We start from the raw sequence: 56,553 nt of genomic DNA, 5'->3' as shown, positions 1-56,553 counted from the left end.
TGTGTTCCTGTATGGGTTCCCGAAGAGCGACAAGGCGAACATCACGCAGGACGAGAAGAAGGCGCTGCAATTCGCCGGCAAGGTGTTCTTGGAACTGTCTGCTGAAGCCTTGTCGAAGGCGTTGCAGTCGGGTGCTTTAGTGGAGGTGCATTGTGAGCAAGATCATTGAATCGCTGCGTGGCGACCTGGCTGCGCTCCACGAAGTGGGCGCGATCAGCAAGGTGACGATGCGCAAGTTCGACGCGATCTGCCCGCCACCGGTGCGGGAGTTCGGTGCTGCAGACATCAAACGCCTGCGCGAAGCCTTGAAATTTAGCCAGCCGGTGTTCGCGCTCCACCTTCACACCACAGCCTCGACGGTGCGCAAATGGGAGCAAGGCGAGACTCGCCCGGCCGGCCCTGCCCTCAAGCTGCTCAACGTCATTGCAGACAAGGGCTTGCAGGCCATCATCTGATGCCTGACTAGGGAGACAGGCATTGGCGACGCGAATTGACCCTTTCAGCTCACAGCATCTTGAAGCCGCTTGCCGTGTGCTTGCAGATACCGAGCGGGGCCTGAGCGGAACGCAGATCGAGCGCCTGCTGCAAGAAATAGAGGTTGCCGACACGTCACCCGGCATCACCAAATGGAAGCGGTTGTTCAATGCGCTGGCTGGCGCGCAGAACCGGCACCAGATCGGGAACCATCTCATCATGTTCATCAATCGCGCGATGAACCCGGTGAACTACGCCCGCGACCCCGCGACGTTCACTTGGCGGCGCGACGAACTCAATGTCGTCCTGGCCTTCTCCGGCTTCTACGTGCGCGAAGACGGTAAGGTTGGACACGCCGACAAGGCCACGACGCTTGATGCCGCGCGCGCCCGAGCTGGACGACTCAAGGCCGCGCTCGAAAGCCGCGTCGTCCACGCGGAAGTGCTGAACTATTGCCGTGCCGAGCTGCTGGACGAAAACTACTTCCATGCCGTGTTCGAGGCAACGAAAGGCGTTGCGGAGCGGATTCGTTTGCTGTCGGGCCTGAACGGCGATGGCGCCGACCTGGTGAGCAAGGCATTCGCAGGCCAGCAACCCGTTCTCACCTTGGGACCGCTCAGCACCGAGTCCGAAAAGAGCGAGCAGAAAGGCTTTGCTAACCTGCTGATCGGCCTGTTTGGCGCCGTGCGCAATCCGCTGGCCCATGCACCCAAGACGAATTGGCCTATGTCCGAGCAGGACGCACTGGACATCCTGACGCTGGTGTCGCTGATTCATCGCAAGCTGGATGGCGCCACGAAAGTCGCCGCCGTATCGCCATAACGGAAAGAGAAGAATGGACGAGGCGATCGTTGTCTTCTCTCGGAAAGGGATTTTTCAGACCACGATCGCCGCGCGCGACGTTCGCAGCCGGGAACATGCGCGCAAGCTGTGGCCCCTGGTATCTCCCGGCGCATCACGGCAGATGGTGACATGGGTCAGCCCGTCCTTTGAAAGCGGGAAGCTGCGTCGGCGATCCCATTTCCGGATGCTTCCTGCCCAGCGCACCTATAGCCCCAAAGCGCACTTCGATGATGAAGAAGCCAGTCGGTGGCGCACCGTGCAGGAAAGCGCCGAACACCGACGCGCGAAGGAGCTTGTCGCGGCTGAACTAGCCCGACGCTTGAACACCGGACTTGCAATGCCCTGGGCGTTCAAGGACGCGGATGCGTCTGACTATCCGCTGGAAGGCAACTTGCTGCTTGGCGCCGATCGGGTGGCGATCGAGCACCCGCTGGAAACACCATTCGGCAGCAAATTCCGACTCGACGTTGCCGTGCTCGGGCCGCCTATCCAGACCGAGCCGATGGTGCTGGGGGGCGTCGAAATCGAACTCGGGCATGCCTTTGATGGGCGCAAGGCGTTAATCGGAAAATCACTCGGATTCCCCCTCATCTCCATCGACATCACTGAGATGACGCTGGCAGAACTCACACCAGAATGGGCGCAGAAGGTGCTGACCGCAACCACGCGGAGTCATGAGCAAGGGCGCCGGCAGACCTACATCTACCTGCATGATCTCCTGTACCCCCTCTACGCGCAGCTACCGGCATTTCTCGACGATGAACAGCGCCACCAGTTTCTGGTGTTTGCGGACGACAACACTCTAAACAAGCTGGTGCGCTGGATGAACGCGCTGGCCGAAAAGCTGGAGTACCCGAAGGGTACGGTCGCCGTTGCCCTGGTCAATGGCAAGAACGAACAGTCGCGCAAGATGCTGGAACGCGCCGGACAAGTGGTTGGCCCCGACTGGGCTGAATTCAACGATCAGCGATGCCTGCGTCTGACTCTTCCGCGGCCAAAAGGTCCGGCTGATCTCCAGGCTCATCGCTTCCACATGACGATGGCGCGCGTTCTGCTGTCGCACGCCGATGCGCTGGTTGGCTACAAGTATTGCAACGGTGTGGACAACAACCACCCCGAAGAAGATGTATGGGTTGCGCATCGCTGGATCGCCGACCTGAAAACTCATACCCAGCATCGCGTATTGCCAAAGCGACTGTCTGAACCGATCAACAGGTTGATCGCGGTGGTTTCGGACCTGCATCGCAATCACGCGGCAACCAGCCAAGAGGCGTGACCATTCCCATACTGAATTTCAATCTATAGCTGTTTTTTGCGCTCTTTTCCGAGGGGCCGAAGAAGACAAAGATGGCAAGCACTCGAATAGGCGTTCTGCATAGACGAAGCCCATCCGCCTGACAGAATCCTGATCGAAATACAGCAGCCAAGCGGCTAGAAGCGCCAGAGAAATGAGTAGTGTTAAGCCTGCTGCGAGCCCTGGATCAGCAAAATGCATTGGGTTGAAGTGGGGAGGTGTCACCTGTAGAACCTTTGCGATCAACAGCCCGTAGAGGACGCCTACGAGACACGATGCGATACCGACCGGTTTCATCGCCAGCATGTTGCGATGGAATCCATAGGCGATGTTCTCTTTCAGCAAGAGCTGCTTGTTCGAGCGCGTGAGTTCGCGAAGTCGTTTGGTTGCACCTATGTATGTATCGTCTGCCTGCTCAGGGTTTGCTAACTCTTCTTCCGCTGTTGGCATCGCGATGCCAAGTTTGGCAGTGATCGCCGTGTGGTAGCGCTGCTTGCTGACACCATCGAGAAACCTGTCGCGGTGGCGCAGTGCAATGGTGGTGGGCATGCCCCCCACTTGGCAACTAAGGTTTCTTCGAGTTCCTTACCGCGGCCACGGGCAACGCTCGCAAGCGCATAAATGGCCCCACAGCCACCAAGCAGGCCAATCACACTCGTAAGCACAGGATGCTTGGCTCCGTAGACGCACAACAACGGAACCAGTACCGGCAAGGCCACAAGAAGCCCAGGAACAACCCGCGCCTTGCGCTCATAAGGATCCTTGACCAGTTCAAAAATTGTTGTCATATGGAGTCAAGCCTGTGCCGTAAGGGCATCGATGTAGGGTTGAATTTCGTCGCGATTTTTCAGCGCGATCTGTTGTGCGAGCGGATCTGGTGCTTCCTTGGTGTGCAAGCCCAGACGTCTTAGTGTGTAGTAAAGGAATGCTTGACGGCATGGAAGCTTGACCTGCCCGTCTTCCATGCCGTAGTCCAACTCCAACACTCGTTTCTTGGCCGCCGGTAAGTCGGGGTGTGGCGCAAGGATCAGAGTCAGCACAGTATGCCAATGCGTATCCTGACTGAAGTCCACTTGGCTCGGCTCTATACCATCGATGCGGAGGATTCGAGCGAGGACGAAATCGCTGAAGCGCTGGCGCTTGTGGCAAAACGCGCGCACGTGCCAACGAAAGCCATCGTAGCCAAGAGCGTGTGGTGACAGCAGGCGAATTGATTCGTTCAAGGACGTCATGGACTGGTAACTGACTCGAATGGCTTCCTGCTGTCGTATTGCACGGACCACCAATTCGACAGTCTGCTCGTCGATGGTGCGCCAGGGAGAAGGCGCCCAATCTGTCTCCGGCGCGGAGCCGATAAAGCTGGCCGCTGACTCAACCACCCCCATCTTGGTTGCCAACAGTTCTGCCAGATAACGTTGTGCAGAGCTTCGCTGGTAAAGCGGACGAAAACTCTGCGCTGCCGTGTAGGTCTTGGAGCTGCGGTCGTATGTCAGGTTATTCGGGGCCAGTTCTGTGTACTTGGCAATGTCAAGTGACGCTTGAGGCACTGATATGCCGAAGTGCTCAGTGAGATCCATTCGATTGATGCGCCGCTCCCAGCGCAACCGAAAATCGATGAATTGAAGTCTGCTCTCCAGCCCCCAGCTCAGCCCCTTGGGCTCAACAGGTTCGGCAGTAGCAACGGGAGGCTCTTGCATCAGTAGCGCCTAAAAAGTAGACGGATCAAAAAAATAGTCGTACATTAACTATACGCGATCACTCCTCGGTCGTCTACCCGGAGACCCCAAGTGCCCACCACCATCACCTTTTTCCCCGTTGACAACGGGGACATGACCCTCATCAAGTTCGGTGATCTTGATGCCACCACGCTACTGATCGACGTAAACATCCGGCAAGATGCCGACGATCCTGATGGGGAAGCGCGTGATGTTGCCAAGGACCTGCGCGATCGACTGAAGAAGGATGAGAACGGCAGGCCATATGTTGATGCCTTCCTGCTGAGCCACCCCGACGACGACCACTGTCGGGGGCTGACTCGGCACTTCTACTTGGGCGAGTTGGACAAATACCCGGATGACAAGAAGGACGACAAGGACAAGAAGATCGTCATTCGCGAGATGTGGTCGTCTCCCATTGTGTTTCGCCGTGCGAGCAAGACCCTTACCTTGTGTGATGACGCGAAGGCGTGGGCTACCGAGGCGCGCCGACGTGTTCAGTTGAACCGAGACAAGAACTTCGCCGTTGGGGCCGGTGATCGCATCCAGATCATGGGGGAGGACATCAATGGAAAGACCGATGACCTCACCTCCATCGTGCGGAAGGTCGATACGCGCTTCTCGACAATCAACGGTAAGAGTTCAGCATTCTTCTCCGCGTTTCTTCTTGCGCCATTGGACGCAAAGGACGATGAGGAAGAGGAAGAGTGCTTGGTCAAAAATCAGTCCAGTGTGATTTTGAACTTCACGTTAGCTGCCGATGCGGCGACACCAGATGGCGCGAAGTTTCTAACTGGCGGAGATGCTGAAGTATTCATCTGGAACCGTCAGTGGCAGCGCCATAAGGCCGATGCCGAGGTTCTGGAGTACGACATCATGCAGACGCCTCATCATTGCTCTTGGCACTCTTTGTCTTACGACAGTTGGTCGAAGTGCGGAGAAAAGGCAAAACTTGATGCCGATGCCCGAGATGCACTGTCACAGACCCGCGACGGCGCCGTCATCGTTGCAAGTTGCAAGCCGATCAAAGATGACGACAGCGATCCGCCCTGCATCCGTGCAAAGCGTGAATACGTCGAAATCGTGGAGGAAGCAAAGGGTGAGTTCTACTGCACGGGTGAATACCCGAGCGAGAAATCCGTGGAACCCCTCGTTTTCACCGTCACTTCCCAAGGTGTGCAGCCCCCCTCGAAGAAGGAAGCTGGATCGAAGGCCGCCGCCGTGATCACCTCCGCGCGAACTCCCATACCGCACGGGGCATCATGACGGACGCTATCGCAGACGCACTGCATCAACTTCAGCGACATCGGGGCTTGACCCGCGTTGGCGAACCAAAGGTAATCGGTGCATTGACGCAGATAGCAGTCGATGTTGCCGTGCAACTGCCAAGCAGGTCTCGGCGTAACGGCGTCTCCGAAACCGGGGTGCGTGCCGTCGAGACATGCGTGCTGGCATTCGGTAGTGACTGGCCCCTATCCGCGCCCAAGCCCTTCTTGCGTGCGGACTTCCCGCTCAACCTGCCACACATAAACCCCCATCGCGAAGGCGAGTTGGTTTCGCCATGCCTGTTCGAAGGATCTTTGAACGAACTGCTGCATCGGTTTGGTCTCGACGCCATTGTCGATCAGTTGGTTGATTGGCTGCACAAGGCTGCCGCCGGAACGTTGTTGGACCTGGAGCAAGGGTGGGAACCGACGCGGCGAGACAGTTGTCCTTCGACCGTTGTCTTCAGTGCCGAAAAGGTCGCGGCCGCCGCCCCCGTTGACGGAGCGGTTTTGGTGGTTTCCGCGGGCTACGTGACGATTGATGGCGGGCTATACGCCATCATCGATGACGAGCTGAGCGCACAAGTCGATCCTGTGTTCTCCCAAGGCGTTCACAACGACAAGTTGGGAAAGTGGGGGAATGGCCATACCGCGACCTTCATTGCGCGGGGACCAATCACCGATGGCCACCCGTTTGTAGTCGAACGCTATCAACCGGAGACGGTTGTCGATCTCACGACACTGCTAGATCGAGCAGCGGAACTTGGTATCGATCGTGACGCTTTAGCCCAAAGCTTGGAGGGTTATTACGGGCGCTCGATTCTGGATATGCAACAAGACTCGCGTGGTTGGGTGCACGGTTTGTACGCGATTGTGATTCTGACTGTACAAAGACCAGTGCCGCTTGTTGGATCACCAGGCCGGAATGTCGAAGTATTGCCCTATGTGGTGCGCTATGAACTCAACGCTCAATCGCTCCTAGAGCGAAATGCCAAGGTTCACCCCGCTTTTCATGCGCATGCGTTGTCTCCCGAGCTGCTGGCACGGACATCTGGTATCCCGTCAGCAGCCACATCACAGCCACTGGTCATCCTTGGCTGCGGTAGTGTGGGATCAAAAATCGCGATGCACCTCGGGCGGGCTGGTTTCGGCTCAATGACTTTCGTTGACAACGAATCCATATCACCTCACAACATAGCGCGGCATGCACTCATTGAGCGAGCATCGGTGCTGATCCCGCCTCGGAAGTCGGCGCTGATGAAGACGGCCTTTGAAGAACTGTCGCATCTTCAATCGCGCGCGTTCGACGCTGACGCTGTGACCCTCCTAGTCGATCCGGAACGGTTCGCCACAAGCGTTCCTCAGGATGCTGCCCTTATCGTGGATACGACGGCTTCACTTCAGGTACTGGCCGCAGAAACGCAATCAAAAGCATTGGACCAATCCCCAACTCGACTGGCACGGGTCGTGATGTATGGCCAGGGGCGCTGTGTCGCGGTTTTGCTTGAAGGGCCAAGTCGCGCCGGTCGGGTTGACGACCTCACGGCATTCTTATTCGAGTGCTGCCGGTTTGTACCAGAACTTCGTGCGTCGATTGCCGGTGATACGTCGGAGCCGACGCGCATTTTTGTAGGGGACAATTGCCGCTCACTGACCATGCCAATGTCAGATACCGTTGTTTCGCGGTCTGCATCACTGGCTGGAGTGCAACTGGAACGCTGGCTCGTTGATGGGCTGCCGAAGGAAGCGACGCTTTGTGCTGGCATCGCGGATGCCGAAGGCCTTGGCATGGCCTGGAGTCGCGCGAGCCTTGGCCCAACCACTGTGCTCGATGTAGCGGACGATGGTGGCTGGAGCGTTCGGATTCTCCACCCTGTGGCGCACGCGATCAATGCTGATGCGCTGCACTGGGGTGCGGTGGAAACAGGAGGCGCCTTGGTTGGCCGTATCTCGTTTGAAAGTCGAACCATCACCATTGCGGGCCTTGTCGAGGCGCCCTCTGACAGTGTTCGCAAGGCAGCCCGCTTCGTCCTTGGAACCAGTGGGCTTGTCCAAAGTTTGCGTGCTGCAAACGAGGTCTCTTTGGGGTATCTCGCTTTCATTGGCACCTGGCACAGCCACCCGAAAGGCGGCGCGCATTCGGGGATAGACCGGAATACATTGCGCAGCATCGCTGTGGATGCAGGTGGTCTCCCCGCCGTGTCGTTAGTATGGACTCCAACAGGACTCACGTGCGCGGTTGACCGATGGTAAGAACAAAGTCACCGACACTTTTTTCAGAGGATGAGGGGGAATTATGGCTGACTACTTCGAGATTGATTTTTTAGGCGTCGAAACAGCGAAAAGCGGGGATGCGATCACGCTACGCTATTCGGTGAATGGCACTGAGGGCGTACACGTCGTTGACGGTGGATACCTGGATACGGGAGATCAGATCGTCGAGCATCTGAAAACCTATTACGGAACAACTGTCATCGACCATGTGATCCTCACGCACCCTGACCGCGACCACGCCAATGGGCTGCGGAAAGTCTTGGAGCAATGCACAGTCAAGAACCTCTGGATCAACAGACCATGGATATACGCAGATCAACTGATTGATCGCTTCGAGAACTATGAGTCAGTTGAAGCCCTGAGAAGGAAGTTGCGGTCCATCTATGATGCCTCGGCAGCGCTTGAGGATATTGCGCTGGAGAAGGGAATTTCTATCCATGCTCCTCTTCAGGGGCAAAGCATTGGCCCATTCATGGTAATGGCACCAACTTTGGGCCGCTATCTTGACCTGATCGTAGATTCATCGAAGACACCGGAAGCTGTTGATGAAAGCGTTATGGATAGTGCGCTAAGCAGCCTATTCCGGGCAGTAAAGGCCGCGACAGCCTATATCAAGTCCCTGTGGGGCGAGGAGTATTTTCCACCTGGCCCCACCAGTCGGGAGAATGAAATGAGTGTGGTGCAGTCGGCTGTGCTGAACGGCCATCGCATTATGCTTACTGGTGATGCAGGACGAGAAGCGTTGCAGGAAGTGATCGACTATGCCCCCTTTGCGGGACTTACGTTGCCCGGAATTCGATACTTCCAAGTGCCTCACCACGGAGGTCGGCACAACGTCTCTACGGAAATTCTGGATCAATTGCTTGGCCCACGCTTGGACGCGATGCCTGACAATCACCACTGGAATGCTATATGCAGCTCCGCCAAAGCGGACGAGGATCACCCGCGGAAGTCGGTGATTCGCGCTGTATTGCACCGGGGCGGGCACTGGGCGGCAACTGAAAGCAAGAACATCCGCATCGGCGCGGGCATCACCCGTGATGGCTGGGTGCCGATTCCTCAGGCGCCGTATCCCGAAGATCAAGAGAATTGACTTCGACAGAACCTCAGCACCATTTTTATTCTCTGCTGGCTACATTATTTGCGTCCCGGCGTGCCGCCGCCGGGTTCGCGGGCTGCGCCCCGCGCTTCGTGCCGAATCGCGGCCATCCGGCTTTGACCCCTGACGCCTTCGGCCCTGGTGGGCCTGCGCGCTCCGCTTGCACAAAGGCGAGTGTGTGCAATGGGCGGGTGTAGGCGGTCTTGCTGTTCCCTTCACCGTATCACGGCGTTCTCGCCGTCAAGGGCTGCGCGTGCTTGCACGCTTGCGGCCCGGCGGCCGTCTGCGACCCATGACTGCTTGCGCTGCGCCGTGCTCTCCACGGTTCCGGGCAATTCCGCCCGAGCAACCGGAGCACGATCATGTCGCAACTGTCCTTTTCCTCGCTGATGGTGCGTGACGCGCAGGGCCGCTACCTGCTGGCGACTGCCGAGCAGATTCTGGAGGCCGCGCGCCAGGCCATCGAGCGCAAGATGCAACGCGGTACGTCGTTCACGTCGCCGGCAGCGGTCAAGGAGTACCTGCGCGCCAAGCTGGCCGGCTTCGAGCATGAGGTGTTCGCGGTGCTGTTCATGGACACGCAGCATCGGCTGATCGAGTACGCCGAGATGTTCCGAGGCACCATCGACGGCGCATCGGTGTATCCGCGTGAGCTGGTCAAGGAGGCGCTGCGGCTCAATGCGGCGGCGGTCATCGTGTCGCACAACCACCCGAGCGGCAATCCCGAGCCGAGCGGTGCCGACCGAGCACTGACCCAGCGGCTCAAGGAGGCACTGGGGCTGGTGGACGTGCGCGTGCTGGATCACATCATCGTCGCGGGCACCGACACCACATCGTTTGCCGAACGTGGCCTGATCTGACCAAGGGGCTTCGGCCCCTTTTTTGCTGCGCCCGGCGCGGGCCGAGCAAAAACGCTGCCATGAATTTCCGAGACAGCGTTTCGGAAATTCATGGCCTGCATGGAGGTATGGGGGGGCTTGCTGTCCCCTTCATCGTGCCACGGCGTTCTCGCCGTCAAGGGCTGCGCGCCGATGGCGCTTGCGTCCTGGCGGCCGTCTGCGACCCCTGACGGCTTGCGCTGCGCCGTGCCCCGGAAGGGTCGGGCAATTCCGCCCGGCATCCTTTCAGGAGTTCACCATGAACCACGCACTCATCACCGACGAGCAGCGCATCGTGCTGCTGGCCAACGGCCGCGCTTCGCTGGAAAACCCGCACTTCGATCCGGCCCCCGTGGTCAAGCTGTTCACGCCGGATGCCAGCGCGACCTGGCTGCTGACCGAGATTGATCCCGATGACCACGACCACGCCTTTGGTCTTTGCGACTTGGGCCTGGGAATGCCGGAAATCGGCTGGGTCAGCTTGAACGAGCTGGCGACCGTGCGCGGCGGGCTGGGCCTGCCGATCGAACGCGATCTGTCTTTCCGCGCCGAGAAACGGTTGAGCGCCTATGCACGCGAAGCGCGGCTGGCCGGGCGTGTCGTTGTCTGACCCGGCCCTTGGAGCGCCGCAAGGCGCTCCATGTGTTTTCTCGACCATCACAGGAGATCAATGCCATGAGCAGCCATCACGATTGGGTCATCGAAGTTTCGGCGCAGCACGACGCGCACAAGCCATTCGCGCCGGAGAACGGCCAGCCGCTTCACTTCAAGATCGGCGACGCGGTGATCTACACCAACGACTTCGGCGCACAGTTCCATCGCCTCGTCACCGGGTTCTACCGGCCTTCCGGGCCTTGCGGGCTGTACGCGCTCGGGCGGCGCTATTTTCTGGATTCGTCCTCACCGTGGATGCCGGTTGCGGAATCCAGCCTGCGCCCTGACGACACGGCTTGATGCCTTCGCGCCCCTTCCGGGGCGCTGCGCGCTTCGCTTGCACTCCAGGGGAAGGCCATGCGGCCATCCCCGCCGCGCTGCGCTTGGCGCCCCTCGATACCACCGCCCCGGCTGCGCCGGCGCGGCAACCCCCACCCACCAGCGGCATTTCATCCTGGGCATTCGGCCCATGCTGTCCATCGTTGATTGCATGGGCGTCCCCGGCCCTCTGGAAGATGGCCGGTCGCGCTGTCGTGCGCGTGGCGCATCGAGCCGCCTACGGCGTCTCGCCCCTGACGGGCTTCCATCGTTCCCTCGCTCCGCTCGGCTGACGCCTTCGGCCCGGATTCCTAGATCCGGGCCTGCGCGCTTCGCTTGCGTGCGGTTCGGCACACAGGGACGGCCGTTGCCATGTCCATCCGTCTCCCCTGACTTCATCACCTTGTCCGCGACCGTAGCCCGCTCCCGTGCGCCGTCAAGGCGCGCAAGGCCGTGTCCTCGCTGCGCTGCGGGCCGCACCAACCCTGCGCTTGTTTCCTTGACGGCCCCCGTCCGCGCGCTCCTTTGGCCGCGGGCGATGAACTCAGGAAAGACGGTGGCAACAGGGTCAACCGGGTTCCTCGTGCCAACCGCACAGAACAGCCGAAAGGCTGGGCTCCGAATCTAGGAATCCGGTGTGCGGTTTGAACAGCAAACCCTTTTCGTCAGGAGAAAGACCATGCAACTCGCATCCCGTTTCGCTTCCCGTTCCCCCTCGCTGCGCAGCGATTACCCGCTGACCGATGACCAGATTCACCGCGTAGCGCCGTCCATCTTCGCGGACGCGCCGCATGAAAGCCGTTCGCAGCGGTACGCCTATATCCCCACCGCCGCCGTGTTGGCCGAGCTTCGCAAAGAAGGTTTCCAGCCCTTCATGGTTTGCCAGACCCGCGTGCGCGATGAAGGCAAGCGCGAACACACCAAACACATGCTGCGCCTGCGCCACGCCAGCCAGATCAATGGCGCGGAGGCTAACGAAATCGTGCTGCTCAATTCCCATGACGGGACGAGCAGCTATCAGATGCTGGCCGGAATGTTCCGGTTCGTGTGCAGCAATGGCCTTGTGTGCGGCGACACCGTGGCCGATGTGCGCGTGCCCCACAAAGGCGACGTTTCCGGGCATGTCATCGAAGGCGCTTACGAAGTTTTGCGCGGCTTCGACCGGGTGAAGGATTCCCGCGATGCCATGCGCGCCATCACGCTGGACGAAGGCGAGGCCGAAGTGTTCGCCCGTTCCGCGCTGGCCCTCAAGTACGACCCCACCGACAACAAGCCCGCGCCCATCACCGAATCGCAAATCCTGATGCCGCGCCGGTTCGATGACCGCCGCCCGGACTTGTGGAGCGTGTTCAACCGTACGCAAGAAAACCTGACCAAAGGCGGATTGCATGGCCGCAGCGCCAACGGACGCCGCCAGCAAACCCGCCCGGTGCAGGGCATTGATTCCGATGTGCGCCTCAATCGCGCCCTCTGGATGCTGGCCGATGGCCTGCGCCAGTTGAAAGCCTGATTCCCCACGCGGCAGGGGCAGGCAGCAGCCCTTGCCGCTTCTTTCGCTGCTGCATCCCTGAACCGATAGGAGTTATCACCATGAACGCCACCGCTACCGAAATTCGCCAAACCGAAGCCCGCGCCCTCAACACCGCCGCCGCTATCCCGCTGGAAGCCGCCGACCCGACCAAGAACCTGATTTTGGTTCCGCTGTCGCGGCTGGTGTCGCGCCCGACCGGGCGCAACGTGCGCAAGACCCCGCGCATGTCCATTCCCGAACTGGCCGCTTCTATCCAGCGTGTCGGCCTGCTGCAAAACCTGATCGTCATTGCCGCCGCCGATGGCGAGCATTACGAAGTGGTGGCCGGTGGCCGCAGGCTGGCCGCGTTGAAGCTGCTGGCGAAGAAGCGCCGCATCAGCAAGGAATGGGACGTGCCTTGCCTGCTGGTGGCCGATGGCACCGCCCGCACGGCCAGCCTCACCGAGAACGTGCAGCGCGAAGCCATGCACCCGGCAGACCAGTTCGAGGCATTTGCCGCGCTGGTGGCCGAAGGCCGACCCATCGAGGACATTGCCGCCGATTTCAGCGTGTCCCCGCTGGTGGTGCAGCGCCGCTTGAAGCTGGCGAACGTCTCGCCCCGGCTGCTGGCCGACTACCGCGCCGAAGCCGTGAGCCTTGACCAGTTGATGGCGCTTGCCATCACTGACGACCACGCCGCGCAGGAAACCGCGTTCTACGACGCGCCGACGTGGCAGCGCAACCCTTCGCAATTGCGCGACCGCCTCACCGAGCGCGAGATTGACGCATACCGGCATCCGCTGGTGCGTTTCGTGGGGCTGGACACCTACGAAGCCGCAGGCGGCGGCATTCGCCGCGACCTGTTCGCGGAAGGCGATGCGGGCGTGTATCTGACCGATGCCGCGCTGCTGGAACGGCTGGCGCAAGACAAGCTGGCAGGCATCGCCGCCGAGGTGAAGGCCGAGGGCTGGGCGTGGGTGGATGCCACGCCGGGCGTGACCCATGCTGATCTGCACGCTTTCCAGCGTGCGCCGAGGGAGCGCCGCGAACCGACCAAGCGCGAAGCAGCCCGCATCGAAAAGCTGCAAACCAAGCTGCACGAACTGGCCGCAGCCGCTGATGATGCGCTGGACGCTGACGACGAGGAAAAGGCCGATGCCTTGCAGGAAGAAGGCGAAGCCGTGGGCGAGCAGTTGCAGTCGCTGGAAGATGGCTTGCAGGACTACGGCGTGACCGTGAAGGCCGCAGCCGGGGCCATCGTCACCATCGACCGCAACGGTGAAGCCGTGATTCATCGCGGCCTGCTGCGCGAAGCCGAAGCCAAGGCGCTGCGCACGCTGGAACGCTTGCGGCAGGGCTTCAGCGGTGCGGAAGCCGACAACGACGACGAAGGCGAGGACGGAGACAGCGAAGGGCAGCCCAAGACTGCCGCCATGTCCGACAAGCTGGCGCAGCGGTTGAGCGCCCACCGGACGGCGGCGCTGCAAATCGAAGTCGCCCGGCATCCGCAAGTGGCACTGGCCGCGCTGGTGCATGGCATGGTGCAGACCATCTTGCAGGGCAGGCATTACGGCCCCCGTCATGATGCGTTGCCGCTGGGCGTGAGCCTCAAAGCGCAAGACCGGCTGGAAGGCATCGCCCCGGACATACCGGATTCGCCCGCTGCCGTGGCGCTGCGCGAGTTGCAGCAGGTCGCCGGCGAAGGCTTGCCGGAGGACAGCGCCGAACTGTTCGCCGTGCTGCTGGCGAAGCCGCAAGATGAACTGGTGCGGCTGCTGGCGGTATGCGTGGCCGTCACGGTGGACGTGGTGACACCGCGTGCCACGCAGCAGCAACCGGGCGCGGAACTGGCGCAGGCCGTGGGGCTGGACATGGCGGCATGGTGGAAGCCCACCAATGAGGGCTATTTCCAGCACATCCCGAAGGCCGCGATTCTGCAAGCCGTGGAGCAGTACGCCCCAGAGCACATCACCCGGCTGGCGAAGTTGAAGAAGGCCGACATTGCCAGCGAAGCCGAACGGCTGGCGGACGGCACCGGCTGGATGCCTGCCATCTTCAAGACCGAAGGCACCGACGACACCACGGCGCAGGATGCGCCGCAGGCCGTGACGGATGACGAACCGGAAGCCATCGACAACGACGACGAGCAGCAGGTCCACGCGCTTGCCGCCTGATCTTCACCACCACCGGGCGCCCCGGTTCCGGCCGGGCGCTTTGCTGTTCCATCAGCATCGGCCCCAGGCCGTACCGCCCTGGTGCCGATGGTCAAAATCCGGGCGCGGCGGTGGCCGCACCCGGTTTCAAGGCCCGAAGCCAGAACGCCCCTTCGCCGCCTTCGGGCAGACGGCGAAGGGGCGGCGCACAAGTGACCTTGTGCGCGGGAAACCCTCGAAGCCCATAAGTGCGTCGGCACACAGCGCCGACGGCATTCCGAACGCGCCCCGCCGCAATGGGCGGGACTTGTGGGGCTACGCCCCGGTTTGCTGCCGCAGGTTGCATGAAAGCGTGCCGTCCTCGACGCTGGCGGTTCGTCGCCTGTACGTCACGAAGGACGGTTCACCGACACGCCGCCCGGCCCTGCAATGGAGCTTCCACGCCACACCTCATGCAAAGGGCCGCAAGCAGCGGCAGGGGCGCTTTCACCTTGTCGCTGGGCATTGACCTTGCCCGTGTCAGAGCGCAGGCCGGTGAAGCCGTCACGCGGGGATGCCGAGTCGGCCATGTCTCCATTCGGGAGTGGGCGGCCAGTACGTCCTTGTGTTGTTGTGAATCTTGGCGGTGGCTGGGCTTCATGGCCGCAACCTTCCAGCGAAAACAATTTCCCCTGCGCTGCGCGCATTCCTCGCGGGACAAATTCTTTTCGCTTTCAGGTTCTCCACGGTGTTGCGACCGCTGCGCGGTGCGGCCAGCCCATCCCCCGCCGACCGGATCACAACAAGGACGCACTGGCACGACCTTGTTCAACCCGAAAGGAGAAATCATCATGGCTAACATCGGCACCTTCACCGCAGACAAAGACGGCTTCACCGGCCAGCTCCGCACCCTGACCCTCAACGTCAAGGTCAAGCTGGTTCCCAACGACAAGGGCGAGAACGAAAGCGCCCCGGACTTCCGCCTTCAGGCGGCCGGCCACGACTTCGGCGCGGCGTGGAAGAAAACCAGCGAGGCCGGGCGGGATTACCTGTCGGTGGCCATCGACGATCCTTCGTTCCCGGCGACGGTCTATGCCCGCCTGATCGAAGGTGAGAACGGCACGCATGACCTGATCTGGTCGCGCAGCAAGCCCAAGGCGGCCTGACGGCCGCCCACCGCGCCCCGCCCATTGCGGCGGGGCGCGGTGCTGCTAATCGCAGCACCGCACGCACAGGGTTTCGTCGGTTGCTTTATGCCCGGCATGTCCAAGACTGGCATCGCCTTGGTGCTGGCCCGATGGTTCGACGCCCGTAGCAGCAAGCACAACATGGCGTGTCGGCGCATTGCGCCGCCGGGCTTTCGGGCTGCGCCCCATGCCGCCAATGGCGTCATGTCCATTCGGCTTCAATCCCTCACGCCTTCGCGCCTGCGGCGCTGCGCGCCCCGCTTGCGGGCATTCAGACGCGCTAGGGCGCGTCGCGCTCTTTCAGCACGGCCTCGAACTCATGGCGCACCTGCGCCAGCAGTTCGTCTGCCTTGTGCGTGTCGTCGCCGGCGTAGGCCAGCGTCAACAGTGTCAGCGGATGCACTTCCATGACCTCGCACAGCTCGGTCAGCTTGTGCAGCGTCGGGCTTTTCAGGTCGCGCTCCAGCGTACTCATGTAGGTGCGGCTGGACACGTCGGAGAACGCTTCCTGGCTCAAGCCTCGCGCCTTCCTGACCGTCCGTATTGCCGTTGCCAATGAGTGTTTCGCTGTCACTAACTTGGTTTCCCCATAAAAACCAAGATGACAGCCCATTGCGCCCTATGGGGCTACAATCTATAGTGTTCATTCGTGGCTGAAAGGCCCGCTTTCGTGCTTTTACGGAAATCCGCATCTGCGGATTCCAACAGAACCGGGGAATCGCATCCGTGTCTTTCCGGCTTCCGACAATTCCGCTTCGGTGCTTCTGTTCTTTTACGGATGCGATGGCTTGCGCATCCTTGCTTCCACACAAATGCACGGATGCGTTTCGGCGGTTCTGCGCTTCGGCACCAAAGCGCATCCGCGCCCCCTCGCTTCCGTGGGAGTTCTGCCCATGACCTTGCCGCTTGTCACCGCTGATGAACGCGCCCGGCTGCTGGCCCACGGCGCGGCGCTCGCCGCTGGTCAGAGGCTCGACCCGCTGCCCGTGGTGCGACTGTTTACCCCCGACGCCCACGCGACCTGGCTGCTGGTGTCGCTTGATCCCGCCGATGGCGATACGGCCTACGGGCTGATCGACCTCGGTATCGGGATGCCCTCGCTGGGCACGGTCAAGCTGTCCGACCTAGCCGGCATCGTCGGGCCGCGCAAGCTGCCGGTGCGGCGGGATCGGTATTTCCAGGCGCTGCGCCCGCTGTCGGAGTACGTCCGGCTGGCGCAGGAGAACGGCGCGATCACGGACTGATGAAGGCCAGCGCAGCCCAGCCAGCCGGGGCGCATTGTGACTATTTCGGTCTTAGCCAAGACCTGTACGGTCTCAATCGGCATTGATGCACCGAAGCGGTGCCAGCCTGTTGCAAACAGTCATGATCTTTCACGCAGCCTGCGGCACGGTATCCGATGCCGCGCACCATTTCCGGGTGGCGTAGCCGTCGCATTCAGACGATTTCCGCAAGACGCCGGAGCCAAACGGTCTTGACACTGACAGTTACAGCTTAACCTTTTTTGATGACGACCTGATGGCGTTTCGATAGCTCCCGTGCAGCGGAATCCGTGGCGGCGCATCCCAAGCACAGGGAGGTTCCGCCATGACTGATCGCAGCGCCGAACACTGGTATCCGACAGCAGCTTATCTCTACATCCTGCACCTGGACGGCCCCGCGCTGGCCTGGGAGTACCTGCGAAGGAATCCCGACTACCGCCGCGACTGGCTGCGCCGTCGCCGCCGGCCGGACGCAGCGCAGGCGTGGGGCCTGCGCCTGCTGGAAGACCCGGCCCTGGATGCGCGCGACGCGCATCCGATCTGGTTCCCCGATCACGATGCCGTGGTGCAGCTCTACCCAGATGCCGACCCACCGCCCGAGGCCCATGCCTTCGAGTTCTGGCGCGTCCCTGGCCGCAAGCAACTGATCCACGACGGCAAGCGCCTGGTGCTGGTGTCGCACTGGCCCGGCTGCTGCCTGCGGTTCTCGCTCGGGCCGGGTCTGGAAGACGGCATGGCCTACCTCTACGCCACCCGCGCCTGCGCCACGCCTTGCGCACGTTATCGCACGCTCGCGGCCGAGCTGGATGCGCTGTCGGCCGCGACCGTCGCCGCGCCTACGGCGGCGGCCCGCTCTCGGCCCACACCGGCCGCGGTGCTCGAACTACACACCTTGCAGGCGCTCGACGCGACCCTGGCGGGCGCGTCCTTGCGCGAAGTCGCCGAAGGGTTGTTTGGCGCGGATGCCGTTGCGGCCGACTGGCACAAGGACAGCGCCTTGCGTGCCCGCGTGCGGCGGCTGGTGCGCCGTGGCGAGGCGCTGATGCGCGGCGGCTATCGCAGCCTGGCGCAGCTCCCGCCAGTTGCATCGCGGTAAGGGGGGACGTTTTGCAGTCCCTGCAATTCGTCCCTTAGCAGGAAGCCTGAATTTCTCGAAAGTGCCTCTATCCGGCCGCGTGGTGTGGCCGGGCTTGATGGAGGACCATCCCATGCGACCCGCTCCCTTGCGGCCTGCCGCCGCTGCTGTCGCTGCGCCGGCGCAGCCCCAACGCTACCTCACCAACGACGAAGCCGCCGACTACCTGCGCCTGTCGCCGCGCACGCTGGAGAAACAGCGCGTGATCGGCGGCGGGCCGAAGTTCCGCAAGTTCGGCCGCCGCGTCATGTATGCCGTGAGCGACCTTGATGCCTGGGCCGATGCGCGCAGCTTCGCGGCGACTTCCGACCCGGAATATGCCGAGCGGCATGCGGGCGACTACCGTGACGGCCGCTGACTTCTGGCTCGCCGGTGGCCATTGCCATGTCCAGCCCATCGCTGCCCCTGCGGCAGCGACCAGTGCAGCAGCGCGAACAGCTCGACCTGTTCCGCGCGCTGCCGGGCGACATGGCGCCGCGCGACAGCCAGGACTTGATGGCCTTTCCGTTCTTCTCGCTGGCGAAGTCGCGGCGCACGGCGCCGATCGACTTCCGCGCCGGCGGCATCACCATCCGCGTGGAGGGCACGCAGGAGCACGGCATCGCCACGATCTGGGATGCCGACATCCTGATCTGGGCCGCCAGCCAGATCGTGGAAGCCCGCGATGCGGGCATCCCGACCTCGCGGCTGATGCAGGTGCGCCCCTACGAGATCCTACGTTTCATCGGGCGCGGTACGTCGCTGCGCGACTACCAGCGCCTCAAAGCGGCCCTGGATCGCCTGCAATCGACCACGGTGGCCACGTCCATCCGCGAAACCACGGGAAGGCGGCTGCACCGTTTCTCGTGGATCAACGAGTGGAAGGAACTGGCCGATGCCAGCGGCACGCCGCTGGGCATCGAGCTGATCCTGCCGGACTGGTTCTACGCGGGCGTGGTGGACGCCGCCCTGGTGCTGACCATCGACCCGACGTACTTCCGGCTCACTGGAGGCATCGAACGCTGGCTGTACCGCCTGGTGCGCAAGCATGGCGGCCGGCAGGAGCACGGCTGGCAATTCGATTTCCAGCACCTGTACCGCAAGTCGGGCAGCGTGGCGCGCTTCTACGACTTCGCCGCCGACCTGCGGGCATTGGTCGCGCGGCAGTCGTTGCCCGGCTACGTCCTGGGCATCGAGCGCATGCCCGGCGAGAAAACCGAACTGCTGACCTTCCGGCCCGTGCCGCCCACGGCACGGGGATAACTGCGGGAAAACCTGTTAATTCACTCGTGCTATCAGGCAACAGAAGGCTCGTGCTATCAGGCAACAAATCCTCGTGCTATCAGGCAACAAAATCGGCTGCAAAGCCGCGCCAATACTGGTTTTTTTCGCCCCTTAACTTCCCTAACAGTAAATACATAACTTTTAGTAGAAGCGCGCCGTTTCGGTGGACAACTGCCAAACGGCACGAAATGCAGAGGCGACAGCCCGGCTTTCCAGCAGGGAGGGCCGCGCCATGATCCTCGCTCTGCTCAACCAGAAAGGCGGTGTCGGCAAGACCACGCTCGCCACGCACATCGCGGGCGAACTGGCGCTGCGCGGCCAGCATGTCGTGCTGCTGGATGCCGACCCGCAGGGTTCGTCGCTGGACTGGACGCAGCGCAGAAGCCAGCAAGGCTTGCCACGGCTGTTCAGCGCCGTGGGCCTGGCCCGCGAAACGCTGCATCAGGAAGCGCCAGAACTCGCCAGGCGGGCCGATCACGTCGTCATTGATGGGCCACCCAGGATTGCCGCCTTGGCGCGCTCCGCGCTGCTGGCGGCCGAGCGTGTGCTGATCCCGGTGCAGCCCAGCCCCTATGACGTGTGGGCCAGCGCTGAGATGGTGGCGCTGATCCGCGAAGCGCAGGTGTTCCGTCCGCTGCTCCGTGCAGCCTTCGTCATCAACCGGCGCGTCAGCACCACCGTCATCGGGCGCGAAGCGCGGCAATCGCTGGCCGAACAGCCGCTGCCTGCGCTGCGCTCGGAAGTGCATCAGCGCATCGTGTTCGCCGACAGCGTGGCCGCTGGCCGGCTCGCACGCGAGACAGCGCCCGACAGCGCCGCCGCCCGCGAAATCACCGCCCTGGTGGACGAACTGCTGCGGTGGCCGACATGACAGCGCAGCAGCCACCCAACGGTAAACGCACGGGCAAGCGCGTCGGCATCGGCACACGTCCGCCCGCGAATCCGCACGCCGAGGCGTGGATTCGCCAGGGCGACGCCGATGCGCTGGGCAAAGGCGACCTCTACACCGCGCGCCTGACCCTCGACATCACACCCGCCATGCGGGCGCGCATCAAGGTGTCGGCCTTCACGCAAGGCGTGACCGTGGCCGATCTGCTGCGCGGACTGCTGGAGCGGGAGTTTCCCGAGCACTCCAGGGAGAACACACCATGACCGCATCCACTGCACCAGCCGCCGCGCCTGCCGCTGTCGCGGCCACGGCTGCGCCACAGCCACCATTCATCGCGCCTTCCAGCCAGCCCGCCAGCGCACCGCTGACGCGCGTGGCGCTGGCCTACATCGAGGCCCGCTTCAAGCTTTACCTGCGCTTCGGCGAACCCGCACGTACCCACCAGCTCGACCGCTGGCGGCGTAGCGCGGTGTTCCTGCCGGGCGCGATGCTCTGCCGCATCCGCTGGCAGGCCAACGACTACGGAACGATCCGCTGGCAGCTCATGGTGATGCAGGCGTGCACGCCACTGGACACCATGCAGCGCATTCCCGGCGTGCAGCCGGGCGCGCGCTTGCTGCTGCACGCCGAAGGCGATGCCAGCGTGCGTGCCGTGCTGGAACGCATTGACGGCATCGAGACGCTGGGCATCGCCGCCATCGACGTGTCGCCCGCGTACTGGCGCACGCTGGGCAACCGTCTGGCGGCGCGCTTTGCGCTGCCCGAATACACGGCCGAACGGCACGCCGCCTGGCTGGCCGGGAGGGGGCTGCCATGACCGCCCCAATCAGCACGGCCAGCACCACAGGCACCGCGCCGCGTCCTCGCTCACGCCTGCGCGCTCGCATCGTGCTGGCGACACTGGCCACCATCGGCTTTGCTGCGCTGGCCTGGGCGGCTTTCGTGTCGCCGCTGCCGCGCCTGACCTACAACCCGTCCGACAGCGTGGCAGTCGGCTGGTATCGCATTGACCTGTTCGACCCGCGCACCGCCTCGCTGCCACGTCCCTTGTCCGTGGACAGCATCGTGCTGGTGCCGTTGCCGGCCACGGCCGCCACACTCGCTGCGCAGCGCGGCTATCTGCCGGTGCGCGTGCCGCTGCTCAAACGTGTGGGCGCGGTCGCGCCGCAACACGTCTGCATCGTCGCCGGTCAGGTACGCATCGACGGCGTCCCTTCGGCCGCCGTGCTGCCCGCCGATCGGATGGGCCGGGCGCTGCCGTCCTTGCCGCTTTGCCGCCGCCTCGAACCGGGCGAGCTGTTCCTGTTGAGCGTGACCAATCCGGCATCGTTCGACAGCCGATATTTCGGCCCGGTCAGCGCATCCACCGTGATCGGCGTTGCGCGCCCGATCTGGCTGGAGACACGCCCATGATGGCCGCCGATTCGCTGCGCTCCGGTGTGCTATCGGGCATGTCGTTCCGCTGCCTGCTGCCATGTCGCCGCGCCTGCCGTGCAGGTGCATTCGCACCGCACGTCGCACAGCATCCGGCGCAGCCGTCCAACGTGCAGGCGTCTTGCCTCGAACGCGCCCGGCCTGCGGCCATTGGCGCGTTCGCCGGCGCGCTGGCTGCAAGCAACGACGCGCCGCCGGGCCGCCGACGCCCGGAGCGACAGCGAGGGGCAAAGGCGGAAGGCAAGACAAAAGGACGCGGCACCGGGCCGCGTCGAAAGCCAGTCTGCACATGGGGGTGGCGCGGCACGGAGCGGCTTTGCCGCCGTGCCGCGTTCGGCGCGAAGGTCGCGCCAATGCAGGCATGTCCGCGTGCTTCGCACGACAGGACACGCTGGAGCTTGCAGGGAGAACGGCCATGACCGACCGCCGCGACGACGATTTCCGGGTGCGCCCCAGCGCCCCGAAAAACCGGGGCAAAGGCCAGGGCCAGAGCTTCGTTTCCAAGGTACTCAAGCAGGCCGGGAAAGCCAGCAGCGGCAAGTCGGCGGTGCGCCGTCCTGGGGCGGCTGGCACCGGCCAGCGTCCCGGCTCGCGCCTGGGGCGCGGCCATACGGCGGCGCGTTTCGCGGGCGCGAAGCTGACGTCCATGTCGCGGCGCGTGACCATCAAGACCTTGCTGGTCAATCACCAGCGGGCCAGTCCGCAATCTCTCGCCAAGCACCTGCGCTACGTCGAGCGCGACGGCGCGGGCCGCGATGGCGAACCGGGTCGGGCCTACGGGCCGCAGGCCGACGAAGCCGACTTGGATGCCTTCAAGGAACGCTGCGCCGACGACCGGCACCATTTCCGCTTCATCGTCTCGCCGGAAGATGGGGCCGAACTGGACGACCTGCGCACGTACACGCGGCACCTGATGGGCCGCATGGAAGCCGACCTGGGCACGCGGCTGGATTGGGTGGCGGTCGATCACTGGAACACCGACAACCCGCACACCCACTTGATCGTGCGCGGGCGCGACGACACCGGCAAAGACCTCATCATCACGGGCGACTATATCGCCCACGGCTTCCGCCATCGGGCCGCCGAGCTGGCGACGGAATGGCTGGGGCCGCGCACCGAACTGGAGATTCAGCAGACCTTGCAGCGCGAGGTGGAGCAAGAGCGGTGGACGAGCCTCGACCGTACCCTGCAACGTGAGGCCGGCGAGGATGGCCGGGTGCAGGTCGAACGCTTCAACGAACCGACGCTGCAACGCCAGCGCCTGCTGCTGATCGGTCGCCTGCAACGCTTGCAGCGCCTGGGCCTGGCCGACGAGGTGCAGCCTGGCACCTGGGCCGTGCATGCGGACGCGGAAAAGACCTTGCGCGCCTTGGGCGAACGTGGCGACATTATCCGAACGATGCAGCGTGCCATGCGCGGTGAGCCGCGCGAGCTGGCGGTGTTCGAGCCGGGCGACGACGGCCGCACCATCGTCGGCCGCGTCGCTGCCAAGGGGCTGGCCGACGAGCTGCACGACCGCGGCTATCTGGTCATCGACGGCATTGACGGCAAGGCCCACTACGTTGCCTTGAACGCCCGCGACGAGCTGGCGAACTATCCCACCGGCGCGGTGGTGGAAGTGAAGGGGGGATCGGCCAACCTGCGCGCGGCCGACAAGAACATCGCCGCGCTGGCGAGCGATGGCTTGTACCGCACCGATCACCACCTGGCGATCGAGCAAGGCCGGGTCAAGCCCGGACACGATCCGCAGGAGGTTGTCGCCGCCCACGTTCGCCGGCTGGAAGCACTGCGCCGCGCCGGCATCGTAGAGCGCGTGGCTGAAGGGTTATGGAAGGTGCCGGACGACCTGGCCGAACGTGGCCGCCAGTACGACGCACAGCGGCTGGGTGGTGTCACCGTGGAGCTGAAATCGCACTTGCCCATCGAGCGGCAGGCGCGCGTGATCGGCGCGACCTGGCTGGATCAGCAGTTGATCGGCGGCGGCCGAGGGCTGGGCGACCTGGGCTTTGGTGGCGACACCAAGGGAGCCTTGCAGCAGCGCACTGACTTCCTCGAAGAACAGGGGTTGGCCCAACGGCGCGGGCAGCGCGTAATCCTCGCCCGCAATCTGCTGGGCACGTTGCGCAATCGGGAACTGGCGCAAGCCGCCAAGGACATTGCCGCCGACACCGGCCTGGAGCATCGCCCGGTTGCGGACGGGCAGCGCGTAGCTGGCATCTACCGGCGCTCCGTCATGCTCGCCAGCGGACGCTACGCGATGCTCGATGATGGCATGGGCTTCTCGCTGGTGCCGTGGAGGTCAGTGATCGAGCAGCGGCTGGGGCAACAGATTGCCGCGACGGTGCACGGTGGCGGGGTATCGTGGGAGATTGGGCGGAAGCGTGGGCAATCCATAGTATGACCCCACCACCGTTGGCTTGATCGCTTGTGGAGAAATGCACGGTCGCCAGTTTGAATCGCAAAACTCTGACTTCTCCTTCAAGCAATAGCGTTGTAGCGGCCGGTGCCCTCAGGCCAAGGCGTCAGTACCTCGAATCCCTCGGCCGTCACCGCGACCATGTGCTCCCACTGCGCGGACAGTGAATGGTCTCGCGTGACGACAGTCCAGCCGTCGCCGAGCTGCTTGGTATCAGGCTTGCCGGCGTTGAGCATCGGCTCAATGGTGAAGACCATGCCTTCCTCCAACCGCAGCCCTTGGCCGGGACTGCCGTAATGCAGTACCTGCGGTTCGTCGTGGTAGACCTGTCCGATGCCGTGGCCGCAGTATTCGCGCACGACGCTGAACCGTTCGCGTTGCGCCACGGTCTGGATGGCATACCCGACGTCGCCCAGCGTGGCGCCGGGACGCACGGCCCGAATGCCGGCGCACATCGCTTCGTAGGTCGTGTCCACCAGCCGACGCGCCAGCGGGCCGGGCTCGCCGACGAAGTACATGCGGCTGGTGTCGCCGAACCAGCCGTCCTTGACGACGGCAATGTCGATATTGACGATGTCCCCCTTCTTCAAGACCTTCTGCGTCGAAGGAATGCCGTGGCAGACCACGTGGTTGACGGAAGTGCAGACGGTCTTCGGGAAGCCGTGGTAGCCGACGTTGCCGGGAACGGCCCGCTGCACGTTGACGATGTGGTCGTGGCACAGGCGATCTAGTTCTTCGGTGGTGACGCCCGGCTTCACATGCGCCGAAATCATGTGCAGCACCTCGGCGGCCAGCGCCCCGGCGGCGCGCGCCATGGCGATTTCCGCCGGCGACTTGATAAAACCTCGCTTACGCATGTCCATAACAATCTTCCTCTTAGCGGACGACTCACGCCTCTTCGTCGCGGTGGTCGGCCTCGCCGCGTTTCCAGTAGCCCGTTGCATTCAGGCGGGTTCGATCGACGCCACGCACTTTCATCAGCCTGCGAATGGCGGCTACCTGCGCGGATTCGGCCGCGACCCAAATCATCGCGGCGTCCCCTGCAACGTCCAACGCCTTGGGGGCAGCTTCCAGCAGCGGCATGGAAGACGCTTGCGCGTCGTCGTCACGGAACAGCCAACTCACGGACAATGCGGCTGCACTGGTCAGAGCCTGCCGCTCGGCTGGGTTGGCCACCTCAGCAAACACTTGCGCTTTGGCGTGCGCCGGCAGTGCTTCCAGGATCGCACCGATCGCGGGCAATGCCGTTTCGTCACCGAACAGCAGGTAGTGTTCCGTGGCGGGATCGATGGAAAAGCCGCTGCGCGGATGCACGTCGCTGATCTCGAACCCATCGCCGACCTGCACGCGCTCGGCCCAGGCGGACACGGGGCCGTTGTCGCCGTGCAGAAAGATGTCGATGTCAAGTTCATGGGTGGCCTGGTCGAAGCAGCGAACCGTATAGGCTCGCCCGCTGCTGCGTTGGCCGTTTCCCAGCGGGACGAACAGCTTGAACCATTGGGACGGAAGACCGGGCCGCAGCGTGGACAGGCAACTGCCATCAATGGTGATGCGCTTCATGTGTGGCGCAACCTGCTGGCAGCGGGTGACCGTCACGGGATGCAGTTGGTAAGGGGGACGTTCGGATGACATATCGGTATGCTCGATGATCGATGGCGGGCCATTGCGCGCTACGACGCAGCGGCTGACGTGGGGTGCCCAGGCAGCAGTCCCTTGGCCATCTCCATCGCTTCCTCGCGTGACGAAGCAAGAATCAACGGGTAGCCCCAGAACTTGGCGAAGACCACCGCAAACGCCTTGAAGCCCAGGCGCTTGGCCGGGCTGGGTTCGACCAGGACCATCGCCAGAACCAGCTTGCGCAACTCGGTCTTGTGCTTCTTCATCCAGAGCGAAGTGCGCTTCTTTTCTTCCGGCGTGTGCTCATGGTCTGCGTCCGGCGCCGAATCGCTCAGCAGCACGAACGGTTCGCCGCGCTTCAGGTTGGCCTCGAATTCCTCGAAGTCCTTTTCGGGGTCATGCCCCGGCTCCTGCGAAAAACTCATCCAGACGAAGGGGAAGTTCGAGCTATTCATCGACATCACGTGCTCCTTTGCTCTTGAGGTGGCGCCAGGCCGCGACGATGGCGCATAGGCCGGGCAGCGCGATGAAGAACACGGCCGAGAACGCGATGTGCCCGCCATCCCGCAGCCCATCGAAGACTCCAGCGGCGGTGTTCAGGATGACCATCAGGCCGCCAAGACTCAGTGCGGCCCATTGCGTCCTGGCAGTTCCGGCCAAGGCCAGCAGTACCGTGACGATCCAGGCGCCATAGAACGCGGAGACCATCCACAGCGCGCCGGCATCGAACGTGATGGTGGGCATCGCGCCGTGCGCCACCACGTAGTCGTTGACGTAGGAGAACGATTGCAGCGTCACGAATAGCACGGCACCAACGGCGGTGGTCAGCCAGAACAAGGCAATCCTGTTCTGTTGGTGGGTCACGGTCACAGGGGGCTGCTGGCAGGGCGGGGATTTGGACAACATGGCTTTCTCTCTGGCGAAGCTCGGATATTCGGGAGGGCGGATGCGCCACGCGGGCACACTCACAACTTGTAGTTCAGCGTCACCATCACGTTGCGCGGTGCGCCATAAGTCACGGTGTCGAAGTCGCCCTTCTGTAGCGCGTACTTCTTGTCGAACAAGTTGTTGACGTTGACTGCCACGTTGATCTTCTTCGTGATGGCGTAACGCCCCACCAGTGACACCAGGGCATAAGAACTCTGCTCCCCGCCCAGTGAGCTGGTGCCGGTGTTTGGGGCCTGGTAGATGCGGCTTTGCCATTTGACGCCTCCACCCAGCGTCAATTTGTTCCACTCTCCCGGCAACTGGTAGGTGGTGAATAGCTGGGCCGTGGTGCGCGGTATTTGCGAATTCAAGCGGACGTCATCGCCATCTTTCGCCGTGAAGTGGGCGATACCAGCGTAGATGTTCCAGCCACGCGCCAACTCGCCCTGTAAGTCCAGCTCGATCCCGCGCGACTTCGTGCCATCGACGCCTTTGTAGGCTTGGGCGCCGCCTGGCGTATAGCTTCCGGCGACGATCTGTGCCGCGTTGTCCAGCTCGGTCTCGAACAAGGCGACCGACGCATTCAGACGCCCGTCGAGGTACTCGCCTTTCAGGCCGATTTCCTTGGTTTTCCCCTTGGACGGCATGAGCACGTTGCCGTTGCTGTCCCGATAATCGGTCTGCGGGTTGAAGATGCCGGTGTAGCTGAGGTAGGCCGAGTAGGTCTTGCCGATGTCGTAGATCAAGCCGGCATATGGGGTGAATTCGCTGGTCTTCTTGTAGTGGAAAGGCGTGCCGCTGACGCTCTCGTCGATTTCATAGTTGCTGAAGCGGCCGCCGACGATGAGCTTCAGAGGATCGGCCAGCGAAAACCGGGCGGCGCTGTAGAAGCCGCTCTGCTTGATCCTGGTGCGCGTCGGGATCGAAGCCATGGCATCGAAGTCGGGTCGGGGATAGGCAGTGCTCAGGTCATAGACATTGACTGGCACAAAGCCTGGATAGAACGGCGAGACTTCCTCCTTGCTGGCGGTGCGACGCGAACTCGTCGCCCCGACCACCAGTTCATGCTGACGGCCCAGCAGCTCGAAGGGGCCGCTGGCCATCACATCGAAGGTGTTTTGACGGCTGCGCCCTTGGGCCGCCAGTGCCACCGGATAGGCCCCGTAGGGATAGGTACCCAGTCCCGTGCTGCGATCGGGGTAACCGACCAAGCCGAGTAACTCGGCATCGTATTCGGTGCGGTACTGGTTGGCGACGGCCCGGACGTTCCAGCCGTTGGCGAAGCGGTGCTCGATTTCGGCAAACGCCGTCTTGAGCGTGTTGTCCCAATAGCTCCAGTCCTGCGCGTAGGTCTTGGAGCGCGAATACTCCGCCTGCGTGCCGTCGCTGAACCATAGCGGCAAGCCGCCCCAGGTCGAGCCTTTCGGCGTGATGTCCTGATAGTCGTAGCCCAGGCTCACCGTCGTGTCCTCGGTCAGATCCGCCTCGATGATGCCGTAGAACCCCTTCCTCTCCGGCTTGTAGCCGTCGATGTACGAGTGTCCGTCCTGGTACGTTCCCACCATGCGCGCGCGGATGCGACCGTCCTCGGTCAGCGGTGTCGAGACGTCGGCCATGCCCCGGTAGGTGTCCCAGCTCCCTGCGCCGAGCGAGGCGGCCGCCGAGAATTCACGGGTCGGCCGTTTGCGCACCAAGTTGATTGCGGCCGAGGGGTTGCCGGTGCCGGTCAGCAAGCCGGAGGCGCCGCGCACGACTTCGACACGATCATAGAACGCGGTATCGAGAGAACCGATGCCGCTGCCGTTGATGATGTCGCCGACGACAGTGGGTATGCCGTCGTATTGAATGTTGTTGATCAGGAAGCCGCGCGAATAGAAGCTCGTTCTCTCGCTGTCGGACTGGTACGACGCGACGCCCGTGGTGTTCTCCAGCACGTCCTGCACCGAATTCAATTGCTGGTCGTCCATACGCTGGCGCGTGATGACCGTCACCGACTGCGGTGTTTCCCGCAGCGACAGCGGCAGGCGGGTCGCCGCCGCCGTCTCGCCGGTGGTGTAGGAACCTGTACCCTCGGTTGCCGCCGCATCCACGCGGCCCGTTACGGTGACGGCCGGCAAGGTCATCGCCTCTTGAGACGATTTTTCCCCATCCTTGTTTTGGATCTGTGTTGGCTCGGCGGCGAATGCGCCCTGCGCGCTAATGAAAATTGCCGCCGCAACTGCCGAGCCAAGCATAGTGCGGGGCGCGCTCCTCATGACGCCCTTGCACGGCCCATCCAGATGAGGATAGACGGCGGGCATTGCGCGCACATCAATTTGCCAACGGAGCTTTCCAGTAGTCGTGAGATCTAGCATCAAACAATACTCATTTGCGTTTAGATGCTTTATTTGACAATGGAACTGAACGGGCATGATGGTGAAATTAAGCCAGATTGTTATTCAGTTAGGCCAAATTCAATTGTCTCCATGCCTTTGGCCGTATTGCGAAATAAATTGACTTGCTTTCGCAATGTAGAACTGTGCTCACACGGATAGACTGCGCTTCATCGTGGTTTGTCATGCCTCAATCCAGCGTGCTTGGCCGGCCGAACGAATACCCCGTTCTTCCCGAGGAAATTCCCCTATGCACTCACTTTGCCTTGGTGGATCGGCCCCGCACAGCCGATCACGCGCCATCCCCATCCCCGTTGTCGTCGGGAGGAACGCATGAGCACCGCCGTTATCTCCCGTGCCAAACCCGTTGTTATCAGCGTCATTGGCCTCGTCGTGGTCTTCGGCCTGCTGTATGCCTGGCGTACCACCCGCAGCGGTGGCGCTGAACACCACGCCATGCCGCCGATGCCGGTCTCGACGATACGCGCCGAACCTCGCGGCGTGGCCGAGGAGTTGCAGGCCGTCGGCAATTTGCAAGCCGTGCGCGAAGTGCTGCTGGCCCCCGACACGTCGGGCCGCGTGACCGCCATCAATTTCGACGCCGGCCAGTCCGTGAAGGAAGGGACGGTGCTGATTCAGCTCTACGACGCTCCCGAACAAGCGGATCGTGCCGCTGCTGCGGCCAAGGCCGATTTCACCCAGTTGCAACTCCGGCGCTCGCAGGAACTGGCCCCTACCGGCGCCGAGCCACGTGAATTGCTCGAACAACGCAAGGCGGAGGCCGCCCAGGCCGTCGCGGCGGTGCGGCAACTGGACGCACGTATCCAGCAGAAAAGCATTCGCGCGCCGTTCTCCGGCCAGATCGGCATCCGGCGGATCAATCCCGGCCAGTACCTCAATGCCGGCGATGCGATCGCCACGCTGACCCAGCTCGACCCGCTCTACGTCAACTTCACGCTGCCGCAGCAGGACTTGTCCAAGCTGACGCCGGGCGCGCCGGTGCAGGTCACAGTGGACGCCGCGCCGGGTCGGGTATTCACCGCCAAAATCAGCACCATCGAACCGCGCATCGACGGCGAAACCCGCAACGTGGCCGTGCAAGCACTGTTGCCCAATGCCGATCGGCTGCTGAGGTCCGGCATGTACGCGACGGCGCGGCTGGCGTTGCCCGTCACGACCGACGCCATCGTGTTGCCGCTGACGGCGATCCAGACTTCGGCTTCCGGTGACAGCGTGGTGCTCGTGCAAGATGCCGACGCGCAGGGAATCGGTAAGGCGGTCGCCGTGCCGGTCGTCACTGGTCGCCGGCTCGGCGAGGAAGTCCTAGTGACGCATGGCGTCAAGCCCGGCGACATCGTGGTGACAGCGGGCCAGAACCGGCTACCGCCCGGCGCGACGGTGAAGATCAACGCGGCCGCTCCTGCCGCCGCAGTGCTGCGTGCCGCCCCGGCGGTGGCATCTACCGCCAGCGCACGCTAGGGAGACGACACGATGCATTTCACCGACATTTTCATCCGCCGCCCCATCCTGGCACTGGTGGTCAGCCTGTTGATCCTGCTGATGGGTGCCACCGCCGTGTTCATGCTGCCCGTGCGGCAGTACCCCTATCTCGAAAACGCCACCATCAGCGTGAGCACCACCTTGCCAGGCGCGACCCAGGAAGTGATGCAAGGCTTCGTGACCACACCGATCGCGCAGTCCATCGCCACGGCCAGCGGCATCGAGTACCTCAGTTCGACCACCACGCAGGGCAAGAGCGAGATCAAGGCGCGGCTGGTGCTCAACGCCAATGCCGATCGCGCGATGACCGAAATCCTCGCCAAGGTGCAGCAGGTCAAGTACCAGTTGCCGACTGGCGTGACCGATCCGGTCATCAGCAAGTCCACCGAAGGCGGCACCGCCGTGCAGTACGTCGCCTTCTACAGCGACACGCTGTCGATCCCGCAGGTGACAGACTTCGCCACCCGCGTGGCGCAGCCGCTGTTCACCGGCATTCCCGGCGTCGCTTCGGCAGACATCATGGGCGGGCAGACGCTGGCCATGCGTATCTGGATCGATCCGGTAAGGCTGGCCGCGCGCGGTTTGTCGGCCGGAGAGATTGCGGCCGCGCTGCGCGCCAACAACGTGCAGGCCGCGCCAGGCCAGCTCAAGAGCGCGCTGACCGTCACCAACATCAGCGCCGCCACCGACCTGCGCGGCGTCGAGGACTTCCGCCAGATGGTCATCAAGTCCAGCCCCGAGGGTGGTCTGGTGCGGCTGTCCGACGTGGCCACGGTGGAGATTGGTGGACAGAACTACAACAACGCCGCGTTCGCTACCGGCAAGCCGGCGATCTTCATCGGCATCCAGCCCGCGCCCGACGGCAACCCGATCGACATCGTCAAGCAGGCCAAGGAACTGATTCCCAAGATCCGCGAAATGGCGCCGCCTGGACTGAAGGTCTCGCCCAACTACGACATCGCAACCTTCGTCAACGCCTCCATCGAGGAGGTCAAGCACACGCTGGTCGAAGCGATCGTGATCGTCATCGTGGTGATCTTCCTATTCCTTGGCACCTTCCGCGCGGTCATCATTCCGGTGGTCACCATCCCGCTGTCGCTGGTTGGCACCGCCGCGCTGATGCTGGCCTGCGGCTTCTCGATCAACCTGCTGACGCTGCTGGCGATGGTGCTGGCGATCGGCTTGGTGGTCGATGACGCCATCGTGGTGGTGGAGAACATTCATCGCCACATCGAGGAAGGCTACACGCCGGTGCGTGCAGCCCTGCTGGGCGCGCGCGAGATCGTCGGGCCGGTGATTGCCATGACCATTACGCTGGCGGCCGTCTACGCTCCCATCGGCATGATGGGGGGGCTGACCGGCGCACTGTTCAAGGAGTTCGCCTTCACGCTGGCTGGCTCGGTCATCGTCTCGGGCGTGGTCGCACTGACACTCTCGCCGGTCATGAGTTCGATGCTGTTGAGTTCGGCGCAGGGCGAGGGACGACTGGCCAAACGCGTCGAGCACACCATGCAAGGGCTGACCGCTTTCTACGGACGCCTGCTGGCACGCACGCTGGCCGCGCGCGGCGCGGTTCTGCTGGTGGGTGCGGTGGTATTGGCGGCCATCGTGGTGCTGTTCAATGGCACGCGCCACGAACTGGCACCAATGGAAGACCAGGGCATCGTACTGGCCGTCACCAAGGCGCCGCAGTATGCGGGAGTGGGCTACACCACCCGCTATGCCGAGCAGATCGAGAAGATATTCGAGTCGATCCCTGAGTTCGACAGCAGCTTCATGCATATCGCCGGCATTGCTGGCGGCCAGAACCAGATGCTCGGCGGTGCGATCCTGAAGGACTGGTCCGAGCGCAAGCGTTCGGCCACCGAAATCCAAGGTCAGATCCAGGCTGCGGGCGCCGCCATCGACGGAGAAACCGTCACGGCCGTGCAGATGCCTCCATTGCCGGGTTCCAGCGGCGGTCTACCCGTGCAAATGGTGCTGCGCTCGCCCGATGAGTTCCAGACGCTGTACGAGACCGGCGAGAAGATCAAGACGGCCGCCTATGCCAGCGGGTTGTTCCTCTACGTGCAGAACGACCTGTCCTACGACAGCCCGCAGGCGCATATCACCATCGACAATGCGAGGGCCAGCGAAATGGGCGTGACCATGCAGTCCGTCGCCGATACGCTGGCGGTGCTGGTCGGCGAGAACTACGTCAATCGCTTCAACTTCCACGACCGCTCCTACGACGTGATCCCGCAGGTGCGCGGTGGCGAACGCATGACGCCGGAAGACCTCGGACGCTTCTACGTCAAGGCGACTTCCGGCGCGCTGGTGCCGCTGTCAACCGTGACCCGCGTCGAGATGCGTCCGCAGGCCAACCAGCTCACCCAGTTCGGCCAGATGAACTCCGCCACGCTGGAAATGCTGCCGGCACCGGGCGTAAGCATGGGCGAGGCCGTGAAGTTCCTGCAATCGCAGCCGCTGCCACCCGGCACCAGCGTGGACTGGCTCAGCGACAGCCGCCAATTCGTCCAGGAAGGCAACCGCTTGCTGGTGTCTTTCTGCTTCGCGCTGGTGGTGATCTTCCTGGTGCTGGCGGCGCAGTTCGAGAGCCTGCGCGATCCGCTGGTGATCCTGGTGACGGTGCCGCTGGCGGTCTGCGGTGCCTTGGTGCCGCTGTGGCTGGGTTTTGCCACGCTCAATATCTACACACAGATCGGACTGGTCACGCTTATCGGCCTGATCTCCAAGCACGGCATCCTGATGGTCACATTCGCAAACCACATCCAGCATCACGAAAACTTGAGTCGCATCGAGGCCATCGAGAAGGCCGCAGCGGTGCGTATGCGCCCCGTCCTGATGACCACTGCCGCTATGGTCGCCGGCCTGGTGCCGCTGCTGTTCGCAGATGGCGCGGGTTCAGCCAGCCGCTTTTCCATCGGCATTGTGGTGGTGATGGGCATGCTGGTCGGCACCTTCTTCACGCTGTTCGTGCTGCCCACCATCTACAGCTTCATCGCCAAGGATCACCGGGCGGCAGCGGAAAGTCCCCGCGCCCGTGAACTCGCCACTGCGGAGGCCCCTGATGTCGCGCTCTAAACCGATTGCTGCCATGACTACTGCTTTGCATCCGGCCATGTTTCCCCCTCGGCGCGCTGCCTTCATGGCCATTGCCGTTGCCGTGATCACCGCAGGCTGCGCCAGCGGCCCCGACTATCGCGCTCCGGCCACGCCGGAAACCGCGGCAGGCCCCTTCGTCAGCACGCCAGCCGATACGGACACCGCTGCATCACTGCCGGCGGACTGGTGGAAGCTGTATGACGATCCCGCACTCGACAATCTGGTGCAGGAAGCCCTGTCGGCCAATACCAACCTGCGCGTGACGCTGGCCAACCTCGACCGCGCACGAGCCATCTACACCGAAGCGCGCGGTGGCCTGTTTCCCTCGACCAACGTGTCGGCGGGCGCAGGCTACGGCCGCGACCAGTCCACGTGGACGGGCACCGGCCAGGCGCCCACACAATGGAGCTACAGCGGTGGCCTCGACGTCTCCTACGAACTCGATCTGTTCGGCCGGGTCAGGCGCGACATCGAGGCCGCACGCTACGACACCGATGCAGTCGCCGCTGCCCATGATGCCGTCAAGGTCGTCGTCGTCGCCGAGACGACACGCGCCTATGTGGACGCCTGCACCTATGGCGAATCCATCGGCGTCGCGCACTCGTCCATTGAACTGGCTCAGCGCAGCCTGGATCTGGTTAGTCGCCAGGAACACGCCGGCTCAGCGTCGCATCTGGATGTGGAACGGGCCGGTGTCACGCTGGCCAAGGCCCGGGCCGCCTTGCCGCCGTTGCAGGGTCAGCGGGATGCCGCGTTGTTCGAGCTGGCCGCGCTGATGGGCCGCACGCCGTCGCAAGTGCCCGAGTCGGCGCGCGCCTGCACCCAGGCACCGGAGATCGCGGGGGCGCTGCCGATCGGTGATGGCACCGCGCTGCTGCGCCGCCGCCCGGACTTGCGCCAGGCCGAGCGCCAACTGGCCGCCGATACCGCACGCATCGGCGTGGCTGTGGCCGACCTCTATCCGCGCGTCACGCTGGGCGCCTCTGGCAACTACCTGCGCAACGACTACCTGAAAGGCAATCGCACCTGGTCGTTCTCCTTCGGGCCGCTGATCTCCTGGAGCTTCCCCAACACGATGGTCGCACGTAGCCGCATCGCACAGGCAAAGGCGCAAAACGCGGCATCGTTGGCCAGCTTCGATGGTGCCGTGCTGAATGCCCTGAAGGAGTCCGAACAATCGTTGAGTGCCTACGGCGCCGCGATGCAGCAGCGCGAGGCACTGATCGAAGCGCGCGACCGGGCCGAAAAAGCCTTCCAGTTGGCCGACCAGCGTTACCACGCCGGGTCTATCAGCTACCTCGACGTGATCGTCGCGCAGACCAGTCTGATCGACACGAAATCGCAGGTAGCCGCTGCCGACCAGCGCGTAGGTTCCGCACGGGTCAGCGTGTTCAAGGCGCTTGGTGGCGGATGGGAACAGGCCACTACGCAGTAGCTCCTACGGACATGGGCGCGGTGGCGGCCCCACCATCGCGCCCATGTCCGAGACCAACCATTAGCCACGCCCGTCCGCATTGTCACAAACAACCGCAGATCCGGCATAGCGAAGGAATACAGATATGGAACCGCACGATGACCCACCTCGGATCATTGACCTGATTACATCATTCGGCAGCAAGAACCTGCCGTCGGGCAAACACATGATGAAGCACACCGCAGCAGCCAGTCCCGTGACCAGATCGCCGATGTTGTCTCAGGAACAACGATTGGCGGCGAGCCGACTGCGACCGACGATCGCTCGTACCAGTGTCTTGAACGCGCTGGAGAAGGCGACGCCGAGCTGTCTCGATGCCAGCCAGATGTATCGCATCCTCAGCACGCAACTCGATAGCCTCACGCCGGCCTCGATCTACCGTGCGCTGAATGATTTATGGATTGCTGGGCTGCTGGTTCGCACGGAAGGCGCACATGGGCGCGCGTTCTATGCCATCAAACCGGACGGGCTAAACGCCCACTACGACACACTGCGATGTCACTGTGGTGCGCGACTGGTTTTCATTGAAGACCAAGTATTGCGTGAACACCTGCGGTCGCTGGCGCGCGAGGAAGGCTTCGCTCTCGACAGGGAGCCAGCCTTTACCATCACCATGACGTGTACGAAATGTCGGCAACTCTGCAAGGGGGGACAGTAGTCGGTCTCAAGCCAAGACCGCCTGATCCGAAAGGGACTCATCCCTCATGCGATTGCCCGCACCACGCCACCATCAACGCGAAGCGCGGCGCCTGTCGTTGCAGATGCGCGCGCGCTACAGACATAGGCAATCATCGCGGCAACCTCATCCGGCGTCGAAAGACGTTGAAGCACCGAAGATGGGCGGGCCGTTGCGAAGAACTCACGCTCCACGGTTGCGGCATCAACGCCGCGGCTCGCAGCTAATTCGGCAACAAAGCCGCCAACGCCCTCGGAGGCAGTCGGGCCGGGAAGCACGCTGTTGACCGTGACGTCGGTGCCTACGAGCGTCTCTGCAAGCCCGCGTGAAATGGCAAGTTGCGCAGTCTTGGTCATGCCGTAATGGATCATTTCGGCGGGAATCTGCAAGGCCGATTCGCTCGATACGAACACGATGCGCCCCCAGTTGCGCGCCCGCATTCCCTGCACGTAATGGCGCGATAGGCGGACTCCACTTAACACATTCGTCTCGAAGAAACGAATCCAGTCCGCGTCTGGAATCTGCTCGAATGGTTTGGGCTCGAAGATGCCTAGGTTGTTGACCAGAACGTCGATGTCTGGAAGTTCCCCTGTCAGAAACTCACAGCCTTCGCTACGGCTCAGGTCGGCGACAATCCCGGTAATGATTGCGCCGGGAAGTTCGCGTTTCAGCGCATCCACTGCGCTATCGACGCGAGCCTGAGTTCGGCCATTTACCGTGACAGAGGCTCCCTCTGCTGCCAATGCGCGGGCGGTGGCCAGCCCGATGCCTGCTGTTGAGCCAGTCACCAGTGCCCGCCTACCTTTTAGTCCGAAATCCATGATCTAACTCCAATTTTTCCTACTAAGCCTCCAATCTATCGGCCTTTTCGGAAGTCTTGATAGCGATACTGGGTCAAAGCGTTACTCAATCCAGACAACTTTGCGCGTTGGGTAGCCGCACGATCCAGTCAAGGTGAGACTTGATCGGGAAGCATGATGCCGGGTACGGGGGCAGACTCAGCACTGGTCGTTCGGTCGGAGAGGTATCGTGCTGGCGGCTTGCCTACCGCCTTGCGGAACATGGTGACGAATCCACTGGCATTTTCGTAACCCAGCTCCAACGCCACCGCCTGCACGCTTTCGCCCTTGGTCAGGCGTTGAAGCGCAAGGATCACATGCAGCTGCCGGCGCCAACGTCCGAAGCTCATCCCGATTTCGTGCAGCAGGAGCCGGCTCATGCTTCGCTCGCTCATGCCAATGCGGATAGCCCAATCGCCCTTCGAGGTTTTATCGGTGGGATCGGCCAACAGCATTTCCGCGAGCCGACGCAATCGCGGATCGCGCGGCATCGGCAAATGCAGGTCTTCCACCGGAGCCGCCACCAACTCATCCAGCAGGGCGGCAATCAGCCGTTCTTCCCGGCTCTCCAGCGCGTACAGCTCGGGAAAACCTGCCGCCTTCAGAAGCAACTCGCGTAACAGCGGGGATACCGAAATCGTGCAGCAGGTTTTCGGAAGATCCGGTGCGGCATCAGGCTCCACGAACAGGCAATAACATTCCGTTTCACCCGATCCCCGGGCCGAGTGGGGCAAGTCTCCCGGTATCCATACAGCACACTGCGGTGGCACGATCCAGACGCCATCTTCGATTTCGCAATTGAGGATGCCGCGAACGGAGTAAAGCAGTTGCGCCTTGCGATGCTGATGCTTCGCATGCTCCCAGTCCTTTGTTACCGACGTGGCACTCAGGGCGACAACGGGCCGAGGAACGTTATCGACGTCCCTGGTCACAGTCAGATCGGTGATGGCAATGCTCGACATGGTGAGTGCTGAACCTCGGATCGAAGACGAGGAGTTGGCCTAATTGAAATATATTATGGCCAACTTGTGCAATGACGTCCAGTCATTCCGTAGGTATCGTGCAATTGACATGCTGGCCGTTCTGCTCGCTCGGAGCATGGCTCGTCCTGACCTGGGAGAGGCCCATTTTTCTGACGAGGCATGGCCGCCGGCAATTTCTCGTTATGTTCCGAAGGAGTATTGGCATGCAGATTGACGCCACGCAGTTCCCTCTAGTCTGGATGCGACTGAACGCGCCGGGCACCGATCCCGAAGCTTCACCTTTTGCCGAATTCGAGGCATTGCTCGCACGCAAGAAAGTCTTTGTTCTGCTCAACGACGAGGGACTTGATAAAGGCGATCACGAACATTCGCCGGAAGAAATGAAGCAAACCTCGCTTTGGATGAAACGCCACAAGAGCGAATTGCGGGCCCTCGTCAAGGCTGGGATCTACATCGAGCCGAATACCGCCAAGCGGCTGGCGACTAAAGCGTTCGCCTTGGTGTATGAGAAGTTCTGGGGCTATCCCATGCTCATGGTTGCCACCAAGGACGAGGCGCTGGCCTTGGCGCAGACATTGTTGCCAAGCGAACAAGCAGAGACACGGGCACTTTAGGCCCGACTAACTTCCACGAGTGCTAAAGCTGGGAGTTGTCCCGAAAGAGGTGATAACAATGGAATTACGCCACCTCCGTTGTTTCATGGCTGTAGCGGAAGAACTGCACTTCGCCCGCGCAGCGGAGAAACTGCACGTCGAGCAATCGCCCCTGTCACGGGCGATCAAGGAACTGGAAGAAGATCTGGGCGTGGTGCTGTTCGCACGTACCACGCGCAGCACGCGCCTGACTCGTGCGGGCAAGCTGTTCTTTGAGCATGTGCCGCGCGTCTTCTCGGCCTTGCAACAGGCCCGCGACAGCGTGAAGGCCGCGGCCAATGGCTTCCACAGCCAATTGCGCATTGCCCTGTCGGACGGCATCACGCCGTCGCGCTTACCTACCTTGCTGGCGCTCTGCCGGCAGGAAGAACCCGAGGTGGAAATCCGCTTCTTCGAGGTGCCGCTGTCGCAGCAGATCAAAGGGCTGCATGGTGATCTGTACGACGTGGGCTTTGCTCGCGCCGATGAAGTCGGCGATGGCCTCATTGCCGAGCCGGTATGGAGTGACCCGCTGATGGTAGCCGTTCCGGCGCGGCATCCCCTCCTGGCCCACAAGCGCATCCCCCTGGAAGAACTGCTGCGCTATCCGCTAGTGCTATGTGATCCGCAGGCGTGCGAAGGACATGCACGGCAGGTTGACCGCGTGCTGCGCCGTGTGGACATGGAACCGCTGGTGGCCGAACGGGTGGCGTCTTGCGACCTGATGATGGCGTTGGTGTCCGCAGGCATCGCCCTGGGGGTGACGGGCTGCGCGCACATCCTGGCCAGCCAGGAACCTGGCGTAGTGGCACGGCCACTGACAGGCCGTTCACCGTTGCTGACGACCTACCTGCTGCGCCCGGAAGGCGAGCCTTCGGAAATGCTCGCCCGCTTCATCGACCGCGTGCAGGCCATCGAATCACCCGAAAGCAGCAGAACCACGCCGGGCCTTGATGCCGACACCCCGGAGGAACCCGAGTCATGAAGAAATCCATTCCGGTCCTGCTGGCCGTGGCATTGACTGCCTGCGGCCCATCCGAAACGCAGGAAAAGAAAGACGTGGTGCCGACCGTTGAGGAGCTGGCATCCAATCCCGAGCGGCTGAAAGAGTTGCGCCAGCAGTGCAAGACCGATCGTGCCAAGCTGAGCGACGTGCTGTGCAACCGAGTCGCCGAGGCTACGCGCAAGCGGTTCTACGGCGATGGCAAGACCCCGTACACGCCGCCGAAGGAACCGCCCAAGTTCTGATCGCGGGCGATTCACTAACATATTCCGTTTTCTCGCCATACACGCCGCAATGCGCCTTCGCTTGCGGCGTTTTTCTTTGGCTCGACGCCGCGCGAATTCTTTCTTTTTTCTAGAGCTTTCTCCCGATAACGGTCTTTGACCGGCACCGATCCGGCACTGATCCTCGCGTCATGCAGCACGTCCTTGTGCCGCGTGTGAACGAGGAATCAGCGCATAGGAAATCGGAGGCCAGTCAATGCAAGCTCAGGGCGTGCTGTTCGGGCAGATCGCGGTTGTTTTCAGCATCGTGATCGCCGGTGTGTGGAGTGCAACGCAATGGACAGCCGCCGCACTGGCCTACCAACTACGCCTTGGCTCGCCCTGGTTCGACTTCTTCGGCACGCCGGTCTATCACCCTTGGCGGCTGTTCGAGTGGTGGTTCTTCTTCGATGCCTACGCGCCGCATGTCTTCGACATTGGCGGCGCCATCGCCGGCAGCAGCGGTCTGGTGGCCGTGGTGGTTGCCATCGTCATGTCGGTGTGGCGCTCGCGGCAATCGCGTCTGGTCACGACCTACGGCTCGGCACGCTGGGCCAACACCGCCGTCATTCGCAAGGCCGGGCTGATGCAGTCTGCCGGCGTCTTGCTCGGCCTGCATGACGGACAGTACTTGCGCCATGAAGGCCCGGAACACGTCCTGACCTTCGCACCCACGCGCTCGGGCAAGGGCGTGGGCCTGGTCGTGCCGACCTTGCTGTCCTGGCCTGCATCGGCAGTGATCCACGACATCAAGGGCGAGAACTGGCAGATCACCGCCGGCTGGCGCTCGCGCTTCTCGCATTGCCTGCAGTTCAACCCCACCGATGCGAAGTCAGCCGCGTACAACCCGCTGCTGGAGGTTCGACGCGGCGCGCATGAAGTGCGCGACGTGCAGAACATCGCGGACATTCTTGTCGATCCCGAAGGGGCGCTGGAGAAGCGCAATCACTGGGAGAAGACCAGCCATGCGCTGCTGGTCGGCGCCATCCTGCATGTGCTCTACGCGGGCGAAGACAAGACGCTGCGCGGCGTCGCCAACTTCCTCAGCGACCCGGCGTGCCCGTTCGAGCTGACGCTGCACCGGATGATGACGACGCGCCATCTCGGTGACACGCCGCATCCTGTTGTCGCGTCCGCCGCGCGCGAAGTGCTCAACAAGTCGGACAACGAGCGGTCTGGTGTGCTGTCCACCGCGATGAGCTTTTTGGGCTTGTACCGCGACCCCACGGTGGCCGAGGTCACGTCACGCTGCGACTGGCGTATCGCTGACCTGATCGCGTCCGAATCACCTGTGTCGCTGTACCTGGTGGTGCCGCCGTCCGACATTAGCCGCACCAAGCCATTGATCCGGCTTATCTTGAACCAGATCGGGCGACGCCTCACCGAATCGCTCGATGGCAGCGACGGCATCGAACGCCGCCACAAGCTGTTGCTGATGCTCGATGAGTTCCCTGCGCTGGGCCGCCTGGACTTCTTCGAGACGGCGCTTGCCTTCATGGCCGGCTACGGCATCCGCAGCTTCCTCATCGCGCAGTCGCTCAACCAGATCGACAAAGCCTACGGCCAGAACCATTCGATTCTGGACAACTGCCACGTCCGGGTGACGTTCGCCACCAATGACGAAAGGACGGCGAAAAGGATTTCCGAAACGCTCGGCACCGCGACCGAGCTGCGCGCGCAGCGCAACTACGCCGGCCACCGGCTCGCGCCGTGGCTCGGGCATCTCATGGTGTCGCGGCAGGAGACGGCCCGCCCGCTGCTGACGCCGGGCGAAGTGATGCAACTCCCGCCCGATGAATCCGTGGTGATGGTGTCCAGCGTCGCGCCGATCAAGGCCAAGAAGCTGCGCTACTACGCCGACGCCAACTTCAAGCAGCGCGTGCTGTCGCCGCCTGCGCTCGCGGCTGGGCAGTACGCCGACGTGCCACCGGCCCGCGCCGACGACTGGAGCGGCCTGGCGATTCCGGCCGTGCCCGCCGCATCAGCCACGGCATCCGCCGATGAGCTGGGCGGCGCCGACGACGGCGGCCCGCGCCGCCAACCCGAACTCACCGAATCCGTCGCCTACGACCCCGAGCTGGATGCGCCCGATGACCTGGCGCTGCTCGATGACGACGACGACCTGCCGCTGCCGCTCCCAGGCCAGCTTGACCCGGCCATGCAGCGCACGGCGCGGCTGGCTTCCCTCGACCCCAACGACGGAATCGACCTATGAGCCAATACCGCCTCAATCTGTTCATCCAGCACGAGCACGCCAAGCGGCTGGAAGAACTTGCCGCCAAGAAAGGCGTCTCGAAATCCAGCATCGTCGCGGCGGCGCTGGCGTCCTGGCTGTCGCCGGACGCGGGCGACCAGCGCGAGGCCGCCATTGCCAAGCGGCTGGATCGCCTGTCCCGGCAGGCCGAACGACTGGAGCGCGACCAGAACATCCAGATCGAGACGCTGGCGCTGTTCATCCGCTACTTCCTGACCGTCAGCACGCCGGTGCCCGAGGCGCATCAAGACGCGGCCCGTGCCCAGGGCAAGGCGCGTTTCGAGCAGTTCATCGAACAGCTCGGCAGGCACCTGCTGCGCGGCCGGAGCCTGGTGCGCGACGTGGTGGAAGAACTGCATCCCGATCCGATGCGGATGGATGACGCGGCGGCGCTGGCCGAAGCCCACGAACGTGCTGCGGAGCGTGCCTCATGAGCGCCGTTCCGCAGATTCCGCCCGAACCACGCTCGTCGGCCACCACTTCACAGGATCGCCGCATCCAGATGCTGCGCACGGCAATGGGGCCGCTGATCGCCGCCGCGCTCGAAGACCCGGACGTGGTGGAAATCATGCTCAACCCTGATCGCACCCTTTGGGTGGATCGGCTGTCGTCGGGCCGCGCGCCACTGGGCGTCGAACTGCCCGAAGCCGACGGCGAACGCATCATCCGCCTTGTCGCCGCCCATGTCGGCGCGGAAGTGCATCGCGGCCAGCCGCTCTTGACCGCCGAATTGCCCGAGACGGGCGAGCGTTTCGAGGGCATCTTGCCGCCGGCTGCACCGGGGCCGGCCTTCGCACTGCGCAAGCGGGCCGTGAGCATCATCGGCCTGGATCGCTATGTGGCCGACGGCATCCTGACTGCCGGCCAGGCGGACTTCCTGCGCCGCGCGGTGCGCGAGCGGCAGAACATCCTGATCGCCGGCGGCACCAGTACCGGCAAGACCACGCTCGCCAACGCGCTGTTGGCCGAGATCGCCGCCACGGGCGACCGCGTGCTCGTGCTCGAAGACACCATCGAGCTGCAATGCGCCGCCCGCGACCATGTGCCGCTGCGCACGCGCGCAGGCGTGGTGTCGATGCAGGAACTGGTGCGCGCCACGATGCGCCTGCGCCCCGACCGCGTGATCGTCGGCGAGGTGCGCGGCGGCGAGGCGCTGGATCTCATCAAGGTGTGGGGCACCGGCCACCCCGGCGGCATCGCCACGATTCACGCCGGTTCCGCCTTGGGCGCACTGCTGCGCCTGGAACAACTGATTCTTGAAGTGGCGGTAAATCCGCCGCGCGCGTTGATCGCCGAGGCCATCAACGTCGTCATCCATATCGCCGGGCGTGGCCGCAAGCGCCACGTCGAAAGCATCGCCCGCGTCGTCGGTTTCGACGGCGTGGGTTATCGCATGGCGGATGCGCTGGAAACGCCGTTTCCCGAGCTGCCGTCAGTTCCTTCCCCGTCCCCTGAACCCTCTGGAGAACTGCCATGACGCAGATGCACATTCTTGCTTTCCGCATTTCCGTAAATCCGGCTTCGGCCTTCGCGCGCCTGCGGCGCCTGGCCGCGCCGGCGCAGCACGGCCTGCTGCTGGCCACCATCATGCTGATGACGGCCGGTACGGCGAAAGCCTCCGGTTCCTCGATGCCCTGGGAAGGCCCGCTGACCTCCATCCTCGAATCCATCCAGGGGCCGGTGGCGCGCATCGTCGCGGTCATCATCATCATTTCCACCGGCCTGGCGCTGGCCTTCGGCGATACCAGCGGCGGCTTCCGCAAGCTGATCCAGATCGTGTTCGGTCTGTCCATCGCGTTCGCTGCGTCCTCGTTCTTCCTGTCGTTCTTCTCCTTCTCCGGCGGGGCGGTCGTATGAGTGCCCCGGATGCCTTCACGGCGGGCTTCGAGGTGCCGCTGCATCGCTCACTCACCGAGCCGATCCTGATGGGTGGTGCGCCGCGCACCGTGGCGATTGCCAACGGCACGCTGGCCGCCGCCGTCGGGCTGGGCCTGCAACTGTGGATTCCCGGTGCGGTGCTCTGGATCGTCGGCCATTCGCTGGCGGTCTGGGGCGCGCGCGTCGATCCGCAGTTCATGCAGGTCTTCGCCCGGCACATCAAGCACAAACCGCTGCTCGACGTGTAGGGGGACGCCGCCATGCTGAACCTTGCCGAATACCGTCAGCGCCCGGCCTTGCTCGCCGACTGGCTTCCGTGGGCCGGGCTGATCGCGCCAGGCGTCGTCTTGAACAAGGACGGCAGTTTCCAGCGCACGGCGCGCTTTCGCGGGCCTGATCTAGACAGCGCGACACAGGGCGAACTGATCGCCACGTCGGCACGGCTCAACAACGCGCTGCGCCGCCTAGGTTCGGGCTGGGCCTTGTTCATTGAGGCCGAGCGCCGGCCGGCGGCGGATTACCCGCACTCCGACTTTCCCGAGCCGCTGTCTTGGCTGGTGGACGAGGAACGCCGGGCGGCCTTCGAGGAATCGGGCAGTCACTTCGAGAGCGCCTATCACCTGACGCTTGCGTACCTGCCGCCGGAGGAATCCCGCGCCCGCGCGGCCAAGCTGCTCTACGAGAACGCGCCGGGCGACGGCGTGGACTGGCGCGGTCGGCTCGATGCCTTCGTGGCAGAAACCGATCGCGCCTTCGATTTACTCGATGGCGTGATGCCGGAAATCGCCTGGCTCGATGACGCCGAGACGCTGACCTATCTGCACGCCACGGTGTCCACGCGACGCTACCGCGTGGGCGTACCCGAAGTCCCGTTCCACATCGACGCGCTGCTGGCCGACTCCGCACTGGTCGGTGGCCTAGCGCCGATGCTGGGCGACCAGAATCTGCGCGTGGTGTCGGTGCGGGGCTTTCCGACTTCGACCTGGCCGGGCCTGCTGGACGACCTCAACCGTCTGGGCTTCGCCTATCGCTGGTCAACCCGGTTCCTCTGCCTGGACAAAGCCGAGGCGGAAAAGGGACTCGGCCGCCTGCGTCGCCAATGGTTCGCCAAGCGCAAGAACGTAGTGGCGTTGCTGCGTGAAACGATCTTCCAGCAGGAAAGCCCGCTGGTCGATACCGACGCCAACAACAAGTCGGCGGATGCAGACGCCGCCATGCAGGAACTTGGCAGCGATCAGGTTTCCTTCGGCCACCTGACGGCGACCGTCACCGTCATGGACGCGGACGCCAACGTAGCCAACGAAAAGTTGCGCATGGTGGAGCGTGTCATCCAAGGCCGGGGCTTCGTCACCATTCCCGAGACGTTGAATGCGGTGGATGCGTGGCTGTCGTCCATCCCCGGCAACGCTTACGCCAACGTGCGCCAGCCCATCGTCTCGACGTTGAACCTTGCGCACATGATGCCCGTGTCGGCGGTATGGGCTGGCCCCGAGCGCAATACGCATCTGGACGGCCCGCCGGTGATCGTCACCCGCACCGACGGCGCGACGCCGTTCCGGCTGGTCACGCACATTGGCGACGTGGGGCACATGGCGGTGGTCGGCCCGACCGGCATGGGCAAGTCGGCATTCCTCGCCGTGCTGGCGATGCAGTTCCGACGCTATTTGAACTCGCGCATCTTCGTCTTCGACATGGGCCGCTCGATGCGCGCCACCATCCTGGGGCTGGGCGGCGAGCACTACGACCTAGGCGCTGACGGCGGTATCGCGTTCCAGCCGCTTGCGCGCATCGACCAGGAAGGCTATCGCGCCTGGGCCACCGAATGGATCGAGGGACGGTTGCGCCATGAGGGCGTGGCCATCGGCCCCGACGAGAAGGTGGCGATCTGGTCGGCGCTGGGGAGCCTCGTCGGTGCGCCGCTGGAGCAGCGCACGATGACCGGGTTCTCGGTGCTGCTGCAATCGAACGCGCTGCGCCAGGCGCTCGCGCCTTACGTGCTCGGCGGCGCCCACGGCAAGCTGCTGGACGCCGACCGCGACCGGCTGGGCACAGCCGACGTGCAGTGTTTCGAGATGGAAGAACTGATGGCCAGTCCTGCCGCCGTGCGGTCGGTGCTGGGCTACCTGTTCGCGCGCTTCGATGAGCGGTTCGACGGTGCGCCGACGCTGCTGATTCTCGACGAATCCTGGCTGTTCCTCGATGACCCGGTGTTCGCCGCGCGCATCCGGCAGTGGTTGAAGACGCTGCGCAAGAAGAACGTCAGCGTCGTCTTCGCCACGCAAAGCCTGGCGGACATTCAGAACTCCAGCATCGCGGCTGCGATCATCGAAAGCTGCGCCACTCGCATCTTTCTGCCCAACCCGCAGGCCACTGAACCGCAGATTCGCACGATCTACGAGGGCTTCGGCCTCAACAGCCGGCAAATCGAAATCGTCGCTACCGCGCAGCCCAAGCGCGACTACTACTACCAATCGCGCCTCGGCAATCGCCTGTTCGACCTCGACCTGGGGCCGGCCGCGCTCGCCTTCGCGGGCGCATCCACACCGCAAGACCAACGCGACATCGATCGCGTGCTGACGCAGGCCGGCGCTCGCGGCTTCGCCGGCGCGTGGCTGCGCCATCGCGGCCTCGACTGGGCCGCCGACCTGCTGCCGTCCTCACCAGCGGCGGCTTCTTTCCTCGCTTCTCAACCGCTGGAGGTTTCGCCATGAAAACCCGTGTGCTTTCCGTTTCGCTCGCCGCCGCGCTGGCCGGCTCGCTGATGCTCGCTCAACCCGCGGCGGCCATCACCGTATTCGACCCGTCCAACTTCGTGCAGAACACGCTCACCGCCGTTCGCACGCTGGAGCAGATCAACAACCAGATCAGTCAACTGCAAAACGAGGCGCAGATGTTGATGAACCAAGCCCGCAATCTGGCGAGCCTGGACTTCAACATTGTCAACCGCCTGCGTTCGACGCTCGCCACCACCGAACGCCTGATCGCCGAGGCACAGGGACTGGCCTACGACGTGCAGAGCATGGACGCCACGTTCTCGCGCCTGTACCCGGAGCAGTACGCCGCCACCGTCAGCGGCGACCGCATGGCGCAGGACGCCCGCGAGCGTTGGAAGAATACCCTCGACGGCCTGCATACCGCGATGCGGATGCAGGCGCAGGTGTCGCAGAACCTGGCGCAAGACGAAAGCGCGCTGGCCGACCTCGTGAGCCAGAGCCAATCGGCCACCGGCGCCTTGCAGGCGCAGCAGGCGACCAACCAGCTTCTTGCCTTGCAGGCCAAGCAGTCCATCCAGGCGCAGCAGCTCCAGATCACGCAAGACCGCGCCGCGTCGCTGGAACTGGCGCGGCAGGCGGCGGCCACCGAGCGCGCCCGCGAAGTTCGCCGGCGCTTCCTCGGTAGCGGCACGCCGTACACGCCGCAGTCCATCAATTTCTACAACAACTGACGGAGGCGGCCATGCGATGCGCTCCCGTCTTGTCGGTTTCGCTGCTGGCCCTGCTGCTGACCGCGTGCGGCCAGCAGCAGGCCGAGAGCCTGGCCGACGCCTTGACCGCCGATCCCGTGCGGCTCAAGGCGTTGCGTGCGCAGTGTGCGGACAACCGGCAGGCCGTGGGCGAAGACGACTGCCGCGCCGCCGCCGAAGCGTTCCGGCGGCGCTTCTTCTCCGGCCAGGCCGGGCCTGACGAATACCGGACGCTGGCCGAGCTGCCGCCGATTCCGGCCAGCTTCGATGAACCCACCGGGGAAGACGCGCCATGAACGACGTGACCATCATCGATCGCTTCCTCGATACGTTCTCGCGCTACATCGACTCCGGGTTCGGCTTGCTGCAAGGCGAAGTGGCGTTCTTGACGGCCACGCTGATCGTCATCGACATGACCATCGCCGGCTTGTATTGGGCCATGAGCCACGCCACCGGCCAGGGCGAGGACGTGATCGCCAAGCTGCTGCGCAAGGTGCTCTACGTCGGTGCCTTCGCCTACATCATCGGCAACTTCAACTGGCTGGCCGGCATCGTGTTCCGCTCGTTCGCCGGGCTGGGCCTGACGGCCACCGGCTCGACCATGACGATGGAGAACTTCCTGCAACCGGGGCGGCTGGCCAAGACCGGCATCGACGCCGGGGCACCGATCCTCGACCAGATCGGCGACATGGCGGGCTTCCCCGAAGTCTTCGTGAACATCGACCCCATCGTGGTGATGTTTCTCGCCTGGCTCACCGTCATCCTGTGTTTCTTCGTGCTGGCGATCCAGCTTTTCATCACGCTGATCGAGTTCAAGTTGACGACGCTGGCCGGCTTCGTGCTGGTGCCGTTCGCGCTTTGGAACAAGACCTCGTTTCTCGCCGAAAAGGTGCTCGGCAACGTGGTGTCGTCGGGCATCAAGGTCTTGGTGCTGGCCGTCATCGTCGGCATCGGCTCGGGCCTGTTCGCAGAGTTCCAGGTTCATCCCGACGAACCCTCCATCGACCACGCCCTTGTCGTGATGCTGGCCTCGCTCGCGCTGCTGGCGCTGGGCATCTATGGGCCGGGCATCGCCACGGGCCTGGTGTCCGGTGCGCCGCAGCTTGGCGCGGGCGCGATGGCCGGTGCCGCCATTGGTGCCGCCGGCACGGCCGTTGCCATCGGCGCCGCCGCGACCGGCGTGGGTGGTGCGGTCGTGGCCGGGGCACGCATGGCGCCTGCGGCCGCCAAGCTCGCCGGGGCCGGTGCGCGTGCCGCCACCTCGGCGGCCGGCAGCGCCAAGTCGGCATTCCAGGCCGGTTCCGCCGCTGCGGGCGGCGGCGCCAAGGGCGCGATGGCCGGCTTGGGCAATGTCGCCAAGACCGGCGCGCAGTCTGCCGGGCGTAGCGCCGCATCCGGGGCGTCCGGCGCGGCGCAGAAGATGACCGGCTCTTTCCGTGCTGGCTGGAACGGCACAGAGGCCGGTGGCGGCGCCGCACCCGGTGCGGCTGGCACCGGTCAGGCGGCCGCAGGCGAAGCCACAGACAGCGCCGCCAGCTCGCAGAAGCAAGAGCAGCCCGCATGGGCCAAGCGGATGCACCGCCGCCAGCAGATCACCCATGCCGCGACCACGGCCGCCCACACGCTGCGCGGCGGTGACGGTGGCGGCTCCGGGCAAGGCCCGAGCCTGCGCGGCTCCGACGACTAAAGCGATTCACAAGGAGAACTGACCATGCGATTCAAACGACCGCAGGTGCGCTATGCCGATACGCCACAGCCTGCCACCCCGTATCAAGCCGCCGCCCAGGTGTGGGACGAGCGTATCGGCTCGGCCCGCGTGCAGGCGAAGAACTGGCGGCTGATGGCCTTCGGCTGCCTGGTGCTGGCCCTGCTGATGGCCGGCGGCTTGGTGTGGCGTTCGGCGCAGTCCATCGTGACGCCCTACGTCATCGAAGTCGATCAATCCGGCCAGGTGCGTACCGTGGGCGAGGCCGCCACGCCGTACCGGCCTGCCGATGCGCAGATTGCGCATCACCTGGCGCGCTTCGTGACGCTGGTGCGCTCGCTGTCCATCGACCCCATCGTCGTGCGGCAGAACTGGCTCGATGCCTACGACTACACCACCGACAAGGGTGCGGCCGTGCTCAACGACTACGCGAGCAAGAACGATCCATTCGCCCGCGTCGGCCGCGAGTCGGTGACGGTGCAGATCACCAGCGTCACGCGCGCCAGCGATGCCTCGTTCAACGTCCGGTGGACGGAACAGCGGTTCGTCAATGGCGCACCCGCTGGCACCGAACGCTGGAACGCCGTGCTTTCCACCGTCCTGCAAACCCCGCGCACCGAACAGCGCCTGCGCAAGAACCCGCTGGGTATCTACGTCAACGGCCTGTCGTGGAGCCGCGAACTGGATTCTTCCGAAGGAGCCAAACCATGAACGTGCCTTTCTGCTTTTACGCTTTCGTGCTGATGTTCGCGGCCCTGTCGGGATGCGCCTCGCAGGGCAAGCCGCCGCCGTCCATTTCGCTTGATGAGCCGGTGCAGGCGCAGCCGCTACCCGAGCCGCCCAAGCCGGTGGAAGTCGTCGCCGTGCCCGAGCCGCTGGCGCTGCCGGCGCAGTTGAAGCCGCTGCCGGAGGTGGACGAGGCAGCGCCCGTGCCGGAGCCGGCCGACGAGAAGGTGCGCGTTTCGCGCGCCAATGCCGAGGCACGCATCGCGCCGACCCGCGAGGGCTACGTCAATGCGATCCAAGTGTGGCCGTACAGCGACGGCGCGTTGTATCAAGTCTATGCCGCACCGGGGCGCGTCACCGTGGTCTCGCTCCAGCCCGGCGAGGAACTTGTCACCGTCGCCGCTGGCGATACCGTGCGCTGGATCGTGGGCGACACGTCCAGCGGCAGCGGCGAGGTGCTGCGCGTCAATGTGCTGGTCAAGCCCACCCGCTCGGGCCTGAAAACCAATCTGGTCATCACCACCAGCCGGCGCACCTACCTGATCGAGCTGACCTCGACCGAGAAGGCATGGATGGCCTCGGTGTCATGGGACTACCCGAAAGACCGGATGCTGGCCTTGCAGCGCCAGTCGCAGGCGGCCAGCGCCGCCGCGCCGGTCGATACCGGCCTGGCGCTGGAGAAGATCCGCTTCCGCTACGCGATCAGCGGTAGCAATCCGCCTTGGAAGCCGCAGCGGGCCTTCGATGATGGCGAGAAGGTCTATATCCAGTTTCCGCCGGGTATCGCCCAAGGCGAGTTGCCCCCCTTGTTCGTGATCGGCGCGCAGGGTGATGGCCAGCTCGTCAACTACCGTTTCCGCTCGCCTTATTACATCGTGGATCGCCTCTTTGGCGCGGCCGAACTGCGCCTGGGCGGCGATGGTGGTGACGTAGTGCGGATCGAGCGCACTGACGGCGTGGCGCGGAGGAACTGACAATGAGCCAGGACGACACTCCCGACCTCACCGCGCCGCAGACGGCGGGCAAGATCGCACCCGAGGCGGTGGCGCTGCGCGCCCAGCCGCGCCCGGTCACGCGCCTGAACCGGCGCACGCTGGCCATCCTCGCCGGCGGCCTGTCGGTCGCCGTGCTCGGTGCGCTGATGTGGTCGCTGCAACCGCAGCGGCGTGGTGCTGGTGAGCAGACCGAGCTTTACAACGTCGATCGCGTCTCCAAGTCCGAAGGGCTGGATGCGCTGCCGGCGGATTACTCCAAGCTGCCGCCGGCCTTGCCGCCCACGGTGCCCGAACTGGGGCCGCCGCTGCCGGGCGATCTTGGCCCGGCCATCGTCAAGTCGCAGCAGCCGGTGACGGCCGCCTATGCGGCCCCCGGCAACGACCCGAACGATGCGCTGCGCAAGGAAGCCGAAGCGGCCGCGGGTTCATCGGTGTTCTTCCGCTCTGGCACGCAGAAGGCCGCGCCGGTGGCGCAGTCACAGGCCGCCGCCGCGCCGGGCTTCGCCGCCAATGCGGCGTTCGACCCGATGGCTGCCGGACCAGCCTCGACGGCGGCGCAGCCTGCCGACCCGACGGCGGTACAGAACCGGCAAGACCAGAAAGAGGCGTTCCAGAAAGCCGGAACTGCGGAAACCCGTAATTCCGGCAATCTGCAAATGCCGGCTTCGCCGTATCAGGTCATGGCCGGATCGGTGATCGCCGGTGCGCTGGTGACGGGCATCAAGTCGGATTTGCCGGGCGATGTGATCGCCACGGTGACGGAGCCGGTCTATGACACGGCCACCGGGCGCTTTCTGCTGATCCCGCAGGGTTCGCGCATCCTGGGCCGCTACAACAGCCAGGTCAGCTACGGGCAGAGCCGCGTGCAGGTGGTGTGGAACCGGATCATCCTGCCCGACACGTCTTCGCTCACGCTCGACAACCTGGTCGGAGCCGACCCGGCCGGCTATGCCGGGCTGGAAGACGACGTGGACTACCACTGGGGCCGCATCTTCGCTGGCGCAGCGTTGACCACACTGCTGGGCGTCGGCGCCGAGTTGGCCGCGCCCGAGAACCGCCAGGATGGCGACCGCATCATCATCGCCGGGCGCGACAGCGCGCAGGACAGCATCAATCAGGTCGGGCAGGAAATGACCCGGCGCAACATGAACATCCAGCCGACGCTGACCGAGCGGCCGGGCCTGCCGGTTCGCATCATCGCCAACCGCGACTTGGTGCTGCGGCCCTACCAGCCGTTGTTCTTCAACAAGGGGACTTCACGATGACGACGCGCAAGCTGCGGCTCGGCCCGCTGCCGAAAACCGAATCCACGAAGCTGACCTTTGCCTGCCCGGCCAGCCTGAAAGCCGACCTCGACCGCTACGCCGCGCTGCACGCGCAGGCGTATGGCGAGGCGGTCGATGCCGTGACGCTGATTCCGCACATGTTGGAGGCGTTCATCGCCGGCGACCGGGGATTCAGGAAGGGAGGCGCAAGCAAGCCCGCACCGCCGAAGCCGAGCTGACAATGCATGGACGCATTGCCGACGCACCCTCGAACGCGCAGCCCGACGCTGCGCGTTCTTCGTTCTGGAGCGCTGCGACCGATTGGGCTATGATGGCCGAGCAAGCCTGCCGTCTGCTGGCAATCGCCCTCGACGCAGTACGCTCCGGCTTTCTACCGCGACGCTCTTATGTGACTCCTAGCCCACGAAGCCGCAACCTCGCAAAGCGGCCCGAAGTAGAGCTAACCTCAAGCCCTGTATATGATTTTGAGCCCCTAGCGATTTTCACTTGGGGCTTGACACAGGCACTTTTTTGAATGGTTCCCGGTTGAACAGATGATCGCCGGGCGCGCGCCTGGCTCTATCAGCAATAGACACGCCACAACTGGTCTATCCGGGTTGTGAACGACTGGCTTATAAGTTCACGGCGCATCCCCCAGTCGGGATTGCTCGGTACAGTGGCCGACCTCAGGGTACCTCTGCCGTACCGCTGATTTACGCTGTCCATTACCGCCATGAGACGGTTGGACGCTACCGGCTGAGTAGCGGCGAACAGGTCATCGGTGAACTCACCTGGCTGTCGTAGGTCGAGGAGCAAAACCTCGGCCTTACTGTAGCGGTAGCCGGCCTGGTAGACCTGTTCTACCGCTTCCGTAGCGGCTCTGGTTAACAGTAGAGTGTCATTCGTGGGATACGGCAGCTCTACAAGGACGCCCTTGGCAAAGTGGGCCTCGTCAGGGTTGAACATGCCAGTGCGTATCGACACTCGCATGCGTTTGCAAACCGAGCCCTGGGCACGCAGCTTTTCAGCCGCTCTCCCTGAGTAGGTGGCCACCGCCTGTTTGATCGGGGCCAGTTCAGTTAGTCGCTTGCCGAACATCCGACTGCAGCAGATTTCCTGTTTTGGGGGGGCAGGATCGTCCAGCTCCAGGCACGGTGTACCGGCGAGCTCCCGAGCAGTTTTCTCGATCACCACACTGAACTTATCGCGCAACATACGCGGATCAGCCCGGGCCAGGTCCATTGCGGTCTTGATACCCATGCTTTCAAGGTGAGTGGTCATCCTCCGGCCAATCCCCCAGACCTCCTTGACTTCGGTATTGCGCAGCACCCAGTCGCGCTCGAATGGCTTGGTGATATCCACGACCCCGCCGGTAACCTGCTGTAAGCGCTTGGCTGTGTGGTTGGCAAGCTTCGACAAAGTCTTGGTGCGTGCGATACCGACCCCTACAGGGATGCCTGTGCAACGCAGAATTTTTGCTCGGATATCGCGACCGAGCTGGGTTAGATCGCCTGTCACGCCCGTGAGATCAGCAAAGCATTCATCGATTGAATAGACTTCACTGGCGGGCACCATCGACTCGATCAGCGACATGACTCGCTCGCTCATGTCGCCATATAACGCGTAATTCGATGAGAACGCGACGATGCCGTGACGGCGGAGCTTCTCCTTGCACTGAAAATAAGGTTCACCCATTTTGACGAACGGCTTGGCGTCATACGACCGGGCGATCACACAGCCGTCGTTGTTGCTCAACACCACGATAGGGGTCTTGGCCAGATCCGGCCGGAAGACGCGCTCACAGCTCGCATAGAACGAGTTGCAGTCGATCAGGGCGAACACCTGGTCACTGGGCATGATCACGCACGCTGTAGCGAACCACGCCCCAGATCACCAGGTCGTCGCCTTCCATGACGTGCCTGGGAGGATAGGCGGGGTTTTCCGACTGCAGGATCACCACCCCATTGCGTCGATGCAACCGCTTGCACACCGGCTCGGTGTTGATTGCCGCGATAACGATGTCGCCGTGCTCGGCATCGCTGCTACGGTCTACGATCAAGAGATCGCCGGAAAAAATACCGGCCCCCTGCATGCTGTCGCCCTCGACCTGGACCAGGTACACATGCGGTGCTCGCAGGTCAAACAATTCATCCAAGGAAATTTGCCGCTCCAGATGGTCCGCTGCAGGCGACGGGAATCCAGCCGGCACACGGAACGAGTAGACCGGCAACAGGGCAGGGCCACCGATGGGCGTTCCCAAGAATCTGATGGACATGACGGATGGACTCAGATGGCTGTATAAACATACAGTTAACTGATAGATCGCGATCCGGTCAATGCCTAAGCGTGTGGATTCCGATAAACGAGGAGTTTCCATCGATGTGCAGTCATTACGAGGCGCCGACACCTGGCCAACTTGCAGCCACATTTGGCGTACAGGTCGAGCAAAGCACCCTAGATCTTTGGCCTGGCTATCTTGGACCGTTTCTACGCTGCTCGACGAGCGTTGGTGAGATGGACGATGAAGGCCTTGGATTGGAGGTGCTGCATGGTTCGTTCGGATTGATACCTCAATGGAGCAAAGACACCAAGATTTGCAGGCGCACCTACAACGCCCGCTCGGAAACCGTTGCGGAAAAACCGTCTTATCGCAATGCATGGCGGCGAGCACAGCACTGCATTATCCCAGCCGCTGCGATCTACGAGCCTGATTGGCGGTCTGGAAAGGCAGTGGCCACCCGGATTGCCCGCGCTGACGGTGAGGTGATGGGCATCGCGGGCCTCTGGGAGAAATGGCGCGATCCCAACACACGCCAGACGGTGCACTCCTACACGATGCTAACGGTCAATGCCGACACGCATGAGATCATGCGCAACTACCATCGACCTGCGGACGAAAAGCGAATGGTGGTCATTCTGCCCCGGGGCCTTTACCGCGACTGGCTAGCGGCGCCAGTGGAGGCGAGTGCGGACTTCATGCGTTGCTACCCGGCTGACCGACTCACCGTGGTCGAGCGGACCTAGCTGGAGAACACTTCAAGCCATATTTGACCGTAGACCAAGCGGCATCCGACATGCATTTGAGGTTGCGATGGCATAGCGACATCAGTAATGTTTGCTTGGTCCTTTCTTCGTCTAGAGATCTACTGGCCAGGAACAGTCATGCCCACTGAAACGATTGAAAAGTGCGTCAACGCTCCATGCCAGAAACAATTTAGGCTAGTCGAAACTGGTGGAGAGCATGCTTGGGTTGAAAAGGTCAGCTATGAGTGCCCATATTGCGGACACCTCTTCAAGTCTCATTCCAGCGGTTGTTTTGAGACGTTTCCAATCAAAACGAACATGTAGGAAAAGTCGATGATGCGTACCCACCCACCAGGCTATTGCCCCGACAGATGCTCGGGGGGGCAAGCAAATCGGCAGGCCACTATTGGCGACAAGTTGTTATCGCTATTCCCGGAGGAAGTCCGCACTCAGATCAAGGCACATGGAGGGGCTAAGCGCTGTTCTTACTGCGGGCGAGTTTCTCTGTCGCCCTTGCCTCAGATGGGTGGCCGGTTGGGCTTTTGGGAATCAGGAGTTCGTGGTCCAGGGTGGACCACGTAGGTGAGACGCGCCATGTATACCGCTAACCCAGCCCCATCGCCAGAGTAGCCGATATCGCAAAAAATCGTGCATTGCACCTTGGCAATCAGAAGGAAGTTCAGAAATGCCTAAGATTCAAACCGAAAAAGATAGCCCTCAAACGATTGACTAGGCGCGCCGTCAGTTCCTCCTGCTGGAAGAAAACATACAGCGTGCGGAAGGCGACTCGACAAATCAGCAGGCTTTTCGATGTGCACGCTGGGCTATCTGGCAGCGCTGTTGCTTCATGGGGTCGTAAGTCAGGAAGTGCATGACCGGTTGAACGATGAACTTGATGCAATCTTGGGGAATTTGCAAAATTCATAGGAAATTCCGATGAGCGCGTTGAGCAGCTATAAAAACCAGAGTCCTCAGGTTTTAGAAGTTGTGCAACCAGATATTTGGGTTTGTTAAAGAAATAAGGATGTTTATGAAATTGTATCATTACACTGCCGCGACTCTTGCCAAGGGCATTCTGTCAGAAGGACTTACAATCGGGCATCTTGAAGACCCTCAAGGCAAGATCATTCATGGAGTGGTATGGTTTACGAGCCTGCCGTTCCCCGAGGGTACGGGGGTTCCCACAGGAAAACACACTTTGACGGAAAGCCAAGCGCATAAGGCAAAGCGAGTACAAGGGGTGCTGCGTAACAAATTTACCTTTGATAAGACTCGTGTACGTCTGACCTATGACTCGCAGGATCTTCCTTCATACCAAGTTGTCGATGGCCAAATTAGGGGCCTGATTTCGTTCGAGAAGTGGTGCAAATTGGTCAATGCCCCCAAGCGTTGGGCTAAGCACATTGGCCTATCTGCATTTCACGATCTAAACAGTTTGTCAGATGAGGAGCTGTTTCGCTTACACAAAAAGAAAGGGAATTCGAAGGAGTCAACTTGGTATCTGTATTTTGGAAAAGTTTCGCCAGATGTGGTTCAAGCAGTAGACTACAAGGTGGGGCGAGAATATGTGACGTATGACTTTGATGCACATGGTCGCGTTGAAATGGCGTTAGCTGGTGTGGAATGCGTTGGTCCCATAGCTCACAATGACTTGGCCGGAATTATTAAGCCCTTGCACCGGCACGAGACCGTTCATGCTAGCATTATGTGTGATGAGCCTCTTGAAAAAAGCATTGTCTGCGTTCGTGGTGGCGGAAATACCTGCTTTATTGAGTTTGAGGAAAAGTCTTTCATCAGCCTCCGTACAGAT

The 56,553-nt window shown here is 63.0% G+C and carries 55 protein-coding genes and 1 pseudogene (2 of these 56 running past the window's edge); 44 read left to right on the top strand and 12 right to left on the bottom strand.

Features of this window, described 5'->3' with window-relative positions; genetic code table 11:
• The 4 genes in view from E6B08_RS23640 to E6B08_RS23625 are tightly spaced (at most 22 nt apart) and all read left to right on the top strand, a layout consistent with a single transcriptional unit that may run on beyond the window.
• Window positions 1-169, top strand: the final stretch of a protein-coding gene (locus tag E6B08_RS23640; protein WP_115759871.1) for a type II toxin-antitoxin system RelE/ParE family toxin. Its footprint begins 215 nt before the window's first position; 169 of the gene's 384 nt are visible here — the last part of the coding sequence; its start codon lies off the left edge, out of view; its stop codon occupies window positions 167-169.
• Window positions 153-455: a helix-turn-helix domain-containing protein gene (locus tag E6B08_RS23635; RefSeq protein WP_005304626.1), complete on the top strand. Its 303-nt coding sequence runs from the start codon at window positions 153-155 to the stop codon at window positions 453-455. Before E6B08_RS23640 ends, E6B08_RS23635 begins: the two co-directional genes overlap by 17 nt.
• Before the next feature lie 22 nt (window positions 456-477).
• Window positions 478-1,296 (top strand): TIGR02391 family protein, encoded by an 819-nt coding sequence (locus E6B08_RS23630; RefSeq protein WP_115759682.1) that lies wholly within the window; start codon window positions 478-480, stop codon window positions 1,294-1,296.
• Window positions 1,297-1,309: 13 nt separating this feature from the next.
• Window positions 1,310-2,593, top strand: coding sequence for a hypothetical protein (locus tag E6B08_RS23625; RefSeq protein ID WP_115759681.1), 1,284 nt, complete (start codon window positions 1,310-1,312; stop codon window positions 2,591-2,593).
• Between the two features lie 18 nt (window positions 2,594-2,611).
• Here the strand turns inward: E6B08_RS23625 and E6B08_RS23620 are convergent.
• Window positions 2,612-3,399: pseudogene (locus E6B08_RS23620) on the bottom strand (hypothetical protein).
• A gap of 6 nt (window positions 3,400-3,405) precedes the next feature.
• Window positions 3,406-4,308 carry a helix-turn-helix transcriptional regulator gene (locus E6B08_RS23615; protein WP_077933495.1) on the bottom strand — a complete coding sequence of 301 codons (903 nt, stop codon included), beginning with the start codon at window positions 4,306-4,308 and terminating at the stop codon, window positions 3,406-3,408.
• A 90-nt stretch (window positions 4,309-4,398) separates the two neighbouring features.
• Between E6B08_RS23615 and E6B08_RS23610 the strand changes: the two genes are divergently transcribed.
• From E6B08_RS23610 to E6B08_RS23560, 9 genes are all read left to right on the top strand, one after another.
• Complete coding sequence (locus tag E6B08_RS23610; protein ID WP_128619501.1) at window positions 4,399-5,592, top strand: metallohydrolase; 1,194 nt, start codon at window positions 4,399-4,401, stop codon at window positions 5,590-5,592.
• Window positions 5,589-7,844 (top strand): ThiF family adenylyltransferase, encoded by a 2,256-nt coding sequence (locus E6B08_RS23605; RefSeq protein WP_115759678.1) that lies wholly within the window; start codon window positions 5,589-5,591, stop codon window positions 7,842-7,844. Before E6B08_RS23610 ends, E6B08_RS23605 begins: the two co-directional genes overlap by 4 nt.
• Before the next feature lie 43 nt (window positions 7,845-7,887).
• A complete protein-coding gene (locus tag E6B08_RS23600; protein ID WP_115759677.1) occupies window positions 7,888-8,958 on the top strand; it encodes a competence protein ComEC in 1,071 nt (356 codons plus the stop codon).
• Window positions 8,959-9,326: 368 nt separating this feature from the next.
• Window positions 9,327-9,824, top strand: coding sequence for a RadC family protein (radC, locus tag E6B08_RS23595; RefSeq protein ID WP_115759676.1), 498 nt, complete (start codon window positions 9,327-9,329; stop codon window positions 9,822-9,824).
• A 277-nt stretch (window positions 9,825-10,101) separates the two neighbouring features.
• Window positions 10,102-10,452, top strand: a complete 351-nt coding sequence (locus E6B08_RS23585) for a DUF2958 domain-containing protein (RefSeq protein WP_115759675.1) — start codon at window positions 10,102-10,104, stop codon at window positions 10,450-10,452.
• Window positions 10,453-10,517: 65 nt separating this feature from the next.
• Complete coding sequence (locus E6B08_RS23580) at window positions 10,518-10,796, top strand: hypothetical protein (protein ID WP_115759674.1); 279 nt, start codon at window positions 10,518-10,520, stop codon at window positions 10,794-10,796.
• A gap of 697 nt (window positions 10,797-11,493) precedes the next feature.
• The gene (locus tag E6B08_RS23575) at window positions 11,494-12,324 is read left to right on the top strand and encodes a DUF932 domain-containing protein (RefSeq protein WP_100632617.1); all 831 of its coding nucleotides are present in this window, start codon (window positions 11,494-11,496) and stop codon (window positions 12,322-12,324) included.
• Window positions 12,325-12,404: 80 nt separating this feature from the next.
• Entirely contained in the window at window positions 12,405-14,498 is a 2,094-nt protein-coding gene (locus tag E6B08_RS23570; protein WP_115759673.1) for a ParB/RepB/Spo0J family partition protein, read from the top strand.
• An 809-nt stretch (window positions 14,499-15,307) separates the two neighbouring features.
• Window positions 15,308-15,622: a DUF736 domain-containing protein gene (locus E6B08_RS23560; RefSeq protein ID WP_115759672.1), complete on the top strand. Its 315-nt coding sequence runs from the start codon at window positions 15,308-15,310 to the stop codon at window positions 15,620-15,622.
• Window positions 15,623-15,923: 301 nt separating this feature from the next.
• Here E6B08_RS23560 and E6B08_RS23555 read toward each other — a convergent pair whose 3' ends face one another.
• The gene (locus E6B08_RS23555) at window positions 15,924-16,217 is read right to left on the bottom strand and encodes a helix-turn-helix domain-containing protein (RefSeq protein ID WP_115759870.1); all 294 of its coding nucleotides are present in this window, start codon (window positions 16,215-16,217) and stop codon (window positions 15,924-15,926) included.
• A gap of 319 nt (window positions 16,218-16,536) precedes the next feature.
• On the opposite strand from E6B08_RS23555, the gene E6B08_RS23550 reads away from it, so the two are divergent.
• From E6B08_RS23550 to E6B08_RS23500, 9 genes are all read left to right on the top strand, one after another.
• Window positions 16,537-16,887, top strand: coding sequence for a DUF2958 domain-containing protein (locus E6B08_RS23550; protein WP_115759671.1), 351 nt, complete (start codon window positions 16,537-16,539; stop codon window positions 16,885-16,887).
• Between the two features lie 343 nt (window positions 16,888-17,230).
• On the top strand, window positions 17,231-18,001 hold the full coding sequence (locus tag E6B08_RS23545; RefSeq protein WP_115759670.1) for a DUF2285 domain-containing protein: 771 nt from the start codon (window positions 17,231-17,233) through the stop codon (window positions 17,999-18,001).
• A 112-nt stretch (window positions 18,002-18,113) separates the two neighbouring features.
• Window positions 18,114-18,398: a helix-turn-helix transcriptional regulator gene (locus E6B08_RS23540; RefSeq protein WP_049445253.1), complete on the top strand. Its 285-nt coding sequence runs from the start codon at window positions 18,114-18,116 to the stop codon at window positions 18,396-18,398.
• A gap of 26 nt (window positions 18,399-18,424) precedes the next feature.
• Window positions 18,425-19,282, top strand: coding sequence for a replication initiator protein A (locus E6B08_RS23535; protein ID WP_073664728.1), 858 nt, complete (start codon window positions 18,425-18,427; stop codon window positions 19,280-19,282).
• 253 nt (window positions 19,283-19,535) lie between these two features.
• Window positions 19,536-20,174 carry a ParA family partition ATPase gene (gene parA / locus E6B08_RS23525; protein ID WP_115759669.1) on the top strand — a complete coding sequence of 213 codons (639 nt, stop codon included), beginning with the start codon at window positions 19,536-19,538 and terminating at the stop codon, window positions 20,172-20,174.
• Window positions 20,171-20,455 carry a chromosome partitioning protein ParB gene (locus tag E6B08_RS23520; RefSeq protein WP_115759868.1) on the top strand — a complete coding sequence of 95 codons (285 nt, stop codon included), beginning with the start codon at window positions 20,171-20,173 and terminating at the stop codon, window positions 20,453-20,455. The genes parA and E6B08_RS23520 overlap by 4 nt, the downstream gene beginning before the upstream one ends.
• Window positions 20,452-21,009, top strand: coding sequence for a DUF2840 domain-containing protein (locus E6B08_RS23515; RefSeq protein WP_115759668.1), 558 nt, complete (start codon window positions 20,452-20,454; stop codon window positions 21,007-21,009). Before E6B08_RS23520 ends, E6B08_RS23515 begins: the two co-directional genes overlap by 4 nt.
• Window positions 21,006-21,605, top strand: a complete 600-nt coding sequence (locus E6B08_RS23510; protein WP_115759667.1) for a S26 family signal peptidase — start codon at window positions 21,006-21,008, stop codon at window positions 21,603-21,605. Before E6B08_RS23515 ends, E6B08_RS23510 begins: the two co-directional genes overlap by 4 nt.
• 436 nt (window positions 21,606-22,041) lie before the next feature.
• Window positions 22,042-24,027, top strand: coding sequence for a relaxase/mobilization nuclease and DUF3363 domain-containing protein (locus E6B08_RS23500; protein WP_115759665.1), 1,986 nt, complete (start codon window positions 22,042-22,044; stop codon window positions 24,025-24,027).
• A gap of 77 nt (window positions 24,028-24,104) precedes the next feature.
• Here E6B08_RS23500 and map read toward each other — a convergent pair whose 3' ends face one another.
• The 5 genes from map to fhuE all read right to left on the bottom strand — a co-directional run bounded on the left by map (window position 24,105) and on the right by fhuE (window position 28,940).
• Window positions 24,105-24,899, bottom strand: a complete 795-nt coding sequence (gene map / locus E6B08_RS23495) for a type I methionyl aminopeptidase (protein WP_105807194.1) — start codon at window positions 24,897-24,899, stop codon at window positions 24,105-24,107.
• 31 nt (window positions 24,900-24,930) lie between these two features.
• A complete protein-coding gene (locus E6B08_RS23490; RefSeq protein ID WP_161564182.1) occupies window positions 24,931-25,602 on the bottom strand; it encodes a siderophore-interacting protein in 672 nt (223 codons plus the stop codon).
• 110 nt (window positions 25,603-25,712) lie between these two features.
• Window positions 25,713-26,120, bottom strand: coding sequence for a hypothetical protein (locus E6B08_RS23485; RefSeq protein WP_115759663.1), 408 nt, complete (start codon window positions 26,118-26,120; stop codon window positions 25,713-25,715).
• Window positions 26,107-26,565, bottom strand: a complete 459-nt coding sequence (locus tag E6B08_RS23480) for a hypothetical protein (protein WP_115759662.1) — start codon at window positions 26,563-26,565, stop codon at window positions 26,107-26,109. The genes E6B08_RS23485 and E6B08_RS23480 overlap by 14 nt, the downstream gene beginning before the upstream one ends.
• 59 nt (window positions 26,566-26,624) lie before the next feature.
• The gene (fhuE, locus tag E6B08_RS23475; RefSeq protein ID WP_236080026.1) at window positions 26,625-28,940 is read right to left on the bottom strand and encodes a ferric-rhodotorulic acid/ferric-coprogen receptor FhuE; all 2,316 of its coding nucleotides are present in this window, start codon (window positions 28,938-28,940) and stop codon (window positions 26,625-26,627) included.
• Between the two features lie 351 nt (window positions 28,941-29,291).
• Here fhuE and E6B08_RS23470 point away from each other — a divergent pair, with 351 nt between their 5' ends.
• From E6B08_RS23470 to E6B08_RS23455, 4 genes are all read left to right on the top strand, one after another.
• Window positions 29,292-30,437 carry an efflux RND transporter periplasmic adaptor subunit gene (locus E6B08_RS23470; protein WP_115759660.1) on the top strand — a complete coding sequence of 382 codons (1,146 nt, stop codon included), beginning with the start codon at window positions 29,292-29,294 and terminating at the stop codon, window positions 30,435-30,437.
• Window positions 30,438-30,449: 12 nt separating this feature from the next.
• Window positions 30,450-33,542 carry an efflux RND transporter permease subunit gene (locus E6B08_RS23465; protein WP_115759659.1) on the top strand — a complete coding sequence of 1,031 codons (3,093 nt, stop codon included), beginning with the start codon at window positions 30,450-30,452 and terminating at the stop codon, window positions 33,540-33,542.
• Window positions 33,543-33,555: 13 nt separating this feature from the next.
• Window positions 33,556-34,998, top strand: a complete 1,443-nt coding sequence (locus tag E6B08_RS23460) for an efflux transporter outer membrane subunit (protein ID WP_238349257.1) — start codon at window positions 33,556-33,558, stop codon at window positions 34,996-34,998.
• A gap of 124 nt (window positions 34,999-35,122) precedes the next feature.
• Window positions 35,123-35,695, top strand: coding sequence for a Fur family transcriptional regulator (locus E6B08_RS23455; protein ID WP_105807156.1), 573 nt, complete (start codon window positions 35,123-35,125; stop codon window positions 35,693-35,695).
• A 44-nt stretch (window positions 35,696-35,739) separates the two neighbouring features.
• Here E6B08_RS23455 and E6B08_RS23450 read toward each other — a convergent pair whose 3' ends face one another.
• Window positions 35,740-36,534 (bottom strand): SDR family NAD(P)-dependent oxidoreductase, encoded by a 795-nt coding sequence (locus tag E6B08_RS23450; protein ID WP_115759657.1) that lies wholly within the window; start codon window positions 36,532-36,534, stop codon window positions 35,740-35,742.
• Window positions 36,535-36,662: 128 nt separating this feature from the next.
• A complete protein-coding gene (locus tag E6B08_RS23445) occupies window positions 36,663-37,514 on the bottom strand; it encodes an AraC family transcriptional regulator (protein ID WP_115759656.1) in 852 nt (283 codons plus the stop codon).
• Window positions 37,515-37,738: 224 nt separating this feature from the next.
• Here E6B08_RS23445 and E6B08_RS23440 point away from each other — a divergent pair, with 224 nt between their 5' ends.
• The 16 genes from E6B08_RS23440 (at window position 37,739) to E6B08_RS23365 (ending at window position 51,958) form a co-directional block, all read left to right on the top strand.
• Window positions 37,739-38,149 carry a hypothetical protein gene (locus E6B08_RS23440; RefSeq protein ID WP_115759655.1) on the top strand — a complete coding sequence of 137 codons (411 nt, stop codon included), beginning with the start codon at window positions 37,739-37,741 and terminating at the stop codon, window positions 38,147-38,149.
• A 58-nt stretch (window positions 38,150-38,207) separates the two neighbouring features.
• Window positions 38,208-39,152, top strand: a complete 945-nt coding sequence (locus E6B08_RS23435) for a LysR family transcriptional regulator (protein ID WP_115759654.1) — start codon at window positions 38,208-38,210, stop codon at window positions 39,150-39,152.
• Window positions 39,149-39,415, top strand: a complete 267-nt coding sequence (locus E6B08_RS23430; protein ID WP_115759653.1) for an EexN family lipoprotein — start codon at window positions 39,149-39,151, stop codon at window positions 39,413-39,415. The genes E6B08_RS23435 and E6B08_RS23430 overlap by 4 nt, the downstream gene beginning before the upstream one ends.
• A gap of 235 nt (window positions 39,416-39,650) precedes the next feature.
• Window positions 39,651-41,648: a conjugal transfer protein TraG gene (locus tag E6B08_RS23425; RefSeq protein WP_115759652.1), complete on the top strand. Its 1,998-nt coding sequence runs from the start codon at window positions 39,651-39,653 to the stop codon at window positions 41,646-41,648.
• Window positions 41,645-42,121, top strand: a complete 477-nt coding sequence (locus tag E6B08_RS23420) for a CopG family transcriptional regulator (protein ID WP_014160853.1) — start codon at window positions 41,645-41,647, stop codon at window positions 42,119-42,121. The genes E6B08_RS23425 and E6B08_RS23420 overlap by 4 nt, the downstream gene beginning before the upstream one ends.
• Window positions 42,118-43,164, top strand: coding sequence for a P-type conjugative transfer ATPase TrbB (trbB, locus tag E6B08_RS23415; protein WP_031692073.1), 1,047 nt, complete (start codon window positions 42,118-42,120; stop codon window positions 43,162-43,164). Before E6B08_RS23420 ends, trbB begins: the two co-directional genes overlap by 4 nt.
• Window positions 43,161-43,544, top strand: a complete 384-nt coding sequence (locus E6B08_RS23410) for a TrbC/VirB2 family protein (RefSeq protein WP_115759651.1) — start codon at window positions 43,161-43,163, stop codon at window positions 43,542-43,544. Before trbB ends, E6B08_RS23410 begins: the two co-directional genes overlap by 4 nt.
• Window positions 43,541-43,813 (top strand): VirB3 family type IV secretion system protein, encoded by a 273-nt coding sequence (locus E6B08_RS23405; RefSeq protein WP_031692077.1) that lies wholly within the window; start codon window positions 43,541-43,543, stop codon window positions 43,811-43,813. Before E6B08_RS23410 ends, E6B08_RS23405 begins: the two co-directional genes overlap by 4 nt.
• A gap of 12 nt (window positions 43,814-43,825) precedes the next feature.
• Window positions 43,826-46,276: a conjugal transfer protein TrbE gene (trbE, locus tag E6B08_RS23400; protein ID WP_115759650.1), complete on the top strand. Its 2,451-nt coding sequence runs from the start codon at window positions 43,826-43,828 to the stop codon at window positions 46,274-46,276.
• Complete coding sequence (gene trbJ / locus E6B08_RS23395) at window positions 46,273-47,010, top strand: P-type conjugative transfer protein TrbJ (RefSeq protein ID WP_115759649.1); 738 nt, start codon at window positions 46,273-46,275, stop codon at window positions 47,008-47,010. The genes trbE and trbJ overlap by 4 nt, the downstream gene beginning before the upstream one ends.
• Window positions 47,011-47,021: 11 nt before the next feature.
• Window positions 47,022-47,324, top strand: a complete 303-nt coding sequence (locus E6B08_RS23390) for an EexN family lipoprotein (protein WP_105807147.1) — start codon at window positions 47,022-47,024, stop codon at window positions 47,322-47,324.
• Window positions 47,321-48,715: a P-type conjugative transfer protein TrbL gene (gene trbL / locus E6B08_RS23385; protein WP_115759648.1), complete on the top strand. Its 1,395-nt coding sequence runs from the start codon at window positions 47,321-47,323 to the stop codon at window positions 48,713-48,715. Before E6B08_RS23390 ends, trbL begins: the two co-directional genes overlap by 4 nt.
• 24 nt (window positions 48,716-48,739) lie before the next feature.
• The gene (gene trbF / locus E6B08_RS23380) at window positions 48,740-49,444 is read left to right on the top strand and encodes a conjugal transfer protein TrbF (RefSeq protein ID WP_053268282.1); all 705 of its coding nucleotides are present in this window, start codon (window positions 48,740-48,742) and stop codon (window positions 49,442-49,444) included.
• Window positions 49,441-50,433, top strand: a complete 993-nt coding sequence (trbG, locus tag E6B08_RS23375) for a P-type conjugative transfer protein TrbG (protein WP_105807144.1) — start codon at window positions 49,441-49,443, stop codon at window positions 50,431-50,433. The genes trbF and trbG overlap by 4 nt, the downstream gene beginning before the upstream one ends.
• 2 nt (window positions 50,434-50,435) lie before the next feature.
• Window positions 50,436-51,719 (top strand): TrbI/VirB10 family protein, encoded by a 1,284-nt coding sequence (locus E6B08_RS23370; protein WP_105807143.1) that lies wholly within the window; start codon window positions 50,436-50,438, stop codon window positions 51,717-51,719.
• Entirely contained in the window at window positions 51,716-51,958 is a 243-nt protein-coding gene (locus E6B08_RS23365; RefSeq protein ID WP_115759645.1) for a DUF2274 domain-containing protein, read from the top strand. The genes E6B08_RS23370 and E6B08_RS23365 overlap by 4 nt, the downstream gene beginning before the upstream one ends.
• 343 nt (window positions 51,959-52,301) lie before the next feature.
• Here E6B08_RS23365 and umuC read toward each other — a convergent pair whose 3' ends face one another.
• Complete coding sequence (gene umuC, locus E6B08_RS23360) at window positions 52,302-53,576, bottom strand: translesion error-prone DNA polymerase V subunit UmuC (protein WP_136916181.1); 1,275 nt, start codon at window positions 53,574-53,576, stop codon at window positions 52,302-52,304.
• A complete protein-coding gene (locus E6B08_RS23355) occupies window positions 53,566-53,994 on the bottom strand; it encodes a LexA family protein (protein WP_136916180.1) in 429 nt (142 codons plus the stop codon). Before E6B08_RS23355 ends, umuC begins: the two co-directional genes overlap by 11 nt.
• A gap of 104 nt (window positions 53,995-54,098) precedes the next feature.
• Between E6B08_RS23355 and E6B08_RS23350 the strand changes: the two genes are divergently transcribed.
• The gene (locus tag E6B08_RS23350) at window positions 54,099-54,743 is read left to right on the top strand and encodes an SOS response-associated peptidase (RefSeq protein WP_136916179.1); all 645 of its coding nucleotides are present in this window, start codon (window positions 54,099-54,101) and stop codon (window positions 54,741-54,743) included.
• Between the two features lie 1,030 nt (window positions 54,744-55,773).
• Window positions 55,774-56,553 carry the 5' portion of a hypothetical protein gene (locus E6B08_RS23345; protein ID WP_136916178.1) on the top strand. 129 nt of this gene lie beyond the right edge of the window, so only the first 780 of its 909 coding nucleotides appear in the window; its start codon is at window positions 55,774-55,776; its stop codon lies beyond the right edge, outside the window.

The sequence above is a fragment of the Pseudomonas putida genome (assembly GCF_005080685.1).
Lineage (GTDB): Bacteria > Pseudomonadota > Gammaproteobacteria > Pseudomonadales > Pseudomonadaceae > Aquipseudomonas > Aquipseudomonas putida_V.
The sequence above is the reverse complement of the archived record's forward strand: the minus strand, read 5'-3'. Positions and strand labels throughout refer to the sequence as shown.

Coding starts and splice junctions, on each gene's coding strand:
- E6B08_RS23625 (WP_115759681.1), top strand. CDS start 1,310: ATGGACGAGGCGATCGTTGTCTTCTCTCGGAAAGGGATTTTTCAGACC.
- E6B08_RS23615 (WP_077933495.1), bottom strand. CDS start 4,308: ATGCAAGAGCCTCCCGTTGCTACTGCCGAACCTGTTGAGCCCAAGGGG.
- E6B08_RS23605 (WP_115759678.1), top strand. CDS start 5,589: ATGACGGACGCTATCGCAGACGCACTGCATCAACTTCAGCGACATCGG.
- E6B08_RS23600 (WP_115759677.1), top strand. CDS start 7,888: ATGGCTGACTACTTCGAGATTGATTTTTTAGGCGTCGAAACAGCGAAA.
- radC (WP_115759676.1), top strand. CDS start 9,327: ATGTCGCAACTGTCCTTTTCCTCGCTGATGGTGCGTGACGCGCAGGGC.
- E6B08_RS23585 (WP_115759675.1), top strand. CDS start 10,102: ATGAACCACGCACTCATCACCGACGAGCAGCGCATCGTGCTGCTGGCC.
- E6B08_RS23580 (WP_115759674.1), top strand. CDS start 10,518: ATGAGCAGCCATCACGATTGGGTCATCGAAGTTTCGGCGCAGCACGAC.
- E6B08_RS23575 (WP_100632617.1), top strand. CDS start 11,494: ATGCAACTCGCATCCCGTTTCGCTTCCCGTTCCCCCTCGCTGCGCAGC.
- E6B08_RS23570 (WP_115759673.1), top strand. CDS start 12,405: ATGAACGCCACCGCTACCGAAATTCGCCAAACCGAAGCCCGCGCCCTC.
- E6B08_RS23560 (WP_115759672.1), top strand. CDS start 15,308: ATGGCTAACATCGGCACCTTCACCGCAGACAAAGACGGCTTCACCGGC.
- E6B08_RS23550 (WP_115759671.1), top strand. CDS start 16,537: ATGACCTTGCCGCTTGTCACCGCTGATGAACGCGCCCGGCTGCTGGCC.
- E6B08_RS23545 (WP_115759670.1), top strand. CDS start 17,231: ATGACTGATCGCAGCGCCGAACACTGGTATCCGACAGCAGCTTATCTC.
- E6B08_RS23540 (WP_049445253.1), top strand. CDS start 18,114: ATGCGACCCGCTCCCTTGCGGCCTGCCGCCGCTGCTGTCGCTGCGCCG.
- E6B08_RS23535 (WP_073664728.1), top strand. CDS start 18,425: ATGTCCAGCCCATCGCTGCCCCTGCGGCAGCGACCAGTGCAGCAGCGC.
- parA (WP_115759669.1), top strand. CDS start 19,536: ATGATCCTCGCTCTGCTCAACCAGAAAGGCGGTGTCGGCAAGACCACG.
- E6B08_RS23520 (WP_115759868.1), top strand. CDS start 20,171: ATGACAGCGCAGCAGCCACCCAACGGTAAACGCACGGGCAAGCGCGTC.
- E6B08_RS23515 (WP_115759668.1), top strand. CDS start 20,452: ATGACCGCATCCACTGCACCAGCCGCCGCGCCTGCCGCTGTCGCGGCC.
- E6B08_RS23510 (WP_115759667.1), top strand. CDS start 21,006: ATGACCGCCCCAATCAGCACGGCCAGCACCACAGGCACCGCGCCGCGT.
- E6B08_RS23500 (WP_115759665.1), top strand. CDS start 22,042: ATGACCGACCGCCGCGACGACGATTTCCGGGTGCGCCCCAGCGCCCCG.
- map (WP_105807194.1), bottom strand. CDS start 24,899: ATGCGTAAGCGAGGTTTTATCAAGTCGCCGGCGGAAATCGCCATGGCG.
- E6B08_RS23490 (WP_161564182.1), bottom strand. CDS start 25,602: ATGAAGCGCATCACCATTGATGGCAGTTGCCTGTCCACGCTGCGGCCC.
- E6B08_RS23485 (WP_115759663.1), bottom strand. CDS start 26,120: ATGTCGATGAATAGCTCGAACTTCCCCTTCGTCTGGATGAGTTTTTCG.
- E6B08_RS23480 (WP_115759662.1), bottom strand. CDS start 26,565: ATGTTGTCCAAATCCCCGCCCTGCCAGCAGCCCCCTGTGACCGTGACC.
- fhuE (WP_236080026.1), bottom strand. CDS start 28,940: ATGCTAGATCTCACGACTACTGGAAAGCTCCGTTGGCAAATTGATGTG.
- E6B08_RS23470 (WP_115759660.1), top strand. CDS start 29,292: ATGAGCACCGCCGTTATCTCCCGTGCCAAACCCGTTGTTATCAGCGTC.
- E6B08_RS23465 (WP_115759659.1), top strand. CDS start 30,450: ATGCATTTCACCGACATTTTCATCCGCCGCCCCATCCTGGCACTGGTG.
- E6B08_RS23460 (WP_238349257.1), top strand. CDS start 33,556: ATGACTACTGCTTTGCATCCGGCCATGTTTCCCCCTCGGCGCGCTGCC.
- E6B08_RS23455 (WP_105807156.1), top strand. CDS start 35,123: ATGGAACCGCACGATGACCCACCTCGGATCATTGACCTGATTACATCA.
- E6B08_RS23450 (WP_115759657.1), bottom strand. CDS start 36,534: ATGGATTTCGGACTAAAAGGTAGGCGGGCACTGGTGACTGGCTCAACA.
- E6B08_RS23445 (WP_115759656.1), bottom strand. CDS start 37,514: ATGTCGAGCATTGCCATCACCGATCTGACTGTGACCAGGGACGTCGAT.
- E6B08_RS23440 (WP_115759655.1), top strand. CDS start 37,739: ATGCAGATTGACGCCACGCAGTTCCCTCTAGTCTGGATGCGACTGAAC.
- E6B08_RS23435 (WP_115759654.1), top strand. CDS start 38,208: ATGGAATTACGCCACCTCCGTTGTTTCATGGCTGTAGCGGAAGAACTG.
- E6B08_RS23430 (WP_115759653.1), top strand. CDS start 39,149: ATGAAGAAATCCATTCCGGTCCTGCTGGCCGTGGCATTGACTGCCTGC.
- E6B08_RS23425 (WP_115759652.1), top strand. CDS start 39,651: ATGCAAGCTCAGGGCGTGCTGTTCGGGCAGATCGCGGTTGTTTTCAGC.
- E6B08_RS23420 (WP_014160853.1), top strand. CDS start 41,645: ATGAGCCAATACCGCCTCAATCTGTTCATCCAGCACGAGCACGCCAAG.
- trbB (WP_031692073.1), top strand. CDS start 42,118: ATGAGCGCCGTTCCGCAGATTCCGCCCGAACCACGCTCGTCGGCCACC.
- E6B08_RS23410 (WP_115759651.1), top strand. CDS start 43,161: ATGACGCAGATGCACATTCTTGCTTTCCGCATTTCCGTAAATCCGGCT.
- E6B08_RS23405 (WP_031692077.1), top strand. CDS start 43,541: ATGAGTGCCCCGGATGCCTTCACGGCGGGCTTCGAGGTGCCGCTGCAT.
- trbE (WP_115759650.1), top strand. CDS start 43,826: ATGCTGAACCTTGCCGAATACCGTCAGCGCCCGGCCTTGCTCGCCGAC.
- trbJ (WP_115759649.1), top strand. CDS start 46,273: ATGAAAACCCGTGTGCTTTCCGTTTCGCTCGCCGCCGCGCTGGCCGGC.
- E6B08_RS23390 (WP_105807147.1), top strand. CDS start 47,022: ATGCGATGCGCTCCCGTCTTGTCGGTTTCGCTGCTGGCCCTGCTGCTG.
- trbL (WP_115759648.1), top strand. CDS start 47,321: ATGAACGACGTGACCATCATCGATCGCTTCCTCGATACGTTCTCGCGC.
- trbF (WP_053268282.1), top strand. CDS start 48,740: ATGCGATTCAAACGACCGCAGGTGCGCTATGCCGATACGCCACAGCCT.
- trbG (WP_105807144.1), top strand. CDS start 49,441: ATGAACGTGCCTTTCTGCTTTTACGCTTTCGTGCTGATGTTCGCGGCC.
- E6B08_RS23370 (WP_105807143.1), top strand. CDS start 50,436: ATGAGCCAGGACGACACTCCCGACCTCACCGCGCCGCAGACGGCGGGC.
- E6B08_RS23365 (WP_115759645.1), top strand. CDS start 51,716: ATGACGACGCGCAAGCTGCGGCTCGGCCCGCTGCCGAAAACCGAATCC.
- umuC (WP_136916181.1), bottom strand. CDS start 53,576: ATGCCCAGTGACCAGGTGTTCGCCCTGATCGACTGCAACTCGTTCTAT.
- E6B08_RS23355 (WP_136916180.1), bottom strand. CDS start 53,994: ATGTCCATCAGATTCTTGGGAACGCCCATCGGTGGCCCTGCCCTGTTG.
- E6B08_RS23350 (WP_136916179.1), top strand. CDS start 54,099: ATGTGCAGTCATTACGAGGCGCCGACACCTGGCCAACTTGCAGCCACA.